The following is a 57,671-nucleotide window of genomic DNA, read 5'->3' as shown; positions in this document are numbered from 1 at the left end:
TTGAAAAATCTATTCCACGCAAGAATGCAGCTGCGGTACCTATCCATATCCACCGGCAGTATGCTGAAGATCTTGAATTTGCGGACAAAACATTTGATTCAGCAGTTGCCACTCTTGTTTTCTGCACGATACCAAACCCTGACAAAGCACTCGCGGAGATCAAACGAGTCTGTAAGCCAAAGGCAAAAATACTATTCTTTGAACACGTAAAGATGGAGCAGCCCGCCCTGGCATTTGCCCAGGAAGCCTTAAACCCTCTATGGAAACGAATTTGTGATGGCTGCCACCTAAACCGTGATACACTTCTGACTATTCAGGAATCCGGCATGAAGGTTACAAATGTGACTTCCTATTATAAAGGATTGTTTCTGGTAGTGGAGTGTGAGAATAGTGATGATAGCGTTTAATTTTCCATTAGCGGCACCATTTGTGATTATTTTTGGGTTTGATACTCTATTTTTTTGTTGGCAGCTGATTAGCTACCGTTTTTTTTCCCTCATAACTTTTTCGGCGTTAATCCGGCTGATTAACTACTTTTTTCATCTTCCCCTCCGCAATTTCGGAGTTAATCCGGCTGATTAACTACCTTTTTCCTTTCCCCAACCATATTCTCGTCGTTAATCCAATTGATTAACTACCATTTTCCTCTTCTCAACCACATTTTCGTCGTTAATGGAAAGATTAACTCCCATTCTCTTATTCGTGATTCACTTTCGTCTTTATTCACGGTTCAAAACTAGAAATTTATTTCAGTTCTCCAAAAAAAGAAGGCCGATTCAATCAGCCTCCTTTGATTACACCTTTTTTAATTCGTAATTCCGGTTATCCACCAGCTTCTTATCATCCTTTTTAATTGTGCCTGCCGCTGTTAACTCAAGGATTGGCTTGACCCTGATCACATCCCGAATTTTTGATGAAAGCTCAGATTCTAACTCTTCCTCGGACTCTATGAAAATTGTAAGCTGATCCTGCCCGTTCTCACTTGTGACAACAGCCTGGAAAACCGAATACCCTGCTTCATTCAAGAATTGTGCAAGCTGTTTTTCTCTTACAAACATTCCTTTTACCTTTACACCATCACTAACACGCCCCAGCACTCCTGCAATCCTTTTTCCCTCGTACCCTTTCACCCAGCGGGAGAGGTCGCCTGTGCCAAAGCGGATGAGCGGGTAGCTTTTATCAAATAGGCTGACAACCACTTCTCCTTCTCCATCTGAAACCTCCCATCCAGTCTGCGGGTCACAGATTTGTACGAGGGCAGAATCAGTTATTCTCAACCCAGGACCCTGCTTGTCTTCAAATGCAATACATCCGCAATCCGCAGTCCCATAGCCTTCATATACGGAAATCCCATTGTCTTCACACCTTTTCCGCATTTGTTCAGTCAACATTTCAGCAGTAAAGAAAGCTTTGTTCACAACTACATCTTTTCCTATCTTCCATCCCTTTTCTTCAAGGGCACCAAGCAAAAGGTTAAAGAAGCTGGGAGTTCCCACATAGCCGGTTACCCGGACATCCTTCATAATCTGAATCTGCAGTTCCCGATTCCCGGTTCCGGCCGGAATTACAGTTGCGCCTAATTCACGAAGTGCCGAGTCAAACATAAAGCCTGCCGGTGAAAGATGATAGGAAAATGTATTCTGTACAATATCATCACTGTTAAAACCAGCTGCCCGGAGAGCTTCTGAAAAACGCCAAAAATCCTTCTCAGTGGTTTGCGGATCATAAATTGGACCTGGTGACATAAAGATTCGTGCCATCTCATTTGGCTTTACAGCTGCAAGACTTCCGAAGGGCTGGTCTGCAGATTGCAAATCCGGCAATAGATCTTTTTTTAGCACGGGAATTTTTTTTAAATCTTTTAGGGATAGAATGTCACTTGGAGAAATGCGTGCATCATCAAGCTGCCTTTTAAAACCTTTGGCATTGTCATATGCATGCTGGATCACTTCTTTCAGCTTTTCCACTACAGCCACCTCTTTCTTCTTTTATAAGATTTAATATCTTTATAACTTTTCCGTCCCTTATCTCCCATTCCAAGGTAAAATTCACGCACATCCTGATTGGAAAGGAGCCGGTCCACCGTTCCATCCATCACAATCCGGCCGTTTTCCATGATGTAACCATAATCGGCAATCGATAAGGCAACATTGGCATTCTGCTCAACTACCAGAATCGTGGTCCCCTCTTCTTCATTGATTTTTTTAATGATTCCGAAGATCTCTTTTACTAATAGAGGGGCCAGTCCTAATGAAGGTTCATCGAGAAGCAGCACCTTTGGCTTTGCCATGATACCCCTGCCAATGGCCAGCATTTGCTGCTCTCCTCCAGACAGATAGCCAGCCTGCCGGTGCTTCAGCATTTCAAGCTTCGGAAAGTAATGATAAACTTTTTGAATATCACTTTTAATATTCTTCCGGTCTTTCCTGGTATGTGCACCTGCAATCAGGTTATCTTCCACAGAAAGGTGCTTGAACACGCGCCTTCCTTCCATGCACTGAAAAATGCCTTTCTTTACGATGGTTTCAGCATCGCTTACATCAATGCGCTCCCCATACAGCTCGATAAACCCGTCTGTCACTTCACCATTCTCACTTTTCAACAGTCCGGAAATAGCTTTAAGGGTGGTCGTTTTCCCGGCGCCATTACTGCCGAGCAGAGCAACTATTTTCCCTTTGGGCACCACCATCGACATCCCCTTTAATACAAGAATGACCTTATCGTACATCACTTCGACATTGTTAATTGTCAGCATGCATCTGTCCTCCCAGCTTTTTATAAACTCTTTCTCTATTTATTCGTTCCAAGGTCAAGTTCTGAATCATTTGTTGTTTGCTGGTTTTCCAGGTTTATTTGCTAAATCTGAGATTTGTTTGCTGATTCCGATCGTTTGTTTGCAAAATTTCATTTTTGTTTGCCAAATTACGATTTTATTTGCAAAGTTCACAATTTAGCAATGATCCAAGCCTTTAAAATTTAACAGGAGGCGGGTATCAAACCTCGCCCCCATCATTTTAGTAGCCGATATAATCAGTGAACACTTCAAACTGGCCGTTTTTCACTTCTGCCAATCGAATTTGGTTGGTACCAGCATGATTGTCAGGTGAAAAAGTAACTGGTGCGGCTAAACCGCCAAGATCTAGGTTTGAGATTTTCTCCAGGCCAGCACGGATCCCTTCACCTGAAGTCGGGTCTTCAGCAAGTTTTAGGCCTTCAACCATAATTTTGGCGGACACCCATCCCTGGATAAATTTCTGGTTCTTGTCTTCCAGCTTTTCACCCTTGCTTTCTACGAACTTCTTGATTTCTTCCATTCCAGGAAGATCTTCGTAAGGGAATGCATGTGTGACAACCCCGATAAATCCTTCAGCCGCATCGCCCGCAATTGGAAGCAACCCTTCACCGGCAGCCCAGTTTAAACCGATGAATTGTGTATCAAGTCCAAGCTTTTTAGCATCTTTTAGAATCGTTGCGGTTGCACCCCAAGTTTGGTTGATAATCGCATAATCGGGATTTTTCTTTTCCATGTTCAGTAATTGGGAGGTTGCATCAAGTGTTTTCAGATCAACAATTTGCTCATCAACAATTTCGATGCCATTTTCCTTTGCATAATTTTTGGCATCTTCAATAGGGGATTTTCCAAAAGCCGTGTCGTTGTAAATTAATGCTACAGTAGGTGTGCCGCCAGTGTGATTGTCTTTTATCCACTTCAGTACGGATCTAGCCTGGTCGGAGTATGAAGCCGCGGCCAGAAAGTTATATGGGCTTTCGTCAATATTTTTTAGATTCTCTGAGTATGAAGCAGAAATGAATGGAAGTTTGTCAGCTGCCACCTGCTGGCGAAGGGCTTCTGTGTCACCTGTGCCCCATCCTAAAATAGCCGATACTTTATCTTTTGATTTTAATTTCTGATAAAGTTTTTGAGCTTCAGGAATTTTATAAGCATAGTCATCACCGATTAATTCGAGCTTATAGCCGTTGATCTCCTCTCCTGCAATGGATTCAAAAAATGCTTTTTCACCTTCTGCATATGGTGTTCCAACATCACCGGTACCGCCAGTAAGGTCAAAGATACCGCCGATTTTGACAGTGCCTTTCTTGTCACCCGATGCTTCCTCGCTGCCTCCTGAACAGCCAGCCAGCATTCCAGCCATTAATGTTGCTGCCAATAAACCTTTCCATACCTTCTTCATAATGTTCCCCCTCATTTTTACCTCTTTTTTATAAAAATTTGAAAGTTTTACTTTCAAAATTTTCAGAAATTATTACCCGGGAATTAATAAGAAAACGGCCACAGTTTAAAGTAGTCTTTAATATTTTTCCATATTTTTGCGAGCCCCTGCGGTTCATAAATCAGGAATAAGATAATCACGAGGCCAAAAACTACCTCTTTCATTCCTATTAAGACTGCAGACAAGTCTGGAAAAACCCCGCTCATCATTTCTACGCCTGATCTTAGTACAACTGGCAGCAATGTAATAAAAACAGCTCCGTAAATCGACCCGAATACACTCCCTAATCCGCCGACCAGTATGATTGCTAAGTATTCGATGGACACTGTAATGCTGTAAAGCTCTGGACTTACAACCATGGTATAGTGGCCCAAGAGAGCTCCGGCGATGCCTACGAAGAAGGAACTAACAATAAATGCCAATACCTTATACTTAAACAAATCGATTCCCATCACTTCTGCTGCCACATCCCGGTCACGGACTGCTATGAATGCCCTGCCGACCCGAGACCGGAAGAGGTTCAGGGTAAAGAGGGCCGTAATAATAAGCACCGCAAACATCAGATAATAATAGCTCCGCTCACTGTAAAAGACAAAACTGCCAAGTTCAGGCCTTGATAGGACCATTCCGGCTGTTCCTCCAGTCAGCGCATCCCAGCGGGAAATAACAAACAAAATGATTACCTGTGCTGCAAGAGTCGCAATGGCTAAATATAATCCTTTTAGCCTTAAGGAAGGCAATCCGAATAGTCCTCCTACAATCGCCGTCACAATGCCTGCTGTCGGCATGGCAATCCAGAAGCTTAATCCCAGCTTTGCTGTCAGAATGGCCGACGTATATCCGCCTACCCCCAGAAAAGCGCCTACCCCTATGGAAATCTGGCCGGTAAAGCCCGTCAGGATGTTCAGTCCAATCGCACCAATCGCGGCAATTCCGCATAGCGTAGCCAGTCCAATGATATAATCGGATGCAAACATCGGGAATACTGCAAATATAGCCAGAAGAATGAATACCCGCATCCTTACTCTGGAGATTTTCCAGATAGCCATATCTTGTTTATAATTTACATGGAATTCTCCACAATCCATTACAAAAGGATTTCTCATCGGTTACACCCTCTCGATTTCTTTTTTTCCGAACAAACCATATGGCTTGAACATAAGGATAAATACGAGGATGACAAATGGCATAACCTCTTTCAGACCGCCACCAACCAATGGATCCAGATATCCGCCGGTCAAGCTCTCAAGAATGCCGATGATCAGTCCTCCGATGATGGCCCCGGGGATACTGTCAAGTCCTCCTAGGATGGCAACCGGAAGTACCTTTAAGCCGATCGCTGAAAGGGATGCATTAACACCATTTATGTTCCCGAGAAGGATGCCTCCAACCGCAGAAACAATGGCTGCAATCGCCCAGGCAACTGCGAAAATCATTTTAACGCTGATCCCCATCGACATCGCTGCCTGCTGATCATCTGCGGTTGCCCTCATCGCAATTCCCAGCTTCGAATATTTGAAAAAGAGGGTGAAAATGATAAGCATAGCCACAACGATTAAAAGTGACCATAAGTAGACGGGCGCAATGACAATTTCGCCAAGATTAACGGGCTGTTCTGAGAAGATTTTTGGAAACACACGTGTTTCATGTCCCCAAATAATATGGACAATCCCAGCAAGAACACTCGATAAACCGATCGTCGCCATTATCATCGATATGACCGGCTCTCCAATAAATGGCCGCAGAACAATTCGTTCAATGACAAAGCCCAAAACGGCACTGAACATCAGCGCAATGAAAAGGGCTGCTATAAACGGGATGTTGTAGGCTGTAATAAGCGTTAAACATACATACGTTCCAATTAAAAGGAACTCACCTTGTGCAAAGTTGATGGCGTCACTGGATTTATATATAAGCACAAAGCCCAGTGCCACAAGTGCATAAACACTTCCTACCACGATTCCTGTTACGAGCATCTGCAAGAAAAAAGTCATTAAGCTGCCCCCTCTCCTTCATCCATAAAAATGACTTGAAGCGTTGTTTGGATGGTTTGTTCTATGCCATCACGATACTTGATCGTGCCATTGACACGTATTTTTTTGTCCTCTGTATAAAGTCCATCAATCAAGGACTGATATTTTTTAGCAACAAATTGCCTGCGGACTTTCTTTGTTCTTGTAAGCTCTTCATCATCTGCATCCAATTCTTTATAAAGAAGAACGAATTTTTTCACACGGGCTTTTTCCGGCAGGGTATGATTGATTTCCTGCACCTGTTTTTCGATCAGTTCAAGCACTTCCGGTTTGGATGATAAATCGGTATACGTGGTATAGCTGATTTGATTTTTCTCTGCCCAGCGCCCTACATTCTTCATATCAATATTGATCATGGCAACCACATATGGGCGATCCTTCCCGATTGCTACCGCTTCCTGTATGAACGAACTGAATTTCAGCTTATTTTCGATAAATTGCGGGGAGAACATCTCACCTGTATCAAGGCGGATGACATCTTTAATTCGGTCAATGATATACAAATGCCCTTCCTCATCCAGCCTCCCTGCATCCCCTGTATGCAGCCAGCCTTCCTGAATGGTTTCGATTGTGCTTTTCTCGTTTTTGTAGTACCCTTTGCACACACTCGAGCTTTTGATCAGAATTTCCCCTTCATCAGAAATTTTCACTTCTGTTCCCGGAATAGGAATTCCAACACTATCAAGCTTAATGTCGCCATCCCTGTGCACAATGGATATGCCGGCAACTTCAGTCTGCCCGTAAATGCTTTTTACATTGACTCCTATACTGTGAAAGAATTCAAATACATCGGGTCCCAAAGGGGCGCCGCCTGTATAAGCACGCTTGATCTTCAAAAGTCCAAAGTGATCGCGGATCGCACTGAACATCAGATAATCAGCAACTTTATAAAGAGCCTTCGTACCGGTGCTGACAGGTTTGTTTTCAAAATGGGCTTTAGCAACCTTTTCGCCTATCGGCTTGCACCAGTAATAAATCTTTCTTTTCAGCCAGCCGCTGTCCTGAATTCTGACCTGAAAGCGCGATACCATATCTTCATAAATCCTTGGCGGCGAAAACATAACCTGTGGTCCAATTTCCCTCAGGTCTTCCAATACGGTTGCCGGCTCTTCAGGAAAATTAATCGTCATCCCATTGTATAACCCCATAGCAAAGGTCATCATCTGCTCCCCGATCCAGGCAAGCGGAAGGAATGAAACATATTCATCCTTATCTGTCAGCGGGTCAATGTCTGACAGATTTTTAGCCATATCCAGAAGATTCCGGTAAGTAAGCATCGTTCCTTTCGGATTGCCTGTAGTTCCTGAAGTATATGATAAAATCGCCACGTCATCTGCAGAACCTTTATCAACTTCCTGCTCAAATAAATCAGGCTGCTCTGAGTGATAACTTTGTCCCATTTGCAAAACCTCTTCAAATTCAAACAGGAAATCCTCCCGGTAACTTCTCATGCCCCGTGAATCATAATAGATAATCGTTCTGACTTTAGGAATGGAGTCTTTAATTTCCAGCAGTTTATCCACTTGCTCCTGATCTTCCGCTACTATTATGGTTGCGTCACAATTATCAATAATGTAACTAATTTCAGCAGGTAAGGATTCCTGATAGATTCCGACTGAAATGCCGCCCAAGCTTTGCACAGCGAGCTCACTGATTACCCATTCAGGTCTGTTATCGCCGATAATGGCTAGCTTATCCTCTCTTTTTAGACCTAAAGATGCCAATCCCAAGCTGAAATTCTTAACTTTCTCCAAGAACGCTTCATACGTGATTTCATTCCAAATTCCAAATTCCTTTTCTCGTAAAGCAACTTGCGGCCCATTTATGTAAGCCCTTTCAATCAGCAGCTGCGGAAATGTCATGGTCATAGAATCGCTCCCCCCTCCTTTAAATATAAAACTAACTTTTAGCCGAATTATCTTTTATACGGCATTCTCCTCTCCCAGATAAGCTTCTATGACTCTAGGATTATTCTGAATCTCTTCTGGCGTCCCGTAGCCAATCAGTTTACCGAAATCAAGAACTGCAATGTGATCGGATAAATCCATTACAACCCCCATGTCGTGTTCAATTAAGATAATGGTTGTATTCATTTCTTCATGAATGTCGATAATGTATCTGGCCATGTCCTCTTTTTCCTCACTATTCATTCCTGCCATCGGCTCATCCAGAAGAAGGATTTCTGGTTCCAGTGCCAGAGCCCTGCCGGTTTCGACCCTTTTCTGCAATCCATACGAAAGGGTTCCCACGGGAGTATTGCGGATATCCTCAATTTCAAGAAAATCGATTACCTGCTCAACTTTTTTCCGATGTTCAATTTCCTCTCTTTGCGCCTTTCCCCAATAAAATCCTCCTGCAAGAAGCCCGGTTTTCATTCTGACATGCCTGCCAAGCATCAGATTGTCCAAAACAGATAAATGCGGAAAAAGTTCGATGTTCTGGAATGCCCGGGCAATACCCATACTGGCTCTTTTGTGAGGTTTGTAGCGGGTAATATCTCCCCCCTTGAAGTGGATGGAACCAGATGATGGCTTGTATAGTCCGCTTATGCAATTCAGCATACTTGTCTTCCCTGCGCCATTTGGCCCAATAAGCGAAAAAATCTCTCCTTCCTGCACTTCATACGAGACATGGTCGAGAGCTACTACGCCTCCAAACCTTAAAGTAGCATCTTTTATCTCTAAAATCCCCAATCTTCCAACCCCCTTTGTTTTGATTAGCAAAATATTTTTATAACATTATGAATAGTTTAAATATTCTTTACATGTTTATTTTCTCCTTTTAATATTTAAAATATTTTTCAGTCCTCAGCTATTTTTCATTTTTATGTGATTGGGAATATTGATAGAACAAATTCCTTATGTGTAAGTATTTTTCACTATGAGCTAAGTGAAAAATATTTTGCAAATCTTTATGCAAATAGAAAGAAAAAAAGCTGAACACAAATGTGCCGAGTTTAGTTTAGTCCCGTTCCAGCTTCACCCTGCAAGAAGACTGCTGAAGCCCCGCTTTTGGATTACTAGTTAAATCCACACCTAAATCCCTTTCCAGCTCGCTTTTTCCTTAAATGTATCTGCTGCCACTTTTTTGTATTTGGAATGCCATATGGCAGGTTTGTAATCTAATCCATTAATATCTTTTTGAATGGTGATTAAAAAAATGCGACTTACATAACAATGCTAGTAAAACAAAATTTAATAAAAGGAGAATCTGACTTGATCTGTTTGTGTGAAGAGCTTTCCTTATCCCGATGCGGCCTGGACGGAAAAATTGCCATTTTAGAAGATAAACATACAGTTTTAAAAAACTTTGGTCTAAACGATGGAAACTGGCTGAGCTTTTGGAATATTGACTCCAGACTCCTGACTATGCTTTATCAATCCCTGGATGCGAAATACGACTGGTTTATTGTCGTCTATGACTATGAAAAGTTCTGTTCAGACATAGAAATAAAAGAAGCCATAATCTGGCATGAAATTGGACATATTACCTATCCGGCTGGAAAGAATATAATCTGTACAGATACTGAAGTTCAATGTGATCGGATAGCTATTGATTACGGCCAGGAGGAAGGAATCAAAAAAATTTTGGATCTCACCCTTAAAATGGCACACTCGCTCAACAATGAAATGCTGCTGAATATGACAAAAGAAAGACAAAAACAATTACACTTTATATAAGGAGCAGATGCAAGCATTTCAAAATATATCAGTGCTAAATGTTCCGAAGAGCGGCGGGCAACCCGCAATTCACTGTGTGTCTGTGGCCAGGCAAGAATCCAATGATACTTTTAATGTGGATTACATATGAAATTTATGGTACTCTTTAATCTTAGAATAGGAAGTGATGATATTGATAAAAATTGAAATCCCTCAGCCCGATCTCGTCATTACAAGAAGCAGGCAAACGGGACAGGCAGGAGAAAGTGACCTTAGCAGCGTCTATGGTTTCACAGATTATCATAAGATACCAAGAGACAAGGGCGGCATGATTCTGTTTTTCGATGCGAATGAAGATCTGCTCTTTGCAGGGAAGGCACGAAAATTAAGGCAGCGCGTGAAAAAGCATTTTGAAGATAATGTTTCCCCAATCAAAAATCATCGAGATGATGTCTATAAAATTGCGGTCATTTACGTTGAAAACAGCATGGAGCGCGAAATTTATGAGACTTATATCATTAATACCCTTCATGCAAAATATAATATAGACAAAGTATTTTACAAATAAAAAAAGGCCATCCCGGCCTTTTTTTTATTAATCGATTTCTTTTTTGTTTTTACCTTTAATGAATCGGTATGTCAAATACGCTATGTAAAGCGGAATCGCAATATATATTAAATCGGGAAATGGTCCATAGGAGCCCTTATAAATAACGTACAGGACACTTCCAAGAAAAATGGTAACAATCGTCCCGTATTTTGGAAGAGGAACTTCCTTAAAGCTGGGAATCCGAATTCTGCTTACCATTAGAAAGCATAGTGCAGTGAACACAACAGTTGTGATGATATTGGGAATACGGTCACCAAAAAGGGTCAGTATGGCCATGATCCCTCCTGCTGCTGTTATCGGAACTCCTATAAAATAATTTAATGAGGACTTTGGTGGACTGATATTAAATCGGGCAAGCCGATATGCCCCGAATAGAGGAAAAAGACCTGAAACGATTAAACCAAGGATTCCAAATTGAAAAAAGTATGTATAAAAGACCAAAAATGAAGGGGCAACCCCAAATGTAACAATATCTGCCAGAGAATCAAGTTCTTTTCCAAGCGTACTATCCGCTTTCAGCATTCTTGCCAGCCTGCCGTCCATGCTATCAAGCATCATGCCGATTAATATCAATATTGCTGCATTTTTAAATTCGCCATTGGCAGCCATCCCGATTGAAAGAAAACCGCAAAATAAATTACCCAAAGTGACCATATTGGGGATTGTTTTAATAAAACGCACTAGTGACCATCACACTCCAAAAATAGAAAGAAGTTTATTTTATTATATATTCCCTTTCATTATACCATTTAATCTTCTGCAAAACCTCCACTTTCAAAAGAAGACAGCCAAGTCTCCCAGTCTAAAGAAGAGCCTTAATCAACACATGGATTAAGGCATTACAAGCGAATTCTTCAATTATATCTCAACCATTAAAATATTTTCTCTGTTGCCAAAGTCTTAATTTTCTCCTCTGGCAATCCTGCAATATTTCTTAAAACTTCCTCATTATGTTCTCCCAGTTTTGGAGGGCCAGCCACTGCTGAGTCAATTCCTCCATGCATTTTAACCAAAGGGTAATTCCCGTCTCGTTCATAAATCCTCTTAAAAAGTGGAAAATCTTTTAATTCACCCGTCTCCAATACCGGAGTCAGGCAGCAATCAACTCTTTGCCCGAATTCAGTCCACTCTTTCAATGTCCTGCTTTTAAATAATTCGGTCATCTCCAAATATACAGGATTATTGCCAGAGGCACGGGAGAAATGGGAATCAATCCAATCCTCCCTGCCGGCACTCTTGCAGAAGTTTATCCAGAACTTCGGCTCTAATGCAGCAAGAGCAGCAAACCGCGTATCCTTTGTTTCATAAATGGAGTAGGCGACGATTTCCCCGCTTAGTACCGAAAGCCCATTTGGATAACCCGTTTCATTTTCGATCAGCAAATGGTTTCCCATGATGGAAGCCATCACTTCAGCAATGGAAATGCAGTGATGCCCGCCTTTGCCGGAAATCCTGCTGGAAAGCAGGGCTGCCAGTATCCTTTCACTTGCGGCCATTCCTCCCATAAAATCCGCTATAGTATTAGACGGGTGTACAGGGCTTCCGCTGCGGTCCTTTAGCTGAGAAAGGGCGCCGCTTACTGCCATGTAGTTTAAATCATGGCTGCCTAAATATTGATAGTCTTTATTCTCCCCGTAGCCTGTCAGGGAGCAATAAACAATAGTGGGCTTGTGTCTTTTTACAGACTCATAATCAAGTCCCAGTTTTTTCATAACACCTGGCCGAAAGCTTTCCAGCACGGCATGACTTTCAGAAATCAGCTTAAGGGCCGCACTTCTTCCTTCCTCACTCTTCAGATTGAGTGTAATGCTTTTTTTACCGCGGTTGTTGGCGGCAAACACTGCTCCTGTACCCTCTATTTTAATATCCAGCTGCCTTGCGGGGTCACCAGTAAATGGTTCAACCTTAATTACTTCAGCTCCAAGATCCGCAAGCCTCTGGGAAGCAAACGGACCAGGAAGATAATTGGAAAAATCAATAACTCTTATGCCTTTTAACATCATGCATCCCTTTCTTCCGGCTAAATTTTTCCGTCAGCGAACAGATCCTCCAGCTGCTTGCGGAGCATAAATTTTTGAATCTTGCCGCTCGCATTCCTTGGCAGAGCTTCACAGAATACGTATTTTCTTGGCCGCTTATAATTGGCGAGTTCATCACTATTCCTGCACAGTTCATCCAGCTCATTTTCAGATAGTGCCGGATCTTTTTTAACTACAAATGCTGTGACCGTCTCACCCCAGCGGTCATCAGGCTGGCCGATCACTGCCACATCCAGTACGCCATTATGCGTATATAAAATATCTTCCACTTCCCGGGGGTAAATGTTTTCTCCGCCGCTAATGATCATATCATCGACTCTGTCTTTGACGTACAAGTAGCCTTCGTCATCCAGATATCCTATGTCACCAGAGTGGTACCAGCCCCCATGCATGGCAAGATTGTTTGCCTCATCCCGATTAAAATAACCGCTCATCATGCATGGACCTTTTACGATGATTTCACCCGTTTCCCCTGCCGGCACCACATCCTCAGGATCTGATGGACCATTTTCATTCGGCCTTACAATCCTTATCTCATGGTTTAAACAAGCCTGTCCTGCAGACCCTGCTTTCCGGATTTGATCATTTTCAGATAAAAACGTAATCGCAGGCCCCATCTCGGTCATTCCATATGCCTGTACGAGGGAAATGCCTAATTTCTCCCGGCATGCATAAACAAGTGCAGGAGCCATTGGAGCTGCGCCATATAGTCCCAGCTTCAGGCTTTCCAGATTATAATGGCTTAAGTTTTCCTGCAGCAGCATATTCCACATGGCAGGAGCTGCAAAAAACTTTGTAATCTTCTCATCTGAGATTAACTGTAATACTTCTTTTGCATCAAAGTGATGGAGGATGGTATTTTTAGCCCCCACATGCACCCTCGGCAAAAAGGCACAGTGAAGCTCTGCACAGTGGAACATTGGAGCAGTCACGAGACCATTGTCACTGCTTTCAAGCTTAGTGGCCCCTATTACGATTAAACTTTGTTCAGCCACATCCCGATGCCTATGGACAACTCCTTTTGGCCTTCCCGTGGTACCGCTTGTGTACATAATAGCGTACAAGTCATTTTCGTCAATTTCTATTTCGATTTCATCGTGCGATGCTGCATCCACTTTTTCCCGATAGGATGAGGCATATCCGGGTGCATTGTCATCAATGTACCAGAAGGCTGTATGCGCAAAACGTTTAGCAATTGGGGTAATGCCTGATTCCAGCATTTGTTCAAATAACACTACTTTTGGCTCTGCATCCTGAAGGATATAAGCAACTTCTTCTGACATCAGTCTAAAGTTGATCGGATTAAAAATGGCACCGATTTTTGCACATGCAAAGAATGCCGTTGCAAGCTCCTCGGTGTTAAAAAGGCAGGTAGAAACCCTGTCACCCTTCCTGACTCCCGCATTCATTAAGGCATTCGCCAATTTATTGATCTCAAGACGCCATTCCTTATAGGTAAGACGCAGATTTTTTCTGACATCATACAGGGCTTCTTTATTCGGAAACTTTCCGGCAGTCAGATCAAAAACTCTTCCAATAGTAGTAGTCATTTTCATTCCTCCCCCATTTTTCAATCTAATCGTTCAATAATAGTCGCATTTGCCATACCAAGGCCTTCACACATTGACTGCAGTCCATAGCGCCCCCCTGTTCTTTCAAGTTCATGCATCATAGTGACCATCAGCCGTGCACCGCTGCCTCCCAGAGGATGGCCGAGTGCAATGGCTCCTCCGTTTGGATTAAGCTTTGCGGGATCGGCTCCTGTTTCTTTCAGCCAGGCAAGCGGAACAGGGGCGAACGCTTCGTTCACTTCAAACACATCAATGTCCTCAATAGCCATTCCAGCTTTCTTTAACACTTTCTCAGTTGCAGGTATAGGTCCTGTCAGCATTAAAGTAGGATCAGAGCCGACTGCTGTACGGGAAAGAATCCTGAACCTCGCCTTCATTCCAAGCTCTTCCGCCTTATCGCGGGACATAATTAATAGTGCTGCGGCTCCATCACTGATTTGACTTGAATTTCCTGCATGAATCACTCCATTCTCTTTAAAGACTGTTCTTAAGCTGCCAAGTGCTTCCAGTGACGTTTCCTTTCTGGGGCCAGAGTCCTCCGATACCGTCATGAGCTGCCCATCAGACAATGTCACATTTAATGGTGCAATCTCTCTCTTAAAACGGCCTTCAGCCTGGGCTTTTAAAGCCTTTTGGTGGCTCTCAAATGAATAGCGATCCAGTACTTCTCTTGTAAAACCATATTTTTCAGCAATGCGTTCAGCCGATAAGCCCTGGTGGATGATTTCATGTCTTTCAGTCAATTTTTCACTGAATCCGACACCCTGATAACTGGAGCCGATAGGGACACGGGACATGCTTTCAACACCGCCTGCGATAACAATATCCATATCTCCCGCTAATATCGCCTGAGCTGCAAAATGGACAGCCTGCTGGCTGGAGCCGCATTGGCGGTCAATAGTGGTCCCTGGCACTTCAATCGGAAAACCTGCGATCAATGCTGCGACCCTTGCAATATCCCCTGTTTGTTCGCCTATTTGCGAGACACATCCAAGAATGACATCATCAATGATTTGCGGATCTATACCTGCACGTCCGACAAGTGCCTTTAGTGCTTCAGCAGCCAGATCATCCGCCCTGATATCTTTTAAAAAGCCGTTTTTTCTTCCTACTGGTGTTCTGACACCTTCGACGATGACAGCCTCACGCATGCTTTCTCCTCCTTATAAACCCATGTTCTTCGCAATAATGGTTTTCATGATTTCATTTGTACCTGCATATATGCTGGCAACTGGTATATCCCTGTATCTCCTTGCAATCTCGTATTCTTCCATATAGCCATAGCCGCCATGAAGCTGCATGCATTCTGCAGCAATATTCCGGGCATTTTCTGTAAGCTTCCATTTCGCCATGGAGACCTTTGTAACTACATCTTTTCCTGCCATATGCTCTGTAATCAATTGATCAAGAAACGTCCTTCCCATTTCTATATCTGTTGCCATTTCGGCAATCTTAAATTGAGTGTTTTGAAACTGGCTGACCGGTTTTCCGAACGCCTCGCGATTCCTAACATATTCCACTGTTAAATTAAGCATTACCTCTGCAGCCACCTGGGCAGCGATTGCTACGACAAGTCTTTCCTGCTGCAGCTTTTCCATCAAATATAGAAAACCTTTCCCTTCTTCTCCAATCAGATTTTCTTTCGGAATCTTGCAATCTTCAAAAATTAACTCTGCCGTATCCTGACAGTGAAGACCGACCTTGTTTAATTTTCTTCCTCTTGTGAACCCCTTTGTTCCCCTCTCGATCGCAAGCAAGCTTACCCCTTTATGCCGGGGAACTGCATTGGGATTGGTTTTACAGGCTATGATAACTAAATCGGAATGAATTCCATTGGTTATAAAGGTCTTTTCTCCATTCACTATGTAATGGTCCCCTTCAAGCCTTGCTGTCGTTCGGATGCCGGCTAAATCAGATCCGGCGCCAGGTTCAGTCATTGCGATAGCAGTAATGATTTCACCTGCAGCACACTTTGGCAGCCACCTTTCCTTTTGCTCATCTGTTCCATAAGCAGTAATGTACGGAACAACGATATCATTGTGGAGCCCAATTCCCACCATCCCTGAGCCAACCCGTTCAAGCTCTTCATTGATGACTGCTGAGAAACCCCAATCAACATTGCTTCCTCCATATTTTTCTTCAATATCCGGGCATAAAAAACCCTGCTCCCCCATCTTGTTCCAAAAATTCCGGGGAATGATCCTGTCCTCTTCCCATTTCTCATAATTCGGATAGGCTTCCTTCTCTAAAAACTTACGCAGAGATTGCCGAAAAATTTCATGCTCTTCCTGTATGTATGAAGCAGCCATATTATGATCCTCCGAATCTAATATTTTTTTGACATAACACAAAGTACTATTCCTCACCATTGAAAAGGCTTACAATTATATTGTACAATAATTATCTATATTTTTAGAACATTTAAAATATATTTTTTTTAAAAAAACCTATCCTTTGTAAAAAGGGCAGGTTCTCTCATTTACTTTGGCTGCATGCGGATACCGCCATCCAGACGGATAGTTTCGCCATTCAGCATTGGATTCACTAAAATACTCTCAGCAAGCCTGGCATACTCCTCAGGATATCCAAGCCTTGAAGGAAAAGGCACCATTTTCCCTAATGAATCCCTTGCCTCCTCAGGAAGCGATTCAAACATTGGTGTATTAAACAATCCAGGGGCAATCGTCATAACACGAATCCCATAACCCGCCAGCTCTCTGGCAATTGGCAAGGTCATGCCAACCACACCGCCTTTTGATGCACTATATGCAGCCTGGCCAATTTGTCCTTCAAAGGCTGCTACGGAAGCCGTGTTAATAATGACGCCTCTTTCACCTTGATCATTCGGATCATTCTTTGCCATTTGTTCAGCAGCCAGACGAATGACATTAAAAGTCCCGACCAGATTAATCGTAATGACCTTTTGGAACATGTCCAGTGCATGGACTCCCTTTCGGCCAATCAGCTTGGCGGCAATTCCTATGCCGGCACAGTTAACTGCAGTATTAAAGCTGCCAAATTGTTCAGAAGCGAATGCCACTGCTCTCTGCATGTCTTCTTCTTTTGTTACATCCGTTTTCAAAAAAAGAACATTTCCCCCCAGTTCCTTGATAAGGTGGCTTGCCCGATCTTCAGCCAAATCTGCAATAAGAACTTTTCCGCCGCATCCGGCTATTTTTCTCACAGTCGCCTCGCCAAGCCCTGAGGCGCCGCCAGTGATAATGGCCCTGCAATCTTTCACTTCCATAGTGATCCTCCTTTTATTAATCAGTTTTATCTATGAAGACATTTCCATTAGGAATGCAGATTTTCCTGCCGGCTGGCCGAATTCCCTGCTGACTATTTATCAATTCCTTGTAATTGCATAAAAAAAACAGCTCCTTTTCAGAAGCTGTTCTTCTATGCCAAATACCGATCGCCAAGAATTTCTCTAAGGTGCTGCCTGACCCGATACAATTTTGTTTTGACAGTGTTTGGGTTGAGATGGAGAATGTCCGCTATTTCTCTCTCTTTTAGCCCGTGCTTTGTTTTAAGCAGGAAAACCCTTTTCTGTTCATAGGAGAGGGAATCCACATAAGCGTATATCTGCTCCTCAAGCAAATTGACTTCTGCTTCCTGCCCAGCATCAATATATTTACTTTCCATGCAGTTTTCAAAATCAGCGGAATCCTGTATTCTCTCATTTAACCTTCTTTCTTTTCGGACAAAATCAATCGCAGTTCTGGTTGCAATCGAGGATAACCAGGCCCCCAGCTTTTCCTGATCATCAATGCTGTCCATTTTTTTATATGCTTTGAGCAGCGATTCCTGCACAACATCCTGTGCAAGATAATGATCCCTAGTAATATTATAAGCAATATGATAGAGCCGTTTATTGTAGAGCCTGCAGATCTCTCTCATATCCATTGAAGGTTTAATCACTATAATCCCCCTCTCCTGTAGGTTTCTCCCTTATTATTGAAGCCTTTCCTTTATAAAGACCGGCACTGATTCTTCAGTGAAGCTTTTAATATCAATTGTCCTTTGTTCATCAAAATAGAACGCAATAATATAGTCTCCATCAATATATCCATCTGAATTCTTCAAGCTGCTTTCTATTTGTTCCTTATCCGTTAATTTGACGGCAGATTTGCTATCTCTCATTTCTTCAAAAACTTCTTCATACGAGTACCCAGCTGCAAAATTGATATCGATATCCTTCGCTTTTGCAGCCAAAGCATAAGATATATCATTGCTGTTCACTCTTGCTTCATTCAATAATGACTTTTCTTCCAGCCATTTCTCAAATCTTGAATAAGAAGGATACCAAGGCATATAAGCTTTATTGCTGTCATTATAAAAAATCTCAATATGCGCATATGGCTCGTCACTTCCCTGGAGCTCTTCAAAGGAAGCAGAATCAACTTCTTCAGTTAATATCTCAATAGCCTCTTTTAAATCTTTATCGTCTGTAATGACCGCCCGTTTATTAACAGGCCCAGTTGGAGTAATCGTTAATTTCGTTGTTGCATCTGCTGAAACCTGATAAATTTCATTTGTTGCCTTTTTATATTCATCAGATTCATAAATCAACTTAAGAAATGGCTTGTATTCCTTTTTATTAATCCTATAATCACGGACTAGCTTTTCACCATTTTTCAGTTCATACACGATAAAAACTGAATCGCGGCCCGGAATCTCCTCAAGCCTGTTTTCATCCTTTACAATCGTCTCATGAAATCTTCTGACCAAATCAATATTCTCATATTCTTTCAAATATAAGGGCTCCTCATGATCGATATCACTATAAAGGTAAAAACTCTCGCTAAAATGAACCCGCTCAATTTCATTGGCCCGTGGTATGCTTTTTTCATATTGAGTAAAGTCAAATTGGAATAAAACGAATAAGGCCGCCATTAAAGCTGTGTATGCCAGCAATCCTTTCACATTAATGGTCACACGCCATGATTTTTGCAGAACCATTTCGGCAGCCGCATATCCAATCAATGCACCAAACAGATATCCAGCTATAAGCCAGCTCATGCCGCCGCGCATCTCACCGAAATACCCTCCCCCTAAAAGCATTGTGCAAAAAGTTACACTATATTTAAAAATGGGTTTTGTAATTGGAAAAACCAGGGCATGGGAGACAGCCTCCATCCTTCTCCTTTTATAGATCTGCAAACCAACAAAATACAGTGACAAAATAAGAACAAGATAAACGGCAGCCTCGATGGCTGACGGAATGCGCATATTCATCTGAGTCGCAGCGATCAATGGAGAAAACTTCTCAAATTTGCTTGACATATAATACTGGCCTGGATAGCCAAACACATAGAAAGGCAGATTAATAGAGAACAAAACAATCAAGCCAACAGGCAGCAAAAGGAAAATATACGTTAAGGCACCTTGGACGGCAGATAATCCTGTCATCATTCCGACTGAAACTCCTGCCAGGTAAATTACAGTATTGAATAATAGAGTGATTCCTGCCCAATTGAATATTTCTCCTACTGAGTAAAACTCCTGCAAATCCAATGGCTGGTAAAGAATCAGGACTATGAATGCAATAAGTAATACTGGTAAATTTAATAGCATGATTCCCGTTAAAGCATACTGATGAAAAATGGATTCCCGCCTGATTGGCAGGCTGTGCATTAAATCGCTGTATTGTTTTATCTGCATGAACCTGAATAGGAACACTGACATGGCTACCGGTACAGATATAGTAAAAATATATTGCAGCTGAAAGTTATATTGAAACAGATTGTCAATGTCTAAGTATTTTCGCTGATCTTCTGAAGAACTCATCATAATATCGAGAGGAATCGCAAAGAAAAGACCGAGAAAATATACAATGGAAACCCAGCCGACACTTCTGAGGATCGTTTTTAAAATTTCCCTTTTAACCAAGGATGTTCTGGACTGCATATCCAATGTCCCCCATTTCATAAATGAAGATCTCCTCTAATGTAAGGGGAAGCATATCGAAAATCACTGGCTTAAATTGTTCTATATATGACGATATTTCCTTCGCATCTCCCTTTACAATGCAGATCATAATGCTGCCTCTTTTTTCTTTATGAAGGATTTTCAGCGGATCGAAAATGGCTGGTACAGATCCTTTAAAAGCCACTTGAATCTTATGTGTATCTATTTTAAGATCATCCAGGTCTTTTTCCAGGATCATACGCCCTTTATGCATGATGCCAATAAAATCACATAAATCTTCCACTTCTCGCAGGTTATGAGAGGAAATAAGGATGGTCATTTCTCTTTCGGCAACCTCATCTATAAGCAGGCTCTTCACTTTTTTTCTCATGACGGGGTCTAGCCCATCCATAGGCTCATCCAAAATTAAAACTTCCGGCCTCGCAGACAAAGCAAGGATAAAAGCAGCCTGCCTCTGAATGCCTTTTGAAAATCTATGAATCTTTTTATGTATGTCCATTTCAAATATACCAGCCAGTTTTTCAAAGCGGCCGTCATCCCATCTGCTGTAAATATTTTGATAGAATTGTGCCATTTGCTTAACTGTATATTGAGGCAGAAAATAGGGATGATCCTGAATAAAAAAGATCTTTTCTTTAATTACCGGATTTTCGAAGACTGGCTGGCCTTCAATGGCAACAGACCCCTCATCCTCCGCATAGATGCCTGCCAAAAGCTTCAAGAGCGTTGTTTTACCGGCTCCATTGGAACCAAGCAAGCCGTATATGGACCCTTTATTGACTTCGATGGAAACATTTTCGACAGCATCCATCTCCTCGAATGATTTACGTACATTACGGATTTTGATCATCTTCTATCCCTCCCCCTATAGCTGCTTCTAATTCCTGAATCATCTTAAATAATTCATGTTTTGTGATTCCAAGATATATAGCTTCTGATAAAAGCTTTGAAAGCTCAATTTTCACTTTTTCTATTTTTTCGCTGTTCAGATCGGGAGTCGCTGGACTGACAAAACTGCCCTTCCCCTTTATAGAATAAATATAGCCCTGGGATTCAAGCTCCCTGTATGCCTTTTGAATCGTATTGGGATTGATTGTCAGCTGATGGGCCAGCGTTCGAACGGAAGGCAGCTGTTCATCTGCTGTTAATACCTCTGTGATGATCAGCTCTTTAAGCCGCTCAACCAGCTGTTCATATATAGGCTTTCGGCTCCTTACGTCCAATTCAAACATGCTTAACCTCCCATCTGTATGAAGTGTACTATCATTCGTAGTACAGTTAATACAGTTAGATTATATTACAAGTAATTGGAAAAGAGAAGAGGAAAATTAAAATTTTTATAAAAAGAAAAAACTGGCTCAGCCAAAGGGCTAAACCAGTTATAAATGATTATTTAGCTGACTTCACATTCACCGGAGGCGGAGGCAAAATCATGCTGGAGCGTCTATTGTTTGTAGCAATAATATAAACAGCTGCCACTGCTATTGCAACCGCAATGAAAGATCCAAGGTTGAATATCCCTTTTTGTGAATACCATACAATCGAGTAACCCACTGACCCTGCCAGCAATGCATAATAGAAAAACGGGAATAAAGTCTTTCGAATGACAGCGCCTTCTTTTCCGACAAGACCAACAACAGCTGATGCAGCAACCACATTATGGACACATATCATGTTTCCGGCTGCTCCGCCGACTGCCTGAAGGGCTACAATCCAGGTTGCATCCACACCAATCTGCGAGCCAACATCATATTGGAATAAAGCAAACATCATATTACTGACTGTATTACTTCCTGCTATAAAGGCTCCTATCCCCCCGATGAAAGTTGCAAAGAACGGCCAGAATTCTCCTGCAAGGGCTGCAGCTCCGTTCGCCAGCTCGATCGGCATTTGGTTATAGCCAGCTTCTCCACCGCCAGTATTGATGAAGACCTGTACCATCGGGACTGTAAAAATTAAAGCTGTTGAAGCAGCTACAGTAGTCTTTCCTGAATCTGCCCAGGCTTTTTTGTATGAACTTGTATTCATGCCATGTATGAAATATGTGATAACCGAAACAAGTATAAAGATGGTTCCTGGCAAATATAATGGCTGGAAGCTTGAGGTGATGCCAGAGTCAAAGATATTTTCAAACTTAACAGTCCATGACTGCATCCACCCCATTATTGGAAGCGATTTCAATCTGCTCAATACTAAAAACAGACCGACTAAAACATAGGGAACCCATGCCCTCATCATGCTCATGCTTCCGCTTTTATGGGCGACTGCATTAATTTCCAGCTTTCCAGTCCACTCTGGATCCCATTTTGACTTCTCCTCAAAATCCCAAATTTGGTCCTTTGGCGGCATAAGAAAACCTTTTTTAGCTGCAAACACAACAATTGCCAAACCTGCTAATCCGCCCACCATAGAAGGGAACTCAGGTCCAAGAACATTTGCCACAATCACATAAGGAATTGTCATGGCAAATGCCGAGAATAAAGCAAACTTCCAGACTTTAATTCCTTCAGTGAAGGATTTATTTTTGCCAAAAAATCTTGTCATTAATGCTACTACAAAAAGAGGAATCAATGTTCCGGCAATCATATGAAGAATAGCCACTTGTCCTGCAATCTGAGTTACTAATGCAAGCAAATTATCTGTAAGGCTGGCATTGCCTGATAGACCTGTTTGTACACCCACAAGCATCGGAGTTCCTACCGCACCAAAAGAAACGGGTGTACTTTGGATAACCATCCCCGCAATAACTGCAGCCATGGCCGGGAACCCAAGTCCAACTAAGAGCGGGACTGCTACTGCTGCTGGAGTACCAAATCCGGATGCTCCTTCAATAAATGAGCCAAAGAGCCAAGCAATGATAATAACCTGGATGCGCCGGTCAGGTGATATATCAGTGAATCCCTGTCGGATCGTTTTTATCCCGCCGCTTTCCTGCAATGTGTTAAGAAGCAGAATAGCGCCGAAAATAATATACAGAAGTGTACCAGCGACAACCAGGCCATTAATGCTTGCAGCAGCAACTGTAGCTCCAGACACCTTCCAGACAAATAGAGCAAGGACAACAGCTACAAGGTACGAGATGGGCATTGCCTTACTTGCCGGCCATCTCAGTCCGACAAGGAATACTGCAACTGCAATAATTGGCAATAATGATAATAAAGCTAACATTCCAGTACTCATAAATTACTTTTCCCCCTTTTGTTTTGTAATAGCGAACAATAATTGCATTTTGTTGCGGACTGCGAAACATGTTATATAACTATAATTGTTTTGTTATACAACAATGAATCAAGCTTATTTTTATTATACAAACATTTTTCATAATTTCAATAATATTTGGAAAATTTAATCTATGTATTTACACAAAAATATTTGTATGTAAATACAAAAAAATTAGCCCAATATATCTTTTTATCAAGATATATTGGGCTGATCCTAACTTATTCGGCTGACATGTCCCAGCCGGGCGGAAATCCCTTGTCCTGTTTTGACCATTATAGATTTTAATGCATCAAGACGATCACTTGTCATCCTTATTGTCGGGCCTGATATACTGACTGCAGCAATGACTTTGCCCAGGTGGTCAAAAATAGGAACGGCAACACAAGTAATCCCATATTCGTTTTCTTCCAGATCAAGGGCATATCCATTTTGCCTGACCTGCCCCAATTCTTTCATAAATTCATCTTTATCCGTTATGGTTTTATCTGTATGGACCGGCATCCCTTTTCTTTCAAGGATATCAAAAACAACGCTTGAAGGCAGATGAGCCAGAATGGCTTTTCCGACAGAAGTGCAATGCATCGGAGCGCGTTTTCCGACTTTAGAATGCATCCTTAAGGTCTCATTGCCCTCAAGCTTCTCGATGTACACAACCTCTCCCTGATCATAAACGACCAAATGAATGACTTCATTTGTTTCATTTTCCAGCTCCTGCAGAAAAGGTCTTGCTTCTGCACGCAAATCAATTGATTCAAGCAGTTTTGAACTGATCTCCAGGAATTTATACCCTAATTTATACTTGCCGGTTTCGCTATCCTGTTCTATATACCCGTACTGAACAAGAGTAGAGAGAATACGATAAACAGAGCTTTTATTGATATCAATCTGATTGGCAATTTCAGTTACACCAAGACCGCTTTTTTTCAGGCTGATCAATGTAATAATATCCAGTGCCCTGCTGACGGACTTGACCATGTTTTCTCTTTCCACAACACTCACCTCTGGTGCAAAAACCTTAATCCATTACACATAGATTATACCGTTTTTGCGCTTTCACGTGCTACTGCAAAGGTATTCCGCAGAGTTCCAATCTCTTTAATCTCACATTCGATAACAGCGCCTGACCTAACCATCTCAGCTCCAACAGGACTTCCTGTAAGGATTACGTCACCTGGCATCAGAGTCATGACATTAGTCAGGTAGGAAATCATTTTTCGGATTGGGATAATCATTAATTCTGTGCTGCTGTTCTGCTTCTCTGAGCCGTTTAATTTTGCTTCCACTTTAATCTGACATGGATCCAGGTCTGTTTCGATTACCGGTCCAATCGGTGTAAATGTGTCAAAGGATTTGCCAATTGTCCAATGCCCATCATTATGGAAGAATTGCGGTGCAGTAACATCATTACCTACTGTATAGCCAAAAACATAATCAAGCACATCTGACTCTGCTACATTTTTAGCTTCTCTGCCAATGACCACTGCCAGTTCTGATTCAAATTTCACCTCTTCAATGCCTTCAGGAATGATAATATCCTCATCAGGCCCTATAACAGAAGATACAGGCTTAAAGAAGAATACAGGAATTTCAGGAAGTGTCTCAGGCAAATCTGATTTCGCTGACACATAGTTAGCTCCAATTCCAATTATCTGATTTGGAACCAGCGGAGCAAGCTGCTTAGCTTCATCCTGAGAAAAACTCTGGCCAGTATACTCCCAATCTCCGAAAATATCACCTTTAATTTCTTTAAATATGCCACCCTCAGTTACTCCTGTATGTACTGCCCCTTTAACTTCAAATCTTGTAAATTTCATCTTTTTCCCTCTCCCCTCAATAACTTTAAGTCTGCAGCTCTTTAGAAAAACAGGGCACATGCATGCCCTGTTCTAAAACTATTACTGTTTAACAGCATACTTGGACTTCGCTTCAAGACGGCGGCGGTGCAAAATCGGTTCTGTATAGCCATTTGGCTGATCATAGCCCTCAAAAACGAGGTCACATGCTGCCTGGAATGCAACTGATTGATCGAAATCAGCAGCCATTGGGCGGTATGCGGGATCTCCACTATTTTGTTCATCTACAACCTTCGCCATTTTCTTTAGTGTCTCAAGCACTTGCTCCTTCGTGCAGATTCCATGGTGCAGCCAATTCGCAACATGCTGGCTTGATATTCTTAATGTCGCACGGTCCTCCATTAAACCAATATTATTGATATCAGGAACTTTGGAACAGCCGATGCCCTGCTCAACCCAGCGGACAACATATCCCAGGATACCCTGTGCGTTGTTATCCAGTTCTTCCTGAACTTCCTCTGGATTCCATTGCGGATTTTCAGCAACCGGAATCTGCAGGATTTCATCACGAAGGTCCGAAATTTCTTCCAGCAGCTGGTTTTGCACCTTTTGAACTTCCACCTGATGATAGTGTAAAGCATGAAGGGTGGCAGCAGTTGGAGACGGTACCCAGGCTGTATTGGCTCCAGCGTTCAAATGGCCGATCTTCTGCTCCATCATATCAGCCATCATATCAGGCATAGCCCACATACCTTTTCCAATTTGCGCCCGGCCCTGGAAACCTGTTTCAAGACCTGTATTGACATTGGATTTTTCATAGCCTTTTAGCCAGGCTGTTGCCTTCATGTCATTCTTGCGGATCATTGGGCCAGCTTCCATGGAAGTATGCATCTCATCCCCAGTTCGGTCCAGGAACCCAGTGTTTATGAATACGATGCGCTCCTTTACTTCACGGATGCAGGCTGCAAGATTCAAAGATGTACGGCGCTCTTCATCCATTACACCAATTTTTAGTGTATTCCGCTCAAGTCCGAGCAGATCTTCTGTCCGGTCAAACAACTTGTTTGCAAAAGCAACCTCCTTGGAACCGTGCATCTTTGGCTTAACGATATAAATGGAACCTTCTGATGAGTTTTGGTATGGGCCATTTCCAAGCAATGTATGCTTGCCAATCAGGCTAGTAACTACTGTATCCAGGATTCCTTCCTGCACTTCATTTCCATTAGCATCCAAAATGGCGTTAATGGACATTAAATGTCCGACATTCCTGACAAACATCAATGAGCGGCCAGATAATGAGAATTCCTTTCCATCTGGAGAAGCATAAGAACGGTCGGGATTTAATGTCCGTGTCATTGATTTAGCGCCCTTTGTAAAGGCGGCGGAAAGGTCGCCCTTCATTAAACCAAGCCAGTTGCGGTACACAAGAACCTTGTCTTCTGCGTCAACTGCTGTTACTGAATCTTCACAATCCATAATTGTGGTAATTGCAGCTTCAAGCAAAACATCCTTTACTCCGGCATCATCCGTTTTTCCAATTGGGTGGCTTCTGTCAATTTGAATTTCAAAATAAAGGCCATTATTCTTTAGAAGTACCGCAGAAGGCTGTTCCTGCTCTCCCTGGTATCCGGCAAACTTTGCTTCTTCTTTTAGATTTGCAGTTTCGCCATTGTTAAGTACAACAGCCAGCTTATCGTCTTCCACTTTATATTGAACAGCGTCTTTATGGGAACCCCTTGACAGAGGAACGGTTTGATCAAGGAATTCCCTGGCAAACGCAATAACCTTTTCCCCCCTTACAGGATTATACCCGCCGTCTCTATTTGACCCGTTTTCTTCACTGATTGCATCTGTGCCGTAAAGTGCATCGTATAAGCTTCCCCACCTGGCATTTGCTGCATTGATCGCATAACGCCCGTTATTAACTGGCACAACCAATTGAGGGCCAGCCTTCACAGCTACTTCATCATCCACGTTTTCTGTAGTAATTTTAAAATCTTCGGCCTCTGGCTCAAGATAGCCGATCTCTTCTAAAAATGATTTATAGCTATTAAAATCAAAATCTTGATTTTCCCTGTGCCAATTGTTCAGCTTATGCTGAATTTCATCCCGTTTCGCCAGCAATGCTTTATTTTTAGGCGTCAGATCGTTTATAAGCGCTTCCAAACCTGGCCAAAATTGTTCCTGTTCCACTCCGCTTCCCGGCAGAGCCTCGGAATTGATAAATTCATAAAGCTCACTTGCAACTTGCAGGCTTCCTGTTTTCACATAGTTTCCCATTATTCATTTCCTCCTTTGGTTGCTGCTTTACCATTTAAAATTTAATGCGGTTGCCGATCCTTGTTTCTTATTACGAAACGGCGTTTCTAACTTTCTCTTAAAAAAATAATAGCATGTTTCCAAATGGATTTTCAATAATTTTCACACAACTTTATTCTTCTCTAATTTGATATGGCTTGATTTATGTTTTCAACATTCGTTAAATGCCAGCCTTCTTCTGCTGAAGGCTGACCAATCTTATGAAATTGCCTGTGCCTTCATCTCTTTTTTGATTTCAGCACATCTGCTCGGCGATGGGAACAGCTTTCCAGCATTCAGCAGATTATGAGGATTAAAGACTTCCCGGATTTCTGTCTGGGCAGCAATTTCTTCTTCTGTGAAAACAAATCGCATTTCTTCCCGCTTTTCAATGCCGACTCCATGTTCTCCAGTTATGGTCCCTCCAACATCGGCGCAGACTTTTAGGCACTGGCTTCCAGCTTCAAGTGCTTTCTCTGATTCTCCTGGAATCCGTGCGTCAAAAAGGACAAGAGGATGGAGGTTTCCGTCTCCTGCATGAAAAATATTGGCAATCCTTAATCCCGATTCACTGCTAATCTGGTTGATTCTGCTTAAAACTTCGGGCAGCTTGCTTCGAGGAATGACCCCATCCTGAACCAGATAATCAGGAGAAATCGCTCCCATGGCACCAAAGCCTGTCTTACGGTTCGCCCACCATCTTGCTCTTTCCTCTTCACTTCCGGCAGCACGGACTTCACGGACATTCCTCTTTCTGCACACCTCAAGGATTTGGTCGATCTGTTCCTCAATTCCCGCAGCAATTCCATCCACTTCAATTAAAAGAACTGCTTCTATATCTTTTGGATGGCCAACAGGAAAAGCAGCAGCTTCCACCCCTTCAATAGCAGTCTTATCCATCATTTCAAGAGCTGCTGGTACAATACCCGCAGATATTATATCTGATACTGCCTGGCTTCCATCATCAACCCGATCAAAATAGGCAAGTACAGTCTGCTTTCCTTCAGGATTTTTCAGTACCCTCACAGTTATTTTTGTCACAATGCCAAGGGTCCCTTCAGAACCTGTAATCAGACCCAGCAAATCATATCCGGGAGCATCAGGAATACCGTTTTTGCCAATTTCCACTATTTCGCCATTAGGCATGACCACTTCAAGTCCAAGAATATGGTTTGTAGTAACTCCGTATTTCAGACAATGTGCACCGCCGGCATTTTCTGCAACATTGCCGCCAATAGTACAGCAGTATTGGCTGGATGGATCCGGTGCGTAATAATAGCCTTTATCGGATATTGAATTTGTGAGTTTCAGATTTACAAATCCAGGCTCCACAACGGCTCGGCGGTTTTCCAGATCAACGCTAATAAGCTTTTTCATTCTAACCATACTGATAATTATTTCCCCATTAAGAGGTATGGCTCCTCCGCTCAGCCCTGTTCCAGCTCCCCTGGCCAGGAAGGGGAGATTGTTTTCTGAGCAGTATTTAACAATCTCCGCCACTTCTTGTGTATCCTTTGGAAAAACAACTGCCTTAGGAAGGTGCTTATGGATCGTAAAGCCGTCACAGTCATAAGCAACAAGATCTTCTTTCTGATAAAGAATGGAACGGGTTCCCCCCACAATTTCAGCCAATTTTAAAATGTGTTTATCCTGTGATTTAACTCGATCTCTCGCTCTCACTCTTTTCCCTCCTTCACACGGTCTTCCTTTTGGTAAGCCCAGTCAAGAAGCTGGACAGTATGGACAATTTTCTGATTCCTTCCGTATTTTTGAACTCCCATTGCCATTTGCAGCATACAGCCGGGATTTCCCATTGAGATCATTTCCACATCATCTGGAACATTTTCCATTTTGCTTTCAAGGACTGCATTGGCCATTTCCGGATTGGTAATATTGTATATTCCTGCACTTCCGCAGCACCGGTCTGAATTAGGCATATGCACCATGTCAACACCAGGAATATCAAGGAGAATATCGCGCGGCTGCTGGCGGATCCCCTGTCCATGTGCTAAATGGCATGCATCATGGTAAGTAATTTTGGTGTTCATTTCAGCCTTTGGCTTTTCATAGCCTGTATCATGAAGAAATTTTGAAATATCCTCAACCTTTTCAGAGAACTCTTCCGCTTTTGCATGCATTTCCGGGTCTTCTTTAAACAATTCTGCGTATTCCTTCATCATGCACCCGCATCCGGCTGCATTAACAATCACTTTATCAAAGTCTTTGAATGCTTCCATATTCTGCTTCGCCAGCTTCCTGCCCATATCACGGTCACCCGCGTGAACATGCAGTGCTCCGCAGCACGTTTGGCTTTGGGGTATGACAACATCATTTCCATTTCGAGTCAGTACATTTATGGTGGATTCATTAATATCACTGAACATGACATCCATTACACAGCCGGTCAGCATCGCAACTTCCTGCTTTGTCTCCCCTTTTGCTTTGATTACTTTTACGTCTTTATATTTCTTTTTTACAGGCTCTTTCACTTCAGGCATGATAGATTCCATATCGACAAGGTGCTGCGGCATAATATTAATTAATTTGGTTTTCCGGATTGCTTTTTGCATTCCGCTTTTTTGGTAGAATTTCAGAAGGCCGCCCAGCGTATTTAAGCGATTCTGGTGAGGGAAAAGGTCATGAAGAAAAAACTTGCTGATGGCTCCTTTTACACCAGTCAATGGCATCGCCTGCCGAATCTGGCCACGAGCTTCCTCAATCAAACCTCCAACATCTACATCAGCTGGGCATGCAGTTGTACATGCGCGGCAATCCAGACATTGAAACACTGGATCCATGAATTGCTCATTTACTTGAAGCTTACCTTCAGCCACAGATTTTATTAAATGTACACGCCCCCTTGGGGAATGCTGTTCCTGACCTGTCTGTTCATATGTCGGGCATGATTCCAGACACATGCCGCAATGGACACAGTCAGCCCATTTCTTTTCATCTGGCGGATCGCTCCATAAATAGTTTCCCAATCCCGAGGTACATGGCGGCTCTTGCTTTAAATCGAGTTCCCGGACACTCATTTAAATCCCTCCTATGAATCTGTTTGGGCTTAATGTTATATTTGGGTCAACCTTTGTTTTAATCCCATGGAGCAAAAAGAAATAAGAAGGTTTACTTCCCCAAACATCCACTTTTTTCCGAAGCTCAAATGGCAGGTGTTTTGCAATCGCATATCCTCCTGCTCTTTCAGCGGTCTGCCTTACATGTACAGCGGCATTGGCGACATCTGACTCTGCTCCTCTAATGGTCACTTGACTCAACCCATGCCCAAGACCTCCATGTGATTCGATTATTACATTGAATTTATCCTGGAGCAGTTCTGTTTCCTTTAATACTCTCACCGCGTCGAGATTAACAGTACCAATTTTAAGGGAGGCTTCTGTTTGAATTGGCATTTCCTCGCCTGCCCCACTAGGAATGTGCCTGTAAAAGCGGTCCCAAAACAAATCCACTTTTTCCTTAGAGCTTATACTCAATTTCGCATCCTTCGGCAGCATATTTCCCACAAAAATCTCCTGATAACGTACAGAGCTTTCAACATCTTCAAAACCCATAGCTATAGTGTAGGATTTTATTCCGGCAAGTCTATCTGAAAGTGCCGGATTCAGCAGCTCAAGCGAAACTGGTTCAATCATAGAATCCAGTACCTTCACTGCAAACGCCTTTACTTCCTCCAGATTTCCAGCTGGAAACGAAACGAGAACCAGGCTCTCACATTTAGGGATTGGGCAAAGCTTTAAGGTAATTTCAGAAATCACACCAAGTGTGCCCATCGATCCTATAAATAGTTTATTCATATCATAGCCGGCAACATTTTTTACGACTCTGCCACCGGAGCGTATTACCTTTCCATCCGGATAAACAGTCCTTAAACCAATGACTGCATCACGGGCTGAACCGTAGCCCAACCTTTTGGGTCCGCTTTCATTTGCAGCAATGATTCCGCCTATTGTGGCGTCTTCTGGCCAAAAAGGATCGAGTGATATTTTTTGATTATGCTGTGCCAAATAATCCTGAAGGTCTTTAAAGCGAGTTCCGGCTCTTACTGTTAATGTCATATCACCAGGTGTGTGTTCCACAATCCCTGTATATTTTTCAAGCGATAGGAGAAAATCAGCTTTTTCAATTAAACCTCCGAATCCCCGTTTTGTGCCACCACCCATGATGTTGATGGTTAGACCATTCAAATCAGCATGCTTAAGTGCAGCTGCAATCTCATCTTCGGTTTCCGGTAATATAATCATTTCTCCTGAGTTGCCATATAGGCTTGAAACTTCATTTTTACTTATCTGGTCTTCTCTAAAATAAGTTTTTAAAGCACTTATCGATTCTGCGGCAATCAACATATCCACCTCATTTGTTTCTTAATAACAAACAATGTTTCTAAAAAATTTCAAAAAACTTTAACGTTCCTGCAGGATACTCATTTGCAAAAGTTTCTCAACCAGCTCTAGATGTTCAATCATATTTTTATGTGCCTGATCCGGCTGCTTATTTTTAATAGACAAATAGATACCCAGGTGCTGCTCTTCAATCTTTTTGGCAATATCATTTCGTGTTTGAAGATAATGATGGAAATCGATCATGGATTTTTTCAATGTTTCAGAAATAAATTGCACAAATTGGATAAGTATATCATTGCCTGCAGCATGGGCAATCGCCATATGAAACTGATAATCCTCCTCCCATCCATGGATGGCTGCATCGGAAATCAGCTTATTCATCTTCGCCAAATCCGCTTCCGACCGATTCGCGGCAGCCATTTCAGCGAGACCTGTTTCAACCATTTTTCTTGCCTGGAATAATTCCTGGATGTCTTTAATGCCTGGATGCAAATGGGGACTTTTAAAAAGCTTTGATGAATCAAACCGGGATATATAAGTGCCTTCTCCCTGTTTCACATGCACAATTCCTTTGCCCTGCAAGGAGGTTAGAGCATCCCTGACAGCGGATCGGCCGACACCAAACAGTTCGCATAACTCTCTCACTGATGGCAGCTTTTCTCCTGGTTTAAAGGATCCTTTGGCAATCATATCTTCAATTTGCTCTGCAGCAATTTCAGAAATTTTTCGCGTTGAAATCTTTTTTACATTCATTCTCTTGCCTCCTTCCTTGCAGACATCACATATCTGATATGTTATATGTTATTACCTATTAAATCACGGCAAATAGTAATAATCAATAAAATATTTTGAATTTATTAAAAATTCTTATTAGAGTTTAAATCTATGGTTCATTCGGACAGATATAGAGGATATCCGGGAGGTTGAGTCCGAATACATTGCTCATTCGGACATGTGTAGAGGATATCCATGAAATTGAGTCCGAATACATTGCTCATTCGGACAGGTGTAGAGGAAATCCGGAAGGTTGAGTCCGAATTCATTGCTCATTCGGACAGGTGTAGAGGAAATACGTGAAATCGAGTCCGAATTCATTGCTCATTCGGACAGATATAGAGGATATCCGGAAGGTTGAGTCCGAATTCATTGCTCATTCGGACAGATATAGAGGATATCCGGGAGGTTGAGTCCGAATTCATTGCTCATTCGGACAGATATAGAGGATATCCGGGAGGTTGAGTCCGAATTCATTGCTCATTCGGACAGGTATAGAGGATATCCGGAAGGTTGAGTCCGAATTCATTGCTCATTCGGACAGGTGTAGAGGAAATCCGTGAAATCGAGTCCGAATTCATTGCTCATTCGGACAGATATAGAGGATATCCGGGAGGTTGAGTCCGAATTCATTGCTCATTCGGACAGGTGTAGAGGAAATCCGGAAGGTTAAGTCCGAATTCATTGCTCATTCGGACAGGTGTAGAGGAAATCCGTGAAATCGAGTCCGAATTCATTGCTCATTCGGACAGATATAGAGGATATCCGGGAGGTTGAGTCCGAATACATTGCTCATTCGGACAGGTGTAGAGGATATCCATGAAATTGAGTCCGAATACGATGCTCATTCGGACATGTGTAGAGGAAATCCGTGAAATTGAGTCCGAATACATTGCTCATTCGGACAGGTGCAGAAGATATCCGAGAAAACAAGTCCGAACCTGAAGTACATTCGGGCACAATATCATAAAATCTAATAAAGAAGTTAATACAATCTCCCTCTTCGCTGAAAGCAAGAACCTGAAGGTGAAAATCGACTCTCTCATTTACAAGCTAAAACAACAATCTATGTGAAAACAGCAAAAAAACCTGACTTCCACGTTTTCACATGAAAGTCAGGTCAATTTTTCTATTCTATAACGCGTACAACCCGGCCATTAAACTTCGTTTTCCAATAGCCGCTGGACATGTTCGCAATCGCAACACCCGTTGAGCTTTGTGATCCGATGAATTTACCGCCGCCGAGGTAAATGCCTACATGGCCGTCCCTTTTATAAGTATCAAAGAAAACAAGATCTCCAGCTCTCATCTCGCTTGCTGAAACCTGGCGCCCAGCAAATTTAAGAGAATCTGTGCTGGCCCCTACACTAATTCCAGCCTGGGAGAAAGCCCAGTGTACAAAGCCTGAGCAATCGAATCTTCCATTGGCGATATCATAAGCATTTCTGCCGCCGCCAAACACATAAACAGAATTACCGATATATTTATTACCTGCAGTTGTTACAATGCTGATTGCACTGCCGCCATTTACAGTTGGCTTTGGAGCAGAGCTTGCTGATCCTTTTGCTTTTTGGGCAGCAGGAGTTTGCTTATTGGCAGAAGCTGAACCTTCTGAAGCTGAAGCCGAAGCTGCTGACTGTGCTGCTGGTGCTGTTTGCGCCGAAATGCTTTGTTCGATTTGAGCAATCATAGAAGCATATTTAACATCTTCACTTTGCAGCTTTGCCTTCTTATCAGCAATAGAATTTTCTTTTTCTTTTAACTGCTGAATTAATGAGCTATTTTGCTGTTTTTGCTCCTCCATGATGGACTGCATGCCTTTTAATTCGGTCATCATGCTGGTCAAACCCGCTAACTCTTCTTCCACAGCAGCCTTCTTTTCTTCAAATGCTTTTTTATCCTGTTCCTGTTCTTCCAGTAATTGTTTGTCTGCCTGAACAAATGTGGTTACTGCTCCGACACGGTCAACAAAGTCACTGAAACTGGAAGCACCAAGAAGAACATCTAAATATGCCACTGATCCGCCGCTTTCCTGAAAAGATTGTGCACGCTGTTTTAGGATAGCGCTTCTCTTTTCAATTCTTTCCTCAATGATAGCCATTTCTGCCTTCAATTGATCTACTTCGGATTTAGTGCTGGCAATTTTAGTTTGAGTTTCTGCTATTAATTTATTATTATCTTCAATCGCTTTTTCAACTTTACTAATTTTAGTATTTAACTCAGCGATTTCTTTTAGTACACTTACCAATTCCTTATCCGCTTCAGCCAGTGTGGCCTGCAAGCTGGAACGCTGCTGCTGAATTTGGCTTTTTTGATTTTCGAGCTTATTGATTGATTCAGCATTTACACCTGGGATTGAAAAAGCACTTCCAAGCCCAAGGATAATAGTTGTATTTAAAACGAGGAGCCTTTTTCTCAAAGTGATTACCCTGCTTTCTAATATGTACTTGGTCATTTAATCGGCCGTAAAATATAAAACTATTTATCTATGTATATTTTTTTAAGCGATTACAATAAAAATCTCTAGTAAATTTGTCTTTCCATGGAGGATTATACCATCCTTATTTGACAGACTTGTTATAGAAATATTACAAAAATATTTCAAACGTGACATTAAACCCCTTTTTTCGCCATCTTTATATGACATAATTCCCTATTTTACTGAGAGAAGATATCCAACGACAGTTGTGTGCTGTATTCCAGAAAAATAAAAAAAGACCGGAATCCGGATTATATTTTCCAGATTTCAGTCTTTAATGAATAATTTTTAATCCATAAACTTGCTTTGGATATCCTGATCGAACACAAATACCGACATTCCAAAATCCCGTTCGATATCAATATCCACAAACAGGTCTATTAGTCTTGCCTGCAAAAATTCTTCCATTTCTGCCGGACGGTTTTTTTTATACATTTCCTTGACCATTTCTGTTCTGGCAGCGCGAAGCATTTGTTTCCCCTCGTCTGCACTTGCTATGAATTTTTCCACAGGAGATAAATTACCTTCCATTTCACATATAGCCCAATGTTTGCAGAAAGTTGTCCTAACTTTACTAGGTCCTTTGCCCATATGTTTTTTTCGGAAAGAGCGCACTAAATTACTGAATTCTGCTTCATACTTGTTCATATTTCAACCCTCATTAACCTATTTTCATGTATAATCCCAATTATACATGTCCAATACAGGTTTCACTTTAATAAGTTAATCAATTAATACAATTATTGTCAAACTAAACAATCTAAATTTCTTGTTTAACTGAAATTATATGCTACTATTTTGTTAGTCGAAAGGTTCTAGGAGGAAGAATTATGGATATTCTAAGCAGCAGAAAAATTGTCAGATTTCAGAATGGAGTTCTGCAGGAAGCAGAAGATTCAATTGTTTCCGAACACCCTCTCACAATTCATCTAAATGGAGAAGAGTTCGCAACAATGGTCTGTAGCCCAGAGAATATTCAGGAATTAACAATCGGCTTTTTGGCTTCTGAAGGCTTTATCAGGAGAATTGAAGAAATCAAGGCTATTCAAATAGATGAAAGCAAAGGATTTGCATATGTGGAGTTACATACCCAAACTTCTACAGCAAGCCATGAGTTCCACTCCAAACGGTTTATTGGTTCATGCTGCGGGAAGAGCAGGCAATTTTATTTTCACAATGATGCCAGGACAGCCAGAACTTCTACATCTAAGCTGACCTTGTCTCCCAGCCAGTGCATCTCATTTATGAAACAGCTGCAGGATGGCAGTCTGACTTTCCAAGAAACCGGTGGAGTACATAATGCCGCCTTATTTTCTGCAGAAGAAATGATTGTCAGCAGAACAGATATTGGCCGGCATAATGCTCTAGATAAAATCCTTGGGTATTGCATTGAAAACAGGATTCCTGTAAGGGATAAAGTCATTGCATTCAGCGGCAGAATCTCTTCTGAAGTTCTGCTTAAAGCCTCAAAAATAGGAGTAGGCATCATCCTATCAAAATCAGCTCCGACTGATTTGGCCATAAAACTGGCAGAAGATCTTAATATCACCGCCGTTGGCTTTATACGCGGTCAGTCTTTTAATGTTTATTCTCATCCGGAAAGGATCGTTTCAGGGGCGGAAGATTAATAAAAAGAGGGTGCCCAATTGCAAAAGCATATGGGGCATCCTCTTTCTCTTCTTCAAAAAGTCTTTATTCTTAAGCTCATTTTTTTGCATATAGGTGAATATCTTGATTTTGCAGATTACTAAACGAAACTAAAAGGCTAGTTATAAATAGATATGTTTTAGAAATACCATAAAAAAAAGCAAGTCAAAGCTTTTGCTTTGACTTGCTACCTATTAAAACATAGGATGTGGAGGATCTATTCCCAGAACCGTTTCACCATCTACGGTTAACCAGATGTAATAATGGTCAATTTCCGTTTTCAGGACTTTCTCTATCTTTGCAATCAAACTTTCCTGCAATTCGAATGACAATCTTGCTGTTTCTTCTCCTAATTCATAATCTTGCAGTCCCATTAAATCAGCTATATATCTAGCTTGTTCATACGATACTTCTACATATTTATCATATTCAGGTAAATATGCAGCCTCTGATGTATTTGCGTTGAATACAAGCAATAACATCAAGCTTACTAGAATAAATGCTGCTTTCTTCATTTTTGTTCCCCCTTAAATTTCTACTAATTTGTCTTTTATTTTAAAAAATGTATCAACGATATCTGGATTGTACATGGTGCCCCGATTTTTTCTAAGTTCATCTATTGCTTCGAGTACGCTTCTGCCTTTCTGGTATACCCGATCAGTAGTCATTGCATCAAATGAGTCTACAACAGAAATAATTGCTGCCTCTATTGCAATTTCATCCCCTTTGAGTCCTTTGGGATATCCAGTGCCATCATATCTTTCATGATGCTGCTCTACCACTTCGCCTGCTTCTATTAAACTCGGCAAACCTGTCTCTTGCAATATTTCTCGTCCAAATGTAGAATGCTGTTTCATTAAATCCCACTCATCAGAGGTTAATTTACCTGGTTTTTGAAGAATCCCAACTGGCACCTTCACTTTTCCTATATCATGTAAAAATGCAGCAAGATTAAGTTTTAAAATTTGCCGGGAATTTAAATCAAGTGCGTCTGCCATTAGCATTGACATTTTTGTAATTCTATCGCAATGGTCGCTTGTATATCCATCTTTCTCTTCGATTGATATTACCAAATCTCTTAATTCATTAGTCACTCTGCTATAGTAATGAAAAACTGGATTAGATGTTACATATAAAAATTCAGATTGACCTATTGATTGAAAAATATGATGTTCAGTTACTGGGCATCTTTGAAACGAATCACCAGCTCTGAGCGTTTTTTCCCCATTAGAATCTTTTAAGAGCAGTTTACCGGAAAGCAAATGAAGATATTCTAGCGTTTCACCGCCTTCTAATGGTTCCAGACCCCACCTAGCATCAGGTTCAAGCTTATGATAAATAACCTCTGTCCCATCCCCCGAAGCAATCAGGGAGATTTGCAAACCTTTCATGTGGACTGTTTCAATGAAACTATCTTCATTTATAATGCCCACTTTATTACCCTCTTTCTTATACTTCGCAAATGATGTATGTATTGGGTGGCAAATTAATAAACTTTCCTATATTGCCATTCTAGTACATGATTTTCCATTTTTCCACAAAAATTTTGCTATTAAATTGATATTAAAGAGAATATTGACAATATTTAAGGCTATTTGCCTGATTTTATCGTTTCCAATAAAAAACCAGTGACCTTAAATGGGGTCACTGGCTTGTTGTCATTCTCTTTTGTTAGGAGGGACATCTCTTTCGTTTTTCTCCATTTTGTGCATTTTCTGATCTTCTGGAAGCTGGGTGTTCCTTTCCATGGCGCTTGTATCTTCTCCCATTCCTTTAAGGAAAGTAATCAGAAGTGTAATCGCCCGATTGACTTCTGGATCTTTTAATGCCTTTACCAGATCAAAGTAGCTTGTTTTTTCATCCGTTTCTTTATATTCCGCCACCCTGGCAACACCGGAATTTAATTTTAACAGCAAGGGTTCAAGCTGCTGTACATTTAAGGTGCCAAGAGTTCCAACCATGAGAAGCAGGTTTTTGATTGTATTGGTAGCTTCCGGTTTATCTACTGCTTTAACAAGGACATTCAATACTTTATCTCCCTGTCCAAATAAGGCATTTAATAACGAGAGTATTCCCCGATCATGCATATGGCCTACTGCTGTCAGAAGCTCAAGAATGGAATCCTTATTTTCTATCAGGGCATTCTCCACTTCCTCCAGGTCCTTTTTGCGTTTATCCTCTGGGCTTAATTCAAAACGCTTGATGTTATTAATCGCTTTAGCCATGCTGCTTCCGCTCCTTTTTCACCATTTCTCCCGGGAAAATATAATCTTTTCTTGCCCATTTCTTTTGCACGTTTACACCAATCTGCGGCTGCGGATTGCCATAGCGGTGATTAATTCTAGGAAGCGGATTGCTTCCTTCTTCACTCAGGATTTCAAGCTTTACCTTCGTTTCCTTATATGCCGGTGTATCGGTATCCTTGTCGGCATAGCTGCTTGTTAATAAATTTATGGCGGCTTCGCCTCTATCATTCATAGGAAGGTAAACTTCCTTTTCTTTAACCCTATCCGTTATATGGCATTTAACTTTAACATTGCCGTACGGTGAAGTCAGGCGGACAAGCGTACCGTCCTTCAATCCTCGTTCTTCGGCTAGTTCAGGTGATACCTCCAGGAAAACTTCCGGTGTTTTCAAGCTGATTCCTTTTGACTTATAGGTCATATTACCTTCATGGAAGTGCTCCAGAAGACGCCCATTATTGACATGAATATCATATTCCATTGGGTATTCAAGAGCAGGAGTCCAATCTACTGGATAAAGTCGTGCCTTGCCATCTGGGAAAGGAAAGCCTTCCGTATAGAGGAGAGGACTGTCCGTTCCATCTTCAGCCACCGGCCATTGCAGACTATTGTATCCTTCCAATCTATCATAAGTAACTCCTGCGTATAATGGCATAAGTCCAGCTGCTTCGTCCATTACTTCGCTTGGGTGCGTATATGTCCAGCCCGCTCCCAGCCGATTGGCAACTTCAATGATAATCTGCCAATCCGGCTTCGAATCCCCAAGCGGCTCGAACGCCTGGTAAAGACGCTGAATTCTCCTCTCTGTGTTCGTAAATGTTCCTTCCTTTTCCAAACTTGGACTTGCTGGAAGCACCACATCCGCAAACTCAGCTGTACGGGAAAGGAAAATGTCCTGCACCACAAAGAAATCAAGCTTCTCAAAAGCTGCCTGCACATAATTGATATTTGAATCCACAAGCCCCATATCTTCACCCTTCAGATACATCGCTTTCAGCTGGCCTTCATGAATCCCTTCTACCATTTCGTGATTATTCAGTCCGGCCTTTTCCGGAAGCTTTACTCTCCATGCATTTTCAAACTTTTTTCTCACATCAGGGTTTGAAACCTTCTGATACCCAGGCAAATTATCGGGGCTGCTTCCAAAGTCACCTGCCCCCTGCACATTGTTATGGCCCCTTAAAGGATACGCACCTGCACCGGGCTTGGCGTAATTGCCTGTTACAAGAAGCAGATTTGAAATGGCTGTACTTGTATCACTGCCTCCAAGATGCTGTGTGACACCCATTGCCCATAACGCAGAAACACTATTGGCTTCATGAATCATTTCTGCCATTTGGATTAAATTATCTTTGGATATCCCGGTCGTTTCTTCTGCAAATTCCAGGGTATATTTCTCCAGGTTTGATACAAATTCTTCAAGGCCATTTACTTTTTCCTGCAGAAACTTCTCGTCCGCCCATCCCTGGTCGATAATGTATTTGGTAATGGCAGAAAGCCAGACCATATCCGTACCCGCACGAGGGCGCACAAACAGATCAGACCGCTCTGCCATTTCATGTTCCCTTAAGTCAGCTACAATTACTTTTTGGCCATTAAGTTTCTGGGATCGTTTCACCCTGGTAGAAAGAACCGGATGGGATTCAGACGTATTGGAACCAATAATGAGCACTAATTCAGAGTTTTTAATATCTTCGATTGAACCAGCATCCCCTCCATATCCCACAGTTCGGAATAACCCTACAGTTGCAGGGGTCTGGCAATATCTTGAACAGTTATCGATATTGTTTGTCCCTATGACTGCCCTGCCAAGTTTCTGCATTAAATACGATTCCTCATTGGTGCATTTAGATGATGTAATAAAGCTCAATGCATCTGGGCCATGCTGTTCTTTAATTTCCGAGAATTTTCGTGTAATCAGGTCCAATGCTTCGTCCCATTCTGCTTCACGGAATGAATCGCCTTCCCTGATTAGCGGCTTCGTTAATCGTTCCTCACTATTCACGTAATCCCAGCCAAATTTCCCTTTTACACATGTAGAAATTCCGTTGGCAGGTGCTTCTGCCTGAGGCTCCACCTTCAGTATTTCTCGGCCCTTTGTCCATACATCAAAGCTGCAGCCGACACCGCAATATGTACAGACTGTTTTGGTCTTTTTAATTTTCTCTTCTCGCATAGCTGCTTCCATATCAGATATAGCCAGGATAGATCCATATCCTGTTTCAACATTTTTAGTGATTTCAATCATTGGTCGAAGGGTGTTTTTGGCAATGCCAGTCAGAAATCCGGCTTCCCCCTCCATTCCCTTTTCCATCATGGCATTACATGGACAAACCGTAGAGCAGTGTCCACAGGATACGCAGGAGGACTCGTTAATGGGCACATCGTTATCCCATATAACCCTTGGTCTCTCCCTCTCCCAATCAATGGTAAGGGTTTCAGTAACCTGGACGTCCTGACAGGCTTCCACACATCTTCCGCAAAGAATGCACTGATCCGGATCGTATCTGTAAAATGGATGAGATTCATCCTTTTCATAAGGCTTTTGATCAAACGGGATGCTTTGGTGATTGATTTTCATCGCCTTAACCGTATTATGTATTTCACATCCCCCGTTGTTATAATCACAAACCGTACAATACAATTCATGATTAAAGAGAATCTTATCCATGGCAATGGTCTGCGCCTGTTTGACATCAGGATCCACAGTATCGATTACGTCTCCATCTTTAATTTTTGTGGAGCACGAACGCACGAGTTTTCCATTAACAGAAACAATGCAGGTATCACAAGTTTCTATTGCTCCCAGGCTCGGATGGAAGCAAACCTGAGGAATTTCAATCGAACTATCGTTTAATAATTGCAAAACGGTTTGATCCTTCTTTGCCTTCATTTCTATGCCATTTATCTTTATATTGAGAGATGCTGGCAAATCAATCATCCTTTCAATGAATCGGTCTCTTAGGTTTTCACTACCCTTGCAAGAAAAAGTTAAACGTTTAGTTAATGATATTGGCAGATAACTCCAGGCATTCTAATAAAAAAATAATATCGGACAAAAAAAAAGCGGCTGCATCTTCAGCCGCTTTGAAAACATTTATTTTTTACAGATTGATAACTGGTGATTTTCTAAGAATCTCTTTCATTTTATACTCATTGAATTGATCTGGTTTCATTACAGCATGCAGGACTAGACCATCAATAAGGGCATGCAGCCGGTCTGATTCTTCTTCCATTTTCAATTCATTTCCCGACAGACCTAAGAAACAAGTCCCTCTATAACTTTCCTGATGTCTGTCTTCATTTCTTCGTATACACGGCTGCTAAGCTCGGAAAGATGCGGGTCAACAAAAGCTCTGATATTAAATTAAAACCTCCATTAATTAGCAGATATAAAAAAACAGGAGCCTCCCACAGGGACTCCTGTTTTTAAAAATATTATTGGCTGCCGTTCTTCTGCAGAACTTTCAGGCCAGAACCCATATCGGATGCGAGTACATAATTGCGATCTACGAATACACCCCAAATGTTAGATTTACTTGGGATATAGACACCAATCTCTTCCGGATTGGACGGGTCTGTAATATCAACTGTCCTTACACCTCCTGCATAATGAGAGAGGTACAATGTGTTCCCCTGAACCTTTGGATCGTGGACCGTTGCCCCTCCAGGAATCTTCTCAGTGAAATCAGTTCTAAAGGTGCTAAGAAGCTTTGGATTCGCCTTATCTTTAATATCATAAATCATTGTGTAGCCATAGGCACTCTCAAAGCCCTCTCTGGTTGGCCCGAATACCTCCCTTGTCTCAATAAGCACATTTCCGCCTTTGGCTAGATCCATCGAATGGGCAGCTCCCTGAACATCGTTGTCGAAATCTGTTCTCCCAAGATATACCGGATTTTTGGCATCGCTGATATCAAGCATGATTGTACCCAGATCCCAGTAGGAAAGGAAGGCTGTTTTGCCAGTTCCATCTGTTTTGACGCTATGTGCAAATGCTGCCCTGTTAATTCCTTCTTCATCTGTCCAATTATACCCGTCATAATTCTCATCACTCACTTCAGGGATATAATTGCGCGGATTAAATTCATAAATTGTTTCAGGAGATGAAGGTTTTGAAACATCTACAATATTAACATCCATCTTCTCTCCATGAGAATAAAGATCTGCATAACAATTTGCAGTCAGCACATAAACATTATCCCCTTGAACTGTCAGGTAAAGTTCATGTGTCCCCCTTGCACCCGATGTATCTTCCCAGAATCCCAGCTCCTTTGGCTCACGGGGATTTGTTACATCATATAATACAAAACCTCCTTTTGCATTTGGGTTAGTGCGATCCACCTTTTGAACGCTGACTGCAGCCAAGTCCCCTTTAAAGTATTTTGTATTCACAGTTTTTACAATTACTTTTTCCTGCCACGTCCCTGGGATATGAGCAAATGACGAAACTTCCACAGGATTTGATGGGTCTTTCATATCAAAAACACGTACTCCGCCTTCACCGCCATTCTTAGTATGTGTGCCCACATAGGCAAAGCCTTTATGCGCATAAACATCACCCGATGAATTTTGTACTCCCTCTTTAACTTCTTTCAGCGGAACAGCAGCTACTTCTTGAAGATTACCTGTATTCTTGCTGGCCTCAAGCAACGGAACTGCTAATTCAACACCTGCCAGACTATCGCCTTTTTCAATACCTCCGCTGAACTCGTCATGGGCTAGTGCAGTTGTGCCACCCGCAGAAAGTACAAGAGCTCCGGCTAATGCGGTTTTAATTAAGATTTCCTTTTTCAAATGGATTCCCCCTTAATATAATGCTGCTATGTAGTCGGCACTCTAAGATTTAAGTGTCCCGAAATACTGCATTTTTATATTAAAGAAAATTCAGAATTTTATATATCACCCAGATTCCCTATAATTTCTACAAAATAATACATGTCCTTCTTCATCCTATGTAACTAGAAAAATGTTCAGTGTATGAGATTTACACTATTTGATTGCAGGTTATTATGCATTTCATTTGTCCTGAGAAAAAGGCACCTTCCAATGGAAGATGCCTAAATTTATCTTCTATTTTTTAGCTTCCTTTTAACAGCAGGGACAACATATTTTTTCACAAGCGAAACACCTTTCTTTGCTATAAACGCTTTTATTAATCTCTTTACGGCCATGAACAGATCCCTCTTTTCGGTTGAACATTACTATTATATTCATTCCCTTTATCGTTTCCCCTCTAAACATAAAAATAAAAAGCCCTTAAGTATAAGGGCTTTTTGCAGATTATAAAGGCAATAGGGAAATATGTTCTTTCTCTTTTAACTGCTCTATCATTGTATACCAATCCTGTGGTTTAGCAGATAATACAGAATAATATTCTGTTAAGAAATTAATAACTAATTCAGAAGGAATTTCTGTGATTTCTTCATCAGCTGGCATGAAGCAAAAATCAAGGCCCTTAACTGCTTCCCCATCATTTTTCCAAGAAGGATGAAGATAAGGGAAATCAAGCTTTTTATAGCCCATATGAGACAAAACCTCACGGCGGACGAATGGGTTCATTGGCTTGGCACCGCCAAATTCATGGTCTTCAATCCCATAAGGATCATAAATTTCTGCAAACATGCCAAATAGCTCCTTACCGTTTTGGCGGGCAAGTTCATCCAGATCCTTGGATCGATTTTGTGCAAGGAAACGGCCAATGCTTAAGCCCTGACGGCCAATGATTGTAAAATCTGTCATGGCAATATTCCATTGCGGATAGTAGCGATATTCTGTGGCACCAACTACATCACCTTCATGAACAGCTGCAAACACACGAATTCCCGAATCTTCAAGAGGTTCCTTCCACAATTCGAACTCAAGTACTTCTTCAGGAGGAAAGACTTCTTTCATTAACTCATGCATTTTAACAAAAAGCGGATCATGAATACTCGTAATTCTGATATATTCCAATATACTATCTCCTTTGCCGCTTAAACCTTAAATGGATTCTTCCACTCCATTAAGGCACCGTAATTAAGTGACTCTTCATCTTCTAAATAATTTTCTGCAACAATAAGCGGAGTTCGGCCGCACCTCAGCAAAAATGTGATAACCGGATCTTTCTTTTTCCCTTCGATCAATTGCTGAAGATATTCGTGGGCAGACATTTCATGGGCGAATTTATGGTAGCCAGGCATCCGCCCCCCTCCAAGCAACCGATCGAGACCTAAGCTTATGACAACCTGATACATAGCCTGCGTCATTAATTTGCCCAGCCCAAGTTTTCGGAACTTGGGGCGGACACTTATATCAACAATATATAATGTATTGCCTTGAGGACTATGATTGCGAATATAGCCGCTGTCGGTTATTTCTTCCCATGTATGCTTTGGGTGTGAAGGATCAAAATTAATAATTAGCCCTGTTAAAGACCCAGCTAATACTCCTTCAACCTCAATGCATAGTGCACCCTCCGGAAAGAGTTCCACATGATTTGTTAATTGCTCCTTATTCCACCATAAATCTGAAGGAAAAGGCGGCGGAAAGCATTCTGCCTGAATGTCAATTAACTGATCAAAATCCTCTTTAGTATAATTCCTGATTACAGCTGGCACCGGCTTATCCCCGTCAAACACATAAAATTCGCTTCTATATGCCATTTTTCATCCTTCGATATTTTCTTTTTCCCAGTCGACGTACAAATCCGTTCTGCGGTCGCGCCAAGTCGTAACAGAACCGCGTTCGCGGACTTCATATAAAAGGCTAAGGTCAAGATCGGCAGTCACTATCATATCGTCATTCAACTCACCTTCCACCATAATCCCCTTTGGCGGAAATGGAACATCATTCGGTGTAATGACGGCTGCCTGGCCGAAATTGGCACGCATAAAGTCGACAGTAGGCAGAGAACCAATTGTTCCTGTGACCACAACATAAACCTGATTCTCAATAGCTCTTGCATGGCTTGTATAGCGGACACGGTGGAAACCATGCCGGTCGTCCGTGCAGGAAGGACAGAAAATAACATCTGCTCCTTTTGCTTTTGCCATGCGGACTATTTCCGGAAACTCAATGTCATAGCATGTCAGGATGGCTATTCTCCCTTTATCTGTATCAAATACACGGAGGCCTTCGCCAGGTGACATATTCCACTCATGGACTTCAGTAGGAGTGATATGCAGTTTAGCCTGCTCTTCAATCCGCCCATCCGGATAAAATAAATGCGCCACATTATAAAGGCGGCCATCTCTGTTAATAACGTGTGTACCGCCGATAATATGCATTTTTGTATCTTTAGCAAAATTGGAAAATAGCTTTTTATACTGTTCTGTAAAACCAGGCAGCTCATTAATCGTCAGACTTGTTCCCTGCTCGCTTCCAATGGACAAAAGCTGTGTGGTAAAAAATTCAGGAAATAAGACAAACTCCGATCCGAACTCCTGGGCAGTTTTAATGTAGTGCTCACATTGCCTGGCAAACTCTTCAAATGAACGAATGGTGTGCAGATGATACTGCACAGCGGATACACGAATTTTCAATGTACTCCCCCTCATCAGAAAAATGTATAGATGAGTATCACTCTATCTTTAAAAGATTATCAATGATTTTCCTGCATAGCACAATACTTTTTTGATCGGATTACGAAATTTTTTAATTAACACTATTTTATTTTACAAACCAGACTTTTTGAATTTTATCTTCTTTAATTTCATACATCGCTATTGCATAAATAGACTGGCCGTTCGCCCTTCCAGTAACATATTCATTATCTATAACTATATTTCCTTTTACCATTCTGGAAATCAGCTCAGCATGCTGATTCGGATTGTTTTTAAAAAGCTGGCTGTACCTTTCCCTCATTTTTTCTTTTCCTCTATATATGACCTCATCTCCAGGGAATGTCATAACTGTTACATCATCACTATATGCTCCCAGGAATTCATCAATGTTCTGCTGGTTATAAGCATCAAGCTGCTGCTGAGCAAGCCTTTCTGTTTTTTCTTCCAAAGGGGTCACCATCTTCCTATAGTTTTTCTTTCTATCTTAAGGATTTATGGCAAGTCGGTCTAGGTTTGTTCAAAAAAAAGCATTACCCGTAAAAAGTAATGCCTTAGGTGTCTATTTTAATAATTTGCTTAGTCCTGATATAAGCCCAATACCTTTTTTTAAATCATTGTTTGCTGCATTGAGTACTTTTAAATATAAGCTTAAAAGGGAAGCGTTTTGTTTCTTTAATTCAGCTACCTCTTTTCGAGTTGTTTTTAATTCGGACTTTATTGCTTCCATTTCTTTCTGCAAGGAAACAAGTTCTCTATTTTCTATGTCTGAAATCTCTTCGATTGCTGCTCTATCTTTATCTTCAGGCGGTTTTTGGGAGATTTCTTCAACCAGTCCCATAAGAGAATCATCCTTCAATATCTTATTGGCCATTTTAAATAAAGATCCAAAATTGATATTATTTTCATCTTTCAGTAAGTTAGCTGCAAGTTTTTCTACAGCATCTGAATTATACCGATTCTTATTGTTTGCCGGTTTTTCAGATGAATTCTGCTGTTCTGGTTTAGTTTCCTTCATATTTATCCCGTCCTTCTTCGTTTTCATTCACTATTCTATGAAATTGCAGTATATTTGAAATGGACAAACTTACAGGGTTAAAAAGATTTGTTTGATTTTCTTCATATGAAAAACCCTGGAAGTATACCAGGGTTTTTGTAATTTTGCTTTAAGCGTCATTTGCAGAGCATCCCAAAAGACTGCAAATTGCCTCCACGATGGCACCTTCTGCTGAAGGTACAAGAATACTTGCCAAAAGCAATACAACGGCTAAAAGAATGACAATTAACACCGTTAATGGTTCTACCATTATGATATCCCCCCTTTAAAATCATTTAGCAAGGGAACCCTTACGTAACATGTTATGTCTAAAATTTGGACATGCTTAAACTACTATCCTATTCTGAGAAAAAATGGCGCTTGTTCAGGGGGGATAACACTTAAAAACGAAAAATATAAAAAGCTATTAGAATTATAATTTGCATAGATCTTAAAATTACTTAATATTCACTGTATAAGGAAAGCATATTTTTCATCCGTTCAAGAGGAATTTGAGGCATCCATGCAATACGATACGTGACAAAAGCTGGCCCCCGAGACTGAGAGCCAGCTTATCATTTACTTCTTTTTCAATTCATTTGCCAGAAATTCTACATCCGTTCCAACAATAACCTGCAGACTGGTTTTGCTGAGCTTTATTACCCCTTTTGCCCCCAGCTGTTTTAATTGCCCTTCATCGACAAGAGACATATCGTTCACCTTTAATCTCAGGCGGGTCACGCAGTTATCGATTTCTTCGAGATTTTCTCTGCCGCCCAAAGCCTCCAGATAAGCATCTGCAGCTTTAGCATAGTTGCCTTTTATAGCGGAACTCCCTTCAAATTCACCTTCAATTTCATCTTCCCTTCCCGGCGTTTTTAAATCCAGTTTCTTGATTAGGAAATAGAAAACCACAAAATACAGAAGACCATAAAGGAGACCTATTCCCGCAAGCAGCACTGGCTTCTGGGCAATGCCGAAGTTTAGAATATAATCCAGGGCGCCTGCTGAGAACCCGAAACCATGGTGAATATCCAGGGCATAGGAGATGGACATAGCCAAACCTGTTAAAATAGCATGAATAAAATATAGTACCGGTGATAAGAACATAAATAAGAATTCAATCGGCTCTGTTATACCGGTCAGGAAGGAAGTAAATGCGAGACCTGCCATCGCCCCTGCCACCGCTTTCCTTCTTTCCTTTTTAGCAGCTGCAACCATGGCAAAAGCAGCACCCGGCAGACCAAACATCATGATCGGGAAAAATCCTGTCATGAATATTCCTGCAGATGGATCTTTTGCAAGGAAACGCCATAAGTCTCCTTTAATGACATCCCCGGCTGCATTAGTAAACTCACCAAACTCAAACCAGACAAGCGTGTTTAAAATATGATGGAGCCCAACCGGAATTAATAATCGGTTGAGGAATCCGAAGACTCCAACACCTGCGGCACCTGCACCAATAATCCAATCGCCCACACCGTTAATGCCTGCCTGAACAGGAGGCCACACATACCCGAACAAAAATGCAATGACAATCATAACAAGTGATGTGATAATCGGCACAAACCGTTTTCCTCCAAAGAAACCAAGCCATTCCGGCAGCCTAATATCATGATATTTATTGTATAATAGCCCTGCAATAATACCGGAAATGATTCCCCCAAAAACACCCATATTGACCGTTTCGTTTATCGCCGCGGCACCTTCAGCCAGCACAAAATAACCCACTGCACCGGCGAGGGCAGCTGCCCCGCTTCCATCCTTAGAAAAACCGATGGCAATCCCGATGGCAAACAAGAGAGCCAAATGTCCAAAAACAGCATTCCCGGCTGCAGATATAAACGGAATGCCTAAAAGGTCATCCTGTCCCAGCCTAAGCAAAAGTGCAGCAGCAGGCATGACTGCAATCGGCAGCATTAAAGACTTGCCAATCTTTTGTAAAAACCCCAACATTTTTACACACCTCTTTCTGCATGGATTATTACATAATATGAACAGGCTTTATAATTCAGTACCAGGCACCATCAGTATTATGCCGGCCCGCCATATAATAAAAAAAAGAACCTGGGGCATTTTGCCGCCAAGTTCTTTCCTGTCAGTTTAATAGAGTAAATAATCTTCACGTGTCTGATTGAATTGTTCTAATTCTTTCTGCCATTGGGAGGAGATTTCTTCAACTGGCTTCCCTTCCTCAATAGCTTCACGTACCCATCCATTGCCCATCAGGTTGTCAAAGAATGAAATTCCTGCACTGTTCTCTGCACGGAATTCGAAGTCTTCCGGATACAGATCATGGATCGCCTTCACGATGTGAAGTCCGGTCTCAACAGGCTTGAATGCATCTCGATGTGTAACATGAATCTGAACTCCATGGGAAAGCTGTCCTGCATGCTTAGAGAAGCTTGGTGTAAACGAAGCAGCTCTGAAGGTTACCCCCGGAAGATTAAGACTGTTCAAATGTCCAGCCAAATTATCAGCGTTGATAAATGGAGCACCAATTAATTCAAACGGCTTCGTTGTTCCTCGTCCCTCAGAAACATTCGTCCCTTCAATCAATGCAGCCCCCGGATATACTAAAGCAGTATCTAAAGTTGGCATATTAGGAGACGGCATGACAAACGGAAGGCTCGTGTCATCATAATACATATTGCGCTTCCAGCCATTCATTTTGACAACAGTTAAATCTGCACCAATTTCGAACTCTTCATTGAATAATTCGGCCAGTTCACCTACAGTCATCCCATGCCGGAGCGGGATCGGGTAATTCCCAACAAATGAGGAATACTTCATATCGAGCACTGGCCCTTCAACCTTTGTTCCACCTTGAGGATTTGGCCTGTCCAGCACGATGAAAGGGATATTGTTTTCTTTTGCTGCTTCCATCGCATAAGCCATTGTGTAAATATACGTGTAAAAACGTGTTCCAACATCCTGGATATCAAACAGGAGCACGTCGATATTCTCCAGCATTTCAGGTGTAGGCTTCTTGGTTTTTCCGTATAAGCTGTATACTGGAAGCCCTGTCTTTTCATCGATATAATACTCAACGTATTCTCCCGCCTGTGCACTTCCGCGGACTCCATGTTCCGGGCCATATAAAGCTGTTAACTCCACATCGGGATCATTATGCAGAATATCGACAATGCTGTTTAGATTCTGGTCTACCCCAGTTGGGTTTGTAATTAAGCCAACTCTTTTCCCTTCTATAAGATCCTTCTTATCATCTAAAAGAACTTCAACTCCAAGCTCGAATTTCTTTTTCTTGCCTTTTCCTTTGCCATTGCCGTTATCTGCAAGCACAACAGTTAAAGAAGAGAGTACGAGAATCATTGTCAAAAATGCCATAAACCATTTCTTCATATTTTTCCCCTCCTTGATCAGAAAAGCGGAAGCGCCTTGCCCATCCCCGACACCTCGAGGGGGTTGGCGCTAAAGCTAGACAATTCTCATTCTTAAGATTGAAGGCACGGGCAAATCCCTAAGGCTGCCTGTACCCTTTCTTTTTCAAAAATAGCAGTGTGCCTAATAGCTCAATCCATGGCCAAATTCATACAAAACACTGCCATCTGTACCCGGAATTGTTACAGGCAATTTACCTGAAGGATTGACCTGGCCAAAAACAACACCTGCAGATGCATCAAAGCTTGCCGTTCTGAAGCCGTATTGTGCAATGTAAGCATCAACTTCCGGATAAGCCATGATGTCATATGGGTTACGTATGCCAACCGAAATGACAGGAGCTTCTGATTCAGCAATGATGGAATTAACCATTTTCATCTGGGCGCTGTCCGGTGAGCGGCCTGATACATTAAACGTATAGGAGCCCACAATAACTGCACTGGCATTCCTGATTTGCTGCTTCTGCTCTTCCGTTAATGCATAGCTTGAGGTCTGGATGACCGTTGTGTTTGCATGAGACTTGCTGATTGCGTTTTTTAAGTCTGTAATATACGTATTGCCGACAACGACAATATTATCTTCAGGAGATAATTGTAATGGCAGTGCATCTCTATCATTTTTAACCAATGTGACTGAACGTTCAGCTGCTTCTTTTTCTATTAGTTTATGTTCTTCAGATCCAACAACCTCAAGTGCGTTTGCAATTTTTTCATCAATCGGCTGTGATGTCTCTTCTTTAATAATTCCCCGCTTTATTTTCAGTGTTAAAATTCGCTCAACTGATGAATCAATACGTTTTTCTGATATTTCTCCATTCTCCACCGCATTCAATAGCCCTTCCGCAACTTCTTGAAGTCCAACAGGCATTAGTACAATATCTGTTCCAGCTTTAACTGCTCGAATGGCCGCGTCAACTGGTCCAAAGTGTTCAGCGATTGCGTTCATATTCATTGCGTCTGTTGTAATGACACCATCATAGCCCATTTCTTCCCTCATAAGTTCTGTCAGCACTTTATGGGAAAGAGTGGCCGGAACTGCAATTTCTTCACCTGTTTTTTTCGAGATTGCTTTTGTATCATCAATCTTAGGGAAGGTAACATGTGCTGTCATGATCGCATCAATCCCTGCTTCCATTCCCTTTTGGAAAGGATACAATTCAACTTCTTTTAGACGTTCTTTGTCATGAGGTACTTCAGGCAAACCAAGATGTGAGTCCACTGCTGTATCTCCATGTCCGGGAAAATGCTTTGCAGTAGCAGCAACACCTGCTGATTGCAATCCTTCGGTATAGGCAACACCCATGTCAGCGACAAGCTGCGGGTCCTCACCAAATGAACGAACGCCAATTACCGGATTGTCGGGATTATTATTTACATCCATGACAGGTGCAAAGTTCATATTAATGCCGAGTGATGCCAGTTCCTCTCCAATCGCCTTGCCGACCTTGCGGGAAATTTCTTCAGAACGGGCAGCTCCTAACGCCATATTGCCAGGCATGTCCGTTCCTGATTGAAGACGAGTAACAATTCCGCCTTCCTGGTCAATCGTCATCAATAAGCCGAATTTATCGGCAGCTTCCTGATAATCTGAAACCAGTGTGGCTGTCTGTTCTGTTGTCACGACATTTTCACGGAATAATATGACCCCGCCAAGATGATAATCTTTTACCAGCTTCTCAATTTCCGGCAGCATTTCAGTGACATTTTGTCCCTTCCAGGTGCGGAAATCCGGCATCAGCATCTGGCCGACTTTCTCTTCAATGGACATGTTTTTCACTGCCCGGCTAATGAGATCATACCGTTTCCCATGCTCCTTAATGATTTTCACTTTAAAAGCTGGCTTGCCTTTGCTGCCCTTTTTGCCGTCAGGTTTTACTTGAAGCGCTATACGGTCTTTAAATACTCCGTCCGTTACACTGATGAAGGTTTTTCCAGGACTCCCAATTAAGGTGACATTCCCCGACTGATCAACTGCTGCAACATTTTTATTGGAAGATTTCCATTTCATACCATCTGAAATTCCCATGAAATGTCCTTCTTTAAACACATGAAGCGCTTTTAATTGAAATGCATCTCCACTATTCTCTGTGCTGACCTCAGGCACATTCTGAAGAATGATTAAATCCTTTGCTGTACTTTCTGCTGATGCTTTTTTCAAGGTTCCTCCAATCCATAACTGCGAAACGGCAAGTGTAATTGCGAGAAGGGAAATGAACATTACTTTGCGGGCTTTAACCATTTCTTCCACCGTCCTTACTGCATTTATTTCATATGCACTTAAGCTTACTTTTCACTAAAAAATCGAATGCTAGTAATTTCTTTTTTTCCACCCGTTTCCTGAGAAGGCCGGCGTCACTTTTTGGCCATCTGAAAGCTGGAGTTTTACATTATCAACGTACCAGCCTCTGCCGTTTACTGTACTGTCTGTCTGGTATCGGAATCGAATGTGGGAGGTTCCTGCAGGAATCGTTAGTTTTTCCTTTTTCCAATCGACGCTGCTGCCTGTTAATGGCTGTGCCGCTTGTGTCCAATTGACGCCATCCTCTGACACCTCAACAAAGGCCATATCCGCATTGGTTTCAGTTCTGTACCAGGTATCAAACGACAGGACCGCCTCTTCATCGAGGTCCACTTTAGCCGTTAAATTATGTTGAATTTTATCTCCATATCCTGAGAACCAGGCATCTCCTTTTCCAGGAATTGCAACCGGAATGGAATCTGCTACCTGTCTTGCAAATGCTCGCCTTGCAATATTCGTTGTAACTGTATTTCTTGATGGATGTACGCGATTTGTTAAGAGAATTGCAATCGTGCCATTATTCCGGTTTATTACAATAGATGTACCAGTGTACCCTGTATGCCCAAGCGAAGTTCCCTCTGATAAGGCATCCATGAACCACCCCTGACCAAGCTCCCAGCCCAGGCCATGATCATCACCAGGAAATTGGGGAATCTGGTTTTGAATCAGCATTTTCACCGTCTCTTCCTTTAAAATCTGCTTGCTGCCATATCGCCCGTCATTCACATACATGTGGGCAAGTTTAGCAAGGTCTGAGGCAGTGGAAAAGACACCTGCATGTCCGGCAACGCCATCAAGGGACCAGGCATTTTCATCATGAACTTCCCCCCAGACAAGGCCCCTTCCGATAGCAGGCTGATATTCCGTGGCTGCAATTCGCTGTTTCAAAGATTCAGGAGGATTATACATTGTATCCTTCATACCGAGGGGGTTGGTTACACGTTTTTTTACAAATTCATCCAGACTTTGTCCTGAAAGGCGTTCGATTAGTGCGCCGAGCGTAATCATATTCAAATCGCTGTATGTATACGCTTCACCCGGCTCATTGGCCAATGGATATTTAAAAACGATTTGCATGCGATCTTCTCTGCTGCTCCCTTGTGAATATAAAGGAATCCATGCAGTAAATCCTGAAGTATGTGTCATCAGCTGGCGAATCGTTACATTTTCCTTGCCGTTTTCAGCAAACTCGGGGATATATTTCGCAACAGGATCATCCAGTTGAAAGCGGCCTTCATCATACAATATCATCGCAGCAGTCGTTGTAAAAATTTTACTGATTGAAGCCAGATCAAAGATTGTATCTTCCTTCATTTCAATAGGATTCTGCGCTTCAGTGAATTTATCATCCGTATAGCGGTAGGAATATCCGTATGCATCATGTTGGACAATATGGCCCCGCCTTGCCACAAAAGTGACAGCACCAGGCATGACTCCTTCTGATATCATCTCTTCCATTAATGGGTCGATTTCATTGAGTGGCTGCTGAACCATTCCAGCTCCCGCCGCTGAACCTGGATGAAGAATAGGAGAAATCGGACCAGGGCGATCCCACGAAAAAATCGGATGAATTTTGTGTTTCACATCTTTATGATTTCTCATTTCCATCGTTGGCTTAACCCCTTCCACGCTCTGCGCAGATACCGGATATGCTGCCGGAATAAAGAGTGATGTGCTTAGTGCTGCAGATAGCGCAACAAGCTTGGTTTTATTTTTCATACTGCCTCCTTTAATTTTATGAACTTTCATCAGCCAATAACCTCCTTTATGTTTGAAAGGGTTTACATACTGTAAGATTAATAGAGTTAGAGTATAGTTGTCTATACCACATAAGTCCTGTTCTAGTTAAAAACTTCCAGATATTTAATAAAAACAATAGTTCTTTTTGACTGTTCTGAAAATTATGTATTCCCTTTATTAGCTCTCATGATTTGTTTGCAGATTTCCCGGCTTTGTTTGTAAAAATGAATGCTTGCTTGCTAGATTCTAATATTCTTTGCATTTTTTCCAGGTTTGTTTGATGGAAACAGTCATTTTTTGACAGAGGTCACCATTTAGACAAATAAAGCAGAATCCATTTCGGATTCTGCTTTATCTTTGGAATTGCACATTATGGAGACCTGCAAAGATCCCGCCCTGTTCTATTAACTCATCATGTGTACCTTCTTCGGCTATGCCGTCTTCTGTGACAACCATCACTCTGTCTGCATTGCGAATGGTTGCAAGCCTGTGGGCAATCACAAGTGTAGTGCGGTTTACGGCAAGCTCATTCAACGCAGTTTGAATAATCTGTTCGGTTTCTGTATCCAATGCCGAAGTGGCTTCATCCAAAATCAAAATCGGCGGATTCTTCAGGAACATTCTTGCAATGGCAATTCGTTGTTTTTGTCCGCCAGACAGCTTTAATCCACGTTCCCCAATTTGTGTTTCCCAGCCATCCGGAAGAGATGCAATGAAGTCCTGCAGGTGAGCTTTTTTAGCCGCGTCCGCAATTTGCTCATCTGTTGCCCCAAGCATTCCGTAAGCTATATTTTCTTTCAGGGTACCGGTAAACAGGAATACATCCTGCTGGACAATGCCGATTTGCGATCTCAGTGATTTTTTCGTCATGTCCCTGATATCCATGCCATCGATCTTAATGCTTCCGCTATTTACATCATAAAAGCGTGGAATCAAAGAACAAATCGTTGTCTTTCCGGCTCCTGAAGGTCCCACAAAAGCAACTGTTTCACCTGCTTTTATTTGAAGAGCAATCCCCTCAAGCACCGATTTATGCTTGTCATAACTAAAGGATACATCTTGAAAGCGGATATCCCCCCTTAAGGATTCAACCTCAATGGCATCTTTTGCATCCTCAATCTCCGGCTCAGTATCGATGATTTCCAAAAAGCGTTTGAAACCAGCCATTCCTTTTGGGTACAGTTCCATCAGGGCGCTAATTTTATCAATCGGTTTTAAGAGTACATTCACATAGAGCACAAATCCGACCAATTCTCCATATGATAGCTGCCCATTGAAGCTCAGCCAGGAACCGTACACAAGAACAATCAGCGTAACTAATCTGGTCAGCATATAGACTCCGGAAGCACTGAAACTCATAATCTTATATGCTGCAAGCTTGGCAAGACGGAATCTGCCATTGTTTTCTCTAAATCTTTTAATCTCATAGCTTTCATTTGTAAAAGACTGAACCACACGCACTCCAGATACACTATCCTCAACCTGGGCGTTCACATCGGCAATTTCACCGTACATCCTTTTCCATGCTTTGTTCATTTTAATATTGCAGAACGTAATCAGCCATACAAGAAACGGAAGAACAAATATCGTTACAAGAGCGAGCTTCACATTGATTGTCAGCATGATCCAGAATGCACCCACAAATGTCATGACCGCAATAAATAAATCCTCCGGGCCATGATGGGCGAGCTCCCCGATATCCATCAGATCATTTGTCACCCGGCTCATGATATGCCCAGTTTTGGTATTATCAAAGAAGCGGAAAGACTGCCTTTGAACGTGCTGAAAAAGCTGCTGCCGCATATCTGTTTCGATGTTGATGCCCAGCTTGTGGCCCCAATAGTTAACAACAAACTGCAGAAGCGTGCTGGTCAAATAAAGAGCAAGCAGGCCGGCACTTACGGAAACAATCATGGACCAATTCCCGCTTGGAAGCAGGCTGTCGATAAACCACTGAACCGCAAGCGGAAAGCCCAATTCAAGAATTGCCACGAATACCGCCGAACTAAAATCAAGAATGAATAGGCGCTTATGTGGCTTATAGTAACTAAAAAACCGTCGGATCATCATATTCTCCTTTTTCTGTAAGAATCAAACATAATAGGATTATAAATTCACCAGGAATATATTACAAGAAAAACCCGTCCCTTTTTATTTCTGGAACGAGTCTGATAGTAAGAGGATGTATTACGGCTTAATTCCTAAAAAAGGCCAATGTAATAGTCCTTCGCTGCAATTTAGATTCTTGATTTGAACTGAACTTTGCGGATCATTTGATTGATTACCTCTGAAATGACAAGTCCGACTGCGATTGCCCCGGATATCATGAATGCCTTTGCGGCCAGCTGAATTGCCGTATTATAATCATTTTCAACAAAATTCCGCATTGCATCATAAGCAATCCCACCTGGGACCAGTGGAATGATGCCGGCAACACTGAAAATAATGATAGGTGTTTTATACATTTTAGCAAAAATCTGGCTGATCACAGCAATGGTAAAAGCAGCGATTAATGAAGAAATGACAGCATCATACTGCCAATTGACAAGCCAAATATAAACAAACCAGCCAACCATCCCGACAAACCCGCATTTCAGCAGCGATTTTTTCGGGGCATTGAAAAGCACCCCGAATCCTGCTGAAGCAATAAAGCTTGTAATCATATGTGTCAACATAAACATACGCATATTCCTCCGCAAATGCATTTAGAAAGTGAATACAAGAGCAATCCCAGCTCCAATGGCAAATGCCGTCAAAAAGGCTTC

The 57,671-nt window shown here is 41.9% G+C and carries 50 protein-coding genes (2 of these 50 cut by a window edge); 4 read left to right on the top strand and 46 right to left on the bottom strand.

What is annotated here, in order from left to right; genetic code table 11:
* Positions 1-407, top strand: the 3' portion of a protein-coding gene (locus tag QUF73_00595; GenBank protein MDM5224704.1) for a class I SAM-dependent methyltransferase. It extends 196 nt beyond the left edge of the window; the window shows 407 of its 603 coding nt (coding positions 197-603); its start codon lies beyond the left edge, outside the window; its stop codon occupies positions 405-407.
* Positions 408-794: 387 nt separating this feature from the next.
* On the opposite strand, the gene QUF73_00590 is transcribed toward QUF73_00595, so the two are convergent.
* From QUF73_00590 to QUF73_00560, 7 genes are all read right to left on the bottom strand, one after another.
* On the bottom strand, positions 795-1,967 hold the full coding sequence (locus QUF73_00590) for a phenylacetate--CoA ligase family protein (protein MDM5224703.1): 1,173 nt from the start codon (positions 1,965-1,967) through the stop codon (positions 795-797).
* On the bottom strand, positions 1,967-2,755 hold the full coding sequence (locus QUF73_00585; protein ID MDM5224702.1) for an ABC transporter ATP-binding protein: 789 nt from the start codon (positions 2,753-2,755) through the stop codon (positions 1,967-1,969). The genes QUF73_00590 and QUF73_00585 overlap by 1 nt, the downstream gene beginning before the upstream one ends.
* 259 nt (positions 2,756-3,014) lie before the next feature.
* Positions 3,015-4,193, bottom strand: a complete 1,179-nt coding sequence (locus tag QUF73_00580; GenBank protein ID MDM5224701.1) for an ABC transporter substrate-binding protein — start codon at positions 4,191-4,193, stop codon at positions 3,015-3,017.
* 83 nt (positions 4,194-4,276) lie between these two features.
* The gene (locus QUF73_00575) at positions 4,277-5,338 is read right to left on the bottom strand and encodes a branched-chain amino acid ABC transporter permease (GenBank protein MDM5224700.1); all 1,062 of its coding nucleotides are present in this window, start codon (positions 5,336-5,338) and stop codon (positions 4,277-4,279) included.
* Positions 5,339-5,341: 3 nt separating this feature from the next.
* Positions 5,342-6,226 (bottom strand): branched-chain amino acid ABC transporter permease, encoded by an 885-nt coding sequence (locus QUF73_00570; protein ID MDM5224699.1) that lies wholly within the window; start codon positions 6,224-6,226, stop codon positions 5,342-5,344.
* Entirely contained in the window at positions 6,226-8,133 is a 1,908-nt protein-coding gene (locus QUF73_00565; protein MDM5224698.1) for an AMP-binding protein, read from the bottom strand. Before QUF73_00565 ends, QUF73_00570 begins: the two co-directional genes overlap by 1 nt.
* Positions 8,134-8,187: 54 nt before the next feature.
* The gene (locus QUF73_00560) at positions 8,188-8,958 is read right to left on the bottom strand and encodes an ABC transporter ATP-binding protein (GenBank protein ID MDM5224697.1); all 771 of its coding nucleotides are present in this window, start codon (positions 8,956-8,958) and stop codon (positions 8,188-8,190) included.
* A 522-nt stretch (positions 8,959-9,480) separates the two neighbouring features.
* Between QUF73_00560 and QUF73_00555 the strand changes: the two genes are divergently transcribed.
* Both QUF73_00555 and QUF73_00550 read left to right on the top strand, forming a co-directional pair.
* A complete protein-coding gene (locus QUF73_00555; protein MDM5224696.1) occupies positions 9,481-9,945 on the top strand; it encodes a hypothetical protein in 465 nt (154 codons plus the stop codon).
* A 172-nt stretch (positions 9,946-10,117) separates the two neighbouring features.
* Positions 10,118-10,492: a nucleotide excision repair endonuclease gene (locus tag QUF73_00550; GenBank protein MDM5224695.1), complete on the top strand. Its 375-nt coding sequence runs from the start codon at positions 10,118-10,120 to the stop codon at positions 10,490-10,492.
* A 27-nt stretch (positions 10,493-10,519) separates the two neighbouring features.
* Here the strand turns inward: QUF73_00550 and pssA are convergent, their stop codons facing one another.
* The 20 genes from pssA to QUF73_00450 all read right to left on the bottom strand — a co-directional run bounded on the left by pssA (position 10,520) and on the right by QUF73_00450 (position 35,647).
* The gene (gene pssA, locus QUF73_00545; protein ID MDM5224694.1) at positions 10,520-11,215 is read right to left on the bottom strand and encodes a CDP-diacylglycerol--serine O-phosphatidyltransferase; all 696 of its coding nucleotides are present in this window, start codon (positions 11,213-11,215) and stop codon (positions 10,520-10,522) included.
* Positions 11,216-11,406: 191 nt separating this feature from the next.
* Complete coding sequence (locus QUF73_00540) at positions 11,407-12,534, bottom strand: CaiB/BaiF CoA-transferase family protein (GenBank protein ID MDM5224693.1); 1,128 nt, start codon at positions 12,532-12,534, stop codon at positions 11,407-11,409.
* A 20-nt stretch (positions 12,535-12,554) separates the two neighbouring features.
* On the bottom strand, positions 12,555-14,123 hold the full coding sequence (locus QUF73_00535) for a fatty acid--CoA ligase (protein MDM5224692.1): 1,569 nt from the start codon (positions 14,121-14,123) through the stop codon (positions 12,555-12,557).
* Between the two features lie 20 nt (positions 14,124-14,143).
* A complete protein-coding gene (locus tag QUF73_00530; GenBank protein MDM5224691.1) occupies positions 14,144-15,295 on the bottom strand; it encodes a thiolase family protein in 1,152 nt (383 codons plus the stop codon).
* A 12-nt stretch (positions 15,296-15,307) separates the two neighbouring features.
* Complete coding sequence (locus QUF73_00525; protein ID MDM5224690.1) at positions 15,308-16,453, bottom strand: acyl-CoA dehydrogenase family protein; 1,146 nt, start codon at positions 16,451-16,453, stop codon at positions 15,308-15,310.
* A gap of 170 nt (positions 16,454-16,623) precedes the next feature.
* Positions 16,624-17,391 (bottom strand): 3-hydroxyacyl-CoA dehydrogenase, encoded by a 768-nt coding sequence (locus QUF73_00520; protein MDM5224689.1) that lies wholly within the window; start codon positions 17,389-17,391, stop codon positions 16,624-16,626.
* Positions 17,392-17,543: 152 nt separating this feature from the next.
* Positions 17,544-18,065, bottom strand: coding sequence for an RNA polymerase sigma factor (locus tag QUF73_00515; GenBank protein MDM5224688.1), 522 nt, complete (start codon positions 18,063-18,065; stop codon positions 17,544-17,546).
* 33 nt (positions 18,066-18,098) lie between these two features.
* Entirely contained in the window at positions 18,099-20,075 is a 1,977-nt protein-coding gene (locus QUF73_00510) for a DUF6449 domain-containing protein (GenBank protein ID MDM5224687.1), read from the bottom strand.
* A complete protein-coding gene (locus QUF73_00505) occupies positions 20,029-20,925 on the bottom strand; it encodes an ABC transporter ATP-binding protein (GenBank protein ID MDM5224686.1) in 897 nt (298 codons plus the stop codon). Before QUF73_00505 ends, QUF73_00510 begins: the two co-directional genes overlap by 47 nt.
* On the bottom strand, positions 20,909-21,307 hold the full coding sequence (locus QUF73_00500) for a GntR family transcriptional regulator (GenBank protein ID MDM5224685.1): 399 nt from the start codon (positions 21,305-21,307) through the stop codon (positions 20,909-20,911). The genes QUF73_00505 and QUF73_00500 overlap by 17 nt, the downstream gene beginning before the upstream one ends.
* Before the next feature lie 157 nt (positions 21,308-21,464).
* Positions 21,465-23,255, bottom strand: a complete 1,791-nt coding sequence (locus QUF73_00495; GenBank protein MDM5224684.1) for an L-lactate permease — start codon at positions 23,253-23,255, stop codon at positions 21,465-21,467.
* Positions 23,256-23,510: 255 nt separating this feature from the next.
* Positions 23,511-24,287, bottom strand: a complete 777-nt coding sequence (locus QUF73_00490; GenBank protein ID MDM5224683.1) for an IclR family transcriptional regulator — start codon at positions 24,285-24,287, stop codon at positions 23,511-23,513.
* 44 nt (positions 24,288-24,331) lie between these two features.
* Complete coding sequence (locus tag QUF73_00485) at positions 24,332-25,111, bottom strand: fumarylacetoacetate hydrolase family protein (GenBank protein MDM5224682.1); 780 nt, start codon at positions 25,109-25,111, stop codon at positions 24,332-24,334.
* An 81-nt stretch (positions 25,112-25,192) separates the two neighbouring features.
* Positions 25,193-27,370, bottom strand: a complete 2,178-nt coding sequence (locus QUF73_00480; protein MDM5224681.1) for a malate synthase G — start codon at positions 27,368-27,370, stop codon at positions 25,193-25,195.
* A 237-nt stretch (positions 27,371-27,607) separates the two neighbouring features.
* Positions 27,608-29,068 carry an FAD-linked oxidase C-terminal domain-containing protein gene (locus QUF73_00475; protein MDM5224680.1) on the bottom strand — a complete coding sequence of 487 codons (1,461 nt, stop codon included), beginning with the start codon at positions 29,066-29,068 and terminating at the stop codon, positions 27,608-27,610.
* Positions 29,065-30,423 carry a (Fe-S)-binding protein gene (locus QUF73_00470; GenBank protein MDM5224679.1) on the bottom strand — a complete coding sequence of 453 codons (1,359 nt, stop codon included), beginning with the start codon at positions 30,421-30,423 and terminating at the stop codon, positions 29,065-29,067. Before QUF73_00470 ends, QUF73_00475 begins: the two co-directional genes overlap by 4 nt.
* A complete protein-coding gene (locus QUF73_00465; GenBank protein MDM5224678.1) occupies positions 30,424-31,746 on the bottom strand; it encodes an FAD-binding oxidoreductase in 1,323 nt (440 codons plus the stop codon).
* 60 nt (positions 31,747-31,806) lie between these two features.
* Positions 31,807-32,499, bottom strand: coding sequence for a FadR/GntR family transcriptional regulator (locus tag QUF73_00460; GenBank protein MDM5224677.1), 693 nt, complete (start codon positions 32,497-32,499; stop codon positions 31,807-31,809).
* Positions 32,500-33,649: 1,150 nt separating this feature from the next.
* Entirely contained in the window at positions 33,650-34,939 is a 1,290-nt protein-coding gene (locus QUF73_00455) for an NlpC/P60 family protein (protein MDM5224676.1), read from the bottom strand.
* 348 nt (positions 34,940-35,287) lie between these two features.
* Positions 35,288-35,647, bottom strand: a complete 360-nt coding sequence (locus tag QUF73_00450) for a DUF2294 domain-containing protein (GenBank protein MDM5224675.1) — start codon at positions 35,645-35,647, stop codon at positions 35,288-35,290.
* A gap of 182 nt (positions 35,648-35,829) precedes the next feature.
* Here QUF73_00450 and fdhD point away from each other — a divergent pair, with 182 nt between their 5' ends.
* A complete protein-coding gene (gene fdhD / locus QUF73_00445; protein ID MDM5224674.1) occupies positions 35,830-36,627 on the top strand; it encodes a formate dehydrogenase accessory sulfurtransferase FdhD in 798 nt (265 codons plus the stop codon).
* Between the two features lie 213 nt (positions 36,628-36,840).
* Here fdhD and QUF73_00440 read toward each other — a convergent pair whose 3' ends face one another.
* From QUF73_00440 to QUF73_00350, 19 genes are all read right to left on the bottom strand, one after another.
* A complete protein-coding gene (locus QUF73_00440; protein MDM5224673.1) occupies positions 36,841-37,161 on the bottom strand; it encodes an 8-amino-7-oxononanoate synthase in 321 nt (106 codons plus the stop codon).
* A gap of 12 nt (positions 37,162-37,173) precedes the next feature.
* Positions 37,174-38,079 (bottom strand): HD-GYP domain-containing protein, encoded by a 906-nt coding sequence (locus QUF73_00435; GenBank protein MDM5224672.1) that lies wholly within the window; start codon positions 38,077-38,079, stop codon positions 37,174-37,176.
* Positions 38,080-38,304: 225 nt separating this feature from the next.
* Entirely contained in the window at positions 38,305-38,871 is a 567-nt protein-coding gene (locus QUF73_00430; GenBank protein ID MDM5224671.1) for a DUF1641 domain-containing protein, read from the bottom strand.
* The gene (gene fdhF / locus QUF73_00425) at positions 38,864-41,830 is read right to left on the bottom strand and encodes a formate dehydrogenase subunit alpha (protein ID MDM5224670.1); all 2,967 of its coding nucleotides are present in this window, start codon (positions 41,828-41,830) and stop codon (positions 38,864-38,866) included. The genes QUF73_00430 and fdhF overlap by 8 nt, the downstream gene beginning before the upstream one ends.
* A gap of 163 nt (positions 41,831-41,993) precedes the next feature.
* Positions 41,994-42,125, bottom strand: a complete 132-nt coding sequence (locus QUF73_00420; GenBank protein ID MDM5224669.1) for a TetR family transcriptional regulator C-terminal domain-containing protein — start codon at positions 42,123-42,125, stop codon at positions 41,994-41,996.
* 202 nt (positions 42,126-42,327) lie between these two features.
* On the bottom strand, positions 42,328-43,686 hold the full coding sequence (locus tag QUF73_00415; protein ID MDM5224668.1) for a hypothetical protein: 1,359 nt from the start codon (positions 43,684-43,686) through the stop codon (positions 42,328-42,330).
* A gap of 486 nt (positions 43,687-44,172) precedes the next feature.
* Positions 44,173-44,844: a GNAT family N-acetyltransferase gene (locus QUF73_00410; GenBank protein ID MDM5224667.1), complete on the bottom strand. Its 672-nt coding sequence runs from the start codon at positions 44,842-44,844 to the stop codon at positions 44,173-44,175.
* Positions 44,845-44,864: 20 nt separating this feature from the next.
* Positions 44,865-45,533: a GNAT family N-acetyltransferase gene (locus QUF73_00405; protein ID MDM5224666.1), complete on the bottom strand. Its 669-nt coding sequence runs from the start codon at positions 45,531-45,533 to the stop codon at positions 44,865-44,867.
* Positions 45,534-45,536: 3 nt separating this feature from the next.
* Complete coding sequence (locus QUF73_00400; protein MDM5224665.1) at positions 45,537-46,412, bottom strand: carbon-nitrogen hydrolase family protein; 876 nt, start codon at positions 46,410-46,412, stop codon at positions 45,537-45,539.
* Positions 46,413-46,539: 127 nt separating this feature from the next.
* Positions 46,540-46,890 (bottom strand): nuclear transport factor 2 family protein, encoded by a 351-nt coding sequence (locus QUF73_00395; protein MDM5224664.1) that lies wholly within the window; start codon positions 46,888-46,890, stop codon positions 46,540-46,542.
* Between the two features lie 102 nt (positions 46,891-46,992).
* Positions 46,993-47,448, bottom strand: coding sequence for a hypothetical protein (locus tag QUF73_00390; GenBank protein MDM5224663.1), 456 nt, complete (start codon positions 47,446-47,448; stop codon positions 46,993-46,995).
* Between the two features lie 148 nt (positions 47,449-47,596).
* Positions 47,597-47,737, bottom strand: a complete 141-nt coding sequence (locus QUF73_00385; GenBank protein ID MDM5224662.1) for a hypothetical protein — start codon at positions 47,735-47,737, stop codon at positions 47,597-47,599.
* 308 nt (positions 47,738-48,045) lie between these two features.
* Positions 48,046-49,422: an N-acetylglucosamine-specific PTS transporter subunit IIBC gene (gene nagE, locus QUF73_00380; GenBank protein ID MDM5224661.1), complete on the bottom strand. Its 1,377-nt coding sequence runs from the start codon at positions 49,420-49,422 to the stop codon at positions 48,046-48,048.
* 147 nt (positions 49,423-49,569) lie between these two features.
* Positions 49,570-50,829, bottom strand: coding sequence for a DUF1343 domain-containing protein (locus tag QUF73_00375; protein ID MDM5224660.1), 1,260 nt, complete (start codon positions 50,827-50,829; stop codon positions 49,570-49,572).
* 162 nt (positions 50,830-50,991) lie between these two features.
* A complete protein-coding gene (locus QUF73_00370; GenBank protein MDM5224659.1) occupies positions 50,992-53,106 on the bottom strand; it encodes a glycoside hydrolase family 3 protein in 2,115 nt (704 codons plus the stop codon).
* A gap of 69 nt (positions 53,107-53,175) precedes the next feature.
* The gene (locus tag QUF73_00365) at positions 53,176-54,915 is read right to left on the bottom strand and encodes a serine hydrolase (GenBank protein MDM5224658.1); all 1,740 of its coding nucleotides are present in this window, start codon (positions 54,913-54,915) and stop codon (positions 53,176-53,178) included.
* Between the two features lie 342 nt (positions 54,916-55,257).
* The gene (locus QUF73_00360; protein MDM5224657.1) at positions 55,258-56,973 is read right to left on the bottom strand and encodes an ABC transporter ATP-binding protein; all 1,716 of its coding nucleotides are present in this window, start codon (positions 56,971-56,973) and stop codon (positions 55,258-55,260) included.
* 170 nt (positions 56,974-57,143) lie between these two features.
* Positions 57,144-57,587, bottom strand: a complete 444-nt coding sequence (locus tag QUF73_00355; protein ID MDM5224656.1) for a threonine/serine exporter family protein — start codon at positions 57,585-57,587, stop codon at positions 57,144-57,146.
* 24 nt (positions 57,588-57,611) lie between these two features.
* A protein-coding gene (locus QUF73_00350; GenBank protein MDM5224655.1) for a threonine/serine exporter family protein crosses the window boundary here: on the bottom strand, positions 57,612-57,671 show its 3' portion. 693 nt of this gene lie beyond the right edge of the window; only the last 60 of its 753 coding nucleotides appear in the window; its start codon lies beyond the right edge, outside the window; the stop codon is at positions 57,612-57,614.

Source organism: Cytobacillus sp. NJ13 (assembly GCA_030348385.1).
Lineage (GTDB): Bacteria > Bacillota > Bacilli > Bacillales > Cytobacillaceae > Cytobacillus.
Note: the sequence above shows the minus strand (reverse complement) of the source record. Positions and strands in the feature narration are given on the sequence as shown.

Excerpts from the sequence above, each read along its gene's own strand:
- QUF73_00585 (MDM5224702.1), bottom strand. The coding sequence starts at position 2,755 with ATGCTGACAATTAACAATGTCGAAGTGATGTACGATAAGGTCATTCTT.
- QUF73_00580 (MDM5224701.1), bottom strand. The coding sequence starts at position 4,193 with ATGAAGAAGGTATGGAAAGGTTTATTGGCAGCAACATTAATGGCTGGA.
- QUF73_00575 (MDM5224700.1), bottom strand. The coding sequence starts at position 5,338 with ATGAGAAATCCTTTTGTAATGGATTGTGGAGAATTCCATGTAAATTAT.
- QUF73_00570 (MDM5224699.1), bottom strand. The coding sequence starts at position 6,226 with ATGACTTTTTTCTTGCAGATGCTCGTAACAGGAATCGTGGTAGGAAGT.
- QUF73_00565 (MDM5224698.1), bottom strand. The coding sequence starts at position 8,133 with ATGACCATGACATTTCCGCAGCTGCTGATTGAAAGGGCTTACATAAAT.
- QUF73_00540 (MDM5224693.1), bottom strand. The coding sequence starts at position 12,534 with ATGTTAAAAGGCATAAGAGTTATTGATTTTTCCAATTATCTTCCTGGT.
- QUF73_00535 (MDM5224692.1), bottom strand. The coding sequence starts at position 14,123 with ATGACTACTACTATTGGAAGAGTTTTTGATCTGACTGCCGGAAAGTTT.
- QUF73_00530 (MDM5224691.1), bottom strand. The coding sequence starts at position 15,295 with ATGCGTGAGGCTGTCATCGTCGAAGGTGTCAGAACACCAGTAGGAAGA.
- QUF73_00525 (MDM5224690.1), bottom strand. The coding sequence starts at position 16,453 with ATGGCTGCTTCATACATACAGGAAGAGCATGAAATTTTTCGGCAATCT.
- QUF73_00520 (MDM5224689.1), bottom strand. The coding sequence starts at position 17,391 with ATGGAAGTGAAAGATTGCAGGGCCATTATCACTGGCGGCGCCTCAGGG.
- QUF73_00510 (MDM5224687.1), bottom strand. The coding sequence starts at position 20,075 with ATGAAATGGGGGACATTGGATATGCAGTCCAGAACATCCTTGGTTAAA.
- QUF73_00505 (MDM5224686.1), bottom strand. The coding sequence starts at position 20,925 with ATGATCAAAATCCGTAATGTACGTAAATCATTCGAGGAGATGGATGCT.
- QUF73_00500 (MDM5224685.1), bottom strand. The coding sequence starts at position 21,307 with ATGTTTGAATTGGACGTAAGGAGCCGAAAGCCTATATATGAACAGCTG.
- QUF73_00495 (MDM5224684.1), bottom strand. The coding sequence starts at position 23,255 with ATGAGTACTGGAATGTTAGCTTTATTATCATTATTGCCAATTATTGCA.
- QUF73_00485 (MDM5224682.1), bottom strand. The coding sequence starts at position 25,111 with ATGAAATTTACAAGATTTGAAGTTAAAGGGGCAGTACATACAGGAGTA.
- QUF73_00480 (MDM5224681.1), bottom strand. The coding sequence starts at position 27,370 with ATGGGAAACTATGTGAAAACAGGAAGCCTGCAAGTTGCAAGTGAGCTT.
- QUF73_00470 (MDM5224679.1), bottom strand. The coding sequence starts at position 30,423 with ATGAGTGTCCGGGAACTCGATTTAAAGCAAGAGCCGCCATGTACCTCG.
- QUF73_00460 (MDM5224677.1), bottom strand. The coding sequence starts at position 32,499 with ATGAATGTAAAAAAGATTTCAACGCGAAAAATTTCTGAAATTGCTGCA.
- QUF73_00450 (MDM5224675.1), bottom strand. The coding sequence starts at position 35,647 with ATGAACAAGTATGAAGCAGAATTCAGTAATTTAGTGCGCTCTTTCCGA.
- fdhD (MDM5224674.1), top strand. The coding sequence starts at position 35,830 with ATGGATATTCTAAGCAGCAGAAAAATTGTCAGATTTCAGAATGGAGTT.
- QUF73_00440 (MDM5224673.1), bottom strand. The coding sequence starts at position 37,161 with ATGAAGAAAGCAGCATTTATTCTAGTAAGCTTGATGTTATTGCTTGTA.
- QUF73_00430 (MDM5224671.1), bottom strand. The coding sequence starts at position 38,871 with ATGGCTAAAGCGATTAATAACATCAAGCGTTTTGAATTAAGCCCAGAG.
- fdhF (MDM5224670.1), bottom strand. The coding sequence starts at position 41,830 with ATGATTGATTTGCCAGCATCTCTCAATATAAAGATAAATGGCATAGAA.
- QUF73_00420 (MDM5224669.1), bottom strand. The coding sequence starts at position 42,125 with ATGGAAGAAGAATCAGACCGGCTGCATGCCCTTATTGATGGTCTAGTC.
- QUF73_00405 (MDM5224666.1), bottom strand. The coding sequence starts at position 45,533 with ATGGCATATAGAAGCGAATTTTATGTGTTTGACGGGGATAAGCCGGTG.
- QUF73_00390 (MDM5224663.1), bottom strand. The coding sequence starts at position 47,448 with ATGAAGGAAACTAAACCAGAACAGCAGAATTCATCTGAAAAACCGGCA.
- QUF73_00385 (MDM5224662.1), bottom strand. The coding sequence starts at position 47,737 with ATGGTAGAACCATTAACGGTGTTAATTGTCATTCTTTTAGCCGTTGTA.
- nagE (MDM5224661.1), bottom strand. The coding sequence starts at position 49,422 with ATGTTGGGGTTTTTACAAAAGATTGGCAAGTCTTTAATGCTGCCGATT.
- QUF73_00375 (MDM5224660.1), bottom strand. The coding sequence starts at position 50,829 with ATGAAGAAATGGTTTATGGCATTTTTGACAATGATTCTCGTACTCTCT.
- QUF73_00370 (MDM5224659.1), bottom strand. The coding sequence starts at position 53,106 with ATGGTTAAAGCCCGCAAAGTAATGTTCATTTCCCTTCTCGCAATTACA.
- QUF73_00365 (MDM5224658.1), bottom strand. The coding sequence starts at position 54,915 with ATGAAAGTTCATAAAATTAAAGGAGGCAGTATGAAAAATAAAACCAAG.
- QUF73_00360 (MDM5224657.1), bottom strand. The coding sequence starts at position 56,973 with ATGATCCGACGGTTTTTTAGTTACTATAAGCCACATAAGCGCCTATTC.
- QUF73_00355 (MDM5224656.1), bottom strand. The coding sequence starts at position 57,587 with ATGTTTATGTTGACACATATGATTACAAGCTTTATTGCTTCAGCAGGA.